This is a genomic window from Streptomyces sp. NPDC002537, assembly GCF_053594975.1.
In genome coordinates this window covers 1-47,159 of sequence record NZ_JBSFWT010000058.1, presented here as the reverse complement: position 1 = coordinate 47,159, position 47,159 = coordinate 1, and the positions used below count along the sequence as shown (strand labels likewise).

40 protein-coding genes are annotated in these 47,159 nt (G+C 71.7%); 26 read left to right on the top strand and 14 right to left on the bottom strand.

All coding sequences use genetic code 11. From position 1 onward, the window contains the following. Positions 1-152 precede the first annotated feature (152 nt). Positions 153-1,493, bottom strand: a complete 1,341-nt coding sequence (locus ACWD4A_RS24145) for a UDP-glucose dehydrogenase family protein (RefSeq protein WP_451197114.1) — start codon at positions 1,491-1,493, stop codon at positions 153-155. A gap of 207 nt (positions 1,494-1,700) precedes the next feature. Between ACWD4A_RS24145 and ACWD4A_RS24140 the strand changes: the two genes are divergently transcribed. Further along, positions 1,701-2,861: an acyl-CoA dehydrogenase family protein gene (locus ACWD4A_RS24140; protein WP_451197113.1), complete on the top strand. Its 1,161-nt coding sequence runs from the start codon at positions 1,701-1,703 to the stop codon at positions 2,859-2,861. Positions 2,862-2,946: 85 nt separating this feature from the next. On the opposite strand, the gene ACWD4A_RS24135 is transcribed toward ACWD4A_RS24140, so the two are convergent. Then, positions 2,947-3,222 (bottom strand): hypothetical protein, encoded by a 276-nt coding sequence (locus ACWD4A_RS24135; RefSeq protein WP_451197112.1) that lies wholly within the window; start codon positions 3,220-3,222, stop codon positions 2,947-2,949. 670 nt (positions 3,223-3,892) lie between these two features. On the opposite strand from ACWD4A_RS24135, the gene ACWD4A_RS24130 reads away from it, so the two are divergent. From ACWD4A_RS24130 to ACWD4A_RS24105, 6 genes are all read left to right on the top strand, one after another. Further along, positions 3,893-4,372: an RICIN domain-containing protein gene (locus ACWD4A_RS24130; RefSeq protein ID WP_451197110.1), complete on the top strand. Its 480-nt coding sequence runs from the start codon at positions 3,893-3,895 to the stop codon at positions 4,370-4,372. Between the two features lie 64 nt (positions 4,373-4,436). Continuing rightward, positions 4,437-4,919, top strand: coding sequence for an RICIN domain-containing protein (locus tag ACWD4A_RS24125; protein ID WP_451197109.1), 483 nt, complete (start codon positions 4,437-4,439; stop codon positions 4,917-4,919). 194 nt (positions 4,920-5,113) lie between these two features. Then, complete coding sequence (locus ACWD4A_RS24120; RefSeq protein ID WP_451197108.1) at positions 5,114-5,347, top strand: recombinase family protein; 234 nt, start codon at positions 5,114-5,116, stop codon at positions 5,345-5,347. Between the two features lie 278 nt (positions 5,348-5,625). Further along, complete coding sequence (locus ACWD4A_RS24115) at positions 5,626-6,849, top strand: helix-turn-helix domain-containing protein (protein ID WP_451197107.1); 1,224 nt, start codon at positions 5,626-5,628, stop codon at positions 6,847-6,849. Positions 6,850-7,119: 270 nt separating this feature from the next. Then, positions 7,120-7,431: a DUF7848 domain-containing protein gene (locus ACWD4A_RS24110; protein WP_451197106.1), complete on the top strand. Its 312-nt coding sequence runs from the start codon at positions 7,120-7,122 to the stop codon at positions 7,429-7,431. 786 nt (positions 7,432-8,217) lie between these two features. After that, positions 8,218-8,742, top strand: a complete 525-nt coding sequence (locus tag ACWD4A_RS24105; protein WP_451197105.1) for a hypothetical protein — start codon at positions 8,218-8,220, stop codon at positions 8,740-8,742. Positions 8,743-8,769: 27 nt separating this feature from the next. Here the strand turns inward: ACWD4A_RS24105 and ACWD4A_RS24100 are convergent, their stop codons facing one another. After that, the gene (locus ACWD4A_RS24100) at positions 8,770-9,276 is read right to left on the bottom strand and encodes a DUF6624 domain-containing protein (protein ID WP_451197117.1); all 507 of its coding nucleotides are present in this window, start codon (positions 9,274-9,276) and stop codon (positions 8,770-8,772) included. 160 nt (positions 9,277-9,436) lie between these two features. On the opposite strand from ACWD4A_RS24100, the gene ACWD4A_RS24095 reads away from it, so the two are divergent. From ACWD4A_RS24095 to ACWD4A_RS24085, 3 genes are all read left to right on the top strand, one after another. Beyond that, positions 9,437-9,844 carry a helix-turn-helix domain-containing protein gene (locus tag ACWD4A_RS24095; protein ID WP_451197104.1) on the top strand — a complete coding sequence of 136 codons (408 nt, stop codon included), beginning with the start codon at positions 9,437-9,439 and terminating at the stop codon, positions 9,842-9,844. Positions 9,845-9,878: 34 nt separating this feature from the next. Continuing rightward, complete coding sequence (locus ACWD4A_RS24090; RefSeq protein ID WP_451197103.1) at positions 9,879-10,289, top strand: VOC family protein; 411 nt, start codon at positions 9,879-9,881, stop codon at positions 10,287-10,289. 111 nt (positions 10,290-10,400) lie between these two features. Beyond that, positions 10,401-11,204, top strand: coding sequence for a VOC family protein (locus ACWD4A_RS24085; protein WP_451197102.1), 804 nt, complete (start codon positions 10,401-10,403; stop codon positions 11,202-11,204). Positions 11,205-11,228: 24 nt separating this feature from the next. Here ACWD4A_RS24085 and ACWD4A_RS24080 read toward each other — a convergent pair whose 3' ends face one another. After that, positions 11,229-12,533 (bottom strand): LCP family protein, encoded by a 1,305-nt coding sequence (locus tag ACWD4A_RS24080; RefSeq protein ID WP_451197100.1) that lies wholly within the window; start codon positions 12,531-12,533, stop codon positions 11,229-11,231. Positions 12,534-12,652: 119 nt separating this feature from the next. Between ACWD4A_RS24080 and ACWD4A_RS24075 the strand changes: the two genes are divergently transcribed. Continuing rightward, positions 12,653-13,201 carry an acyl-CoA thioesterase gene (locus ACWD4A_RS24075; protein ID WP_451197099.1) on the top strand — a complete coding sequence of 183 codons (549 nt, stop codon included), beginning with the start codon at positions 12,653-12,655 and terminating at the stop codon, positions 13,199-13,201. Positions 13,202-13,315: 114 nt separating this feature from the next. On the opposite strand, the gene ACWD4A_RS24070 is transcribed toward ACWD4A_RS24075, so the two are convergent. Continuing rightward, positions 13,316-14,773, bottom strand: a complete 1,458-nt coding sequence (locus tag ACWD4A_RS24070; RefSeq protein WP_451197098.1) for an LCP family protein — start codon at positions 14,771-14,773, stop codon at positions 13,316-13,318. Positions 14,774-14,995: 222 nt separating this feature from the next. Here ACWD4A_RS24070 and ACWD4A_RS24065 point away from each other — a divergent pair, with 222 nt between their 5' ends. Then, positions 14,996-16,012 carry a glycosyltransferase family 2 protein gene (locus tag ACWD4A_RS24065; protein ID WP_451197097.1) on the top strand — a complete coding sequence of 339 codons (1,017 nt, stop codon included), beginning with the start codon at positions 14,996-14,998 and terminating at the stop codon, positions 16,010-16,012. Positions 16,013-16,114: 102 nt separating this feature from the next. Here the strand turns inward: ACWD4A_RS24065 and ACWD4A_RS24060 are convergent, their stop codons facing one another. The 4 genes from ACWD4A_RS24060 to ACWD4A_RS24045 all read right to left on the bottom strand — a co-directional run bounded on the left by ACWD4A_RS24060 (position 16,115) and on the right by ACWD4A_RS24045 (position 22,198). Beyond that, positions 16,115-17,854: an LCP family protein gene (locus tag ACWD4A_RS24060; protein ID WP_451197095.1), complete on the bottom strand. Its 1,740-nt coding sequence runs from the start codon at positions 17,852-17,854 to the stop codon at positions 16,115-16,117. Between the two features lie 121 nt (positions 17,855-17,975). Further along, the gene (locus ACWD4A_RS24055) at positions 17,976-19,805 is read right to left on the bottom strand and encodes an LCP family protein (RefSeq protein ID WP_451197094.1); all 1,830 of its coding nucleotides are present in this window, start codon (positions 19,803-19,805) and stop codon (positions 17,976-17,978) included. Between the two features lie 231 nt (positions 19,806-20,036). Continuing rightward, positions 20,037-21,362 (bottom strand): LCP family protein, encoded by a 1,326-nt coding sequence (locus tag ACWD4A_RS24050; protein ID WP_451197093.1) that lies wholly within the window; start codon positions 21,360-21,362, stop codon positions 20,037-20,039. A gap of 83 nt (positions 21,363-21,445) precedes the next feature. Then, positions 21,446-22,198, bottom strand: a complete 753-nt coding sequence (locus tag ACWD4A_RS24045) for a TIGR03089 family protein (RefSeq protein ID WP_451197092.1) — start codon at positions 22,196-22,198, stop codon at positions 21,446-21,448. 127 nt (positions 22,199-22,325) lie between these two features. Here ACWD4A_RS24045 and ACWD4A_RS24040 point away from each other — a divergent pair, with 127 nt between their 5' ends. The 3 genes from ACWD4A_RS24040 to ACWD4A_RS24030 all read left to right on the top strand — a co-directional run bounded on the left by ACWD4A_RS24040 (position 22,326) and on the right by ACWD4A_RS24030 (position 26,007). Further along, positions 22,326-23,816, top strand: a complete 1,491-nt coding sequence (locus ACWD4A_RS24040; RefSeq protein WP_451197091.1) for a peptidoglycan recognition protein family protein — start codon at positions 22,326-22,328, stop codon at positions 23,814-23,816. Positions 23,817-23,898: 82 nt separating this feature from the next. Further along, positions 23,899-24,981, top strand: coding sequence for a sugar phosphate nucleotidyltransferase (locus ACWD4A_RS24035; RefSeq protein WP_451197090.1), 1,083 nt, complete (start codon positions 23,899-23,901; stop codon positions 24,979-24,981). Positions 24,982-25,104: 123 nt separating this feature from the next. After that, positions 25,105-26,007 (top strand): DNA-3-methyladenine glycosylase family protein, encoded by a 903-nt coding sequence (locus ACWD4A_RS24030; RefSeq protein ID WP_451197088.1) that lies wholly within the window; start codon positions 25,105-25,107, stop codon positions 26,005-26,007. 117 nt (positions 26,008-26,124) lie between these two features. Here the strand turns inward: ACWD4A_RS24030 and ACWD4A_RS24025 are convergent, their stop codons facing one another. From ACWD4A_RS24025 to ACWD4A_RS24015, 3 genes are read right to left on the bottom strand one after another with little or no spacing between them, the layout of a single operon-like run. Then, a complete protein-coding gene (locus ACWD4A_RS24025; RefSeq protein WP_451197086.1) occupies positions 26,125-27,459 on the bottom strand; it encodes a coenzyme F420-0:L-glutamate ligase in 1,335 nt (444 codons plus the stop codon). Beyond that, positions 27,456-28,421 carry a 2-phospho-L-lactate transferase gene (gene cofD, locus ACWD4A_RS24020; RefSeq protein WP_451197085.1) on the bottom strand — a complete coding sequence of 322 codons (966 nt, stop codon included), beginning with the start codon at positions 28,419-28,421 and terminating at the stop codon, positions 27,456-27,458. Before cofD ends, ACWD4A_RS24025 begins: the two co-directional genes overlap by 4 nt. A 54-nt stretch (positions 28,422-28,475) precedes the next feature. Then, positions 28,476-29,003: a cysteine dioxygenase gene (locus ACWD4A_RS24015; protein WP_451197084.1), complete on the bottom strand. Its 528-nt coding sequence runs from the start codon at positions 29,001-29,003 to the stop codon at positions 28,476-28,478. Between the two features lie 681 nt (positions 29,004-29,684). Here ACWD4A_RS24015 and ACWD4A_RS24010 point away from each other — a divergent pair. The 3 genes from ACWD4A_RS24010 to ACWD4A_RS24000 all read left to right on the top strand — a co-directional run bounded on the left by ACWD4A_RS24010 (position 29,685) and on the right by ACWD4A_RS24000 (position 35,498). Then, on the top strand, positions 29,685-29,948 hold the full coding sequence (locus ACWD4A_RS24010) for a WhiB family transcriptional regulator (protein ID WP_004952403.1): 264 nt from the start codon (positions 29,685-29,687) through the stop codon (positions 29,946-29,948). 238 nt (positions 29,949-30,186) lie between these two features. After that, the gene (locus tag ACWD4A_RS24005) at positions 30,187-33,915 is read left to right on the top strand and encodes a glycosyltransferase family 2 protein (RefSeq protein ID WP_451197083.1); all 3,729 of its coding nucleotides are present in this window, start codon (positions 30,187-30,189) and stop codon (positions 33,913-33,915) included. Further along, a complete protein-coding gene (locus ACWD4A_RS24000; RefSeq protein ID WP_451197081.1) occupies positions 33,912-35,498 on the top strand; it encodes a DUF5719 family protein in 1,587 nt (528 codons plus the stop codon). Before ACWD4A_RS24005 ends, ACWD4A_RS24000 begins: the two co-directional genes overlap by 4 nt. Before the next feature lie 61 nt (positions 35,499-35,559). Here ACWD4A_RS24000 and ACWD4A_RS23995 read toward each other — a convergent pair whose 3' ends face one another. Further along, positions 35,560-36,069 carry a metallopeptidase family protein gene (locus ACWD4A_RS23995; protein WP_451197080.1) on the bottom strand — a complete coding sequence of 170 codons (510 nt, stop codon included), beginning with the start codon at positions 36,067-36,069 and terminating at the stop codon, positions 35,560-35,562. Positions 36,070-36,326: 257 nt separating this feature from the next. On the opposite strand from ACWD4A_RS23995, the gene ACWD4A_RS23990 reads away from it, so the two are divergent. From ACWD4A_RS23990 to ACWD4A_RS23965, 6 genes are all read left to right on the top strand, one after another. Beyond that, positions 36,327-36,782: a DUF3499 domain-containing protein gene (locus tag ACWD4A_RS23990; RefSeq protein WP_451197078.1), complete on the top strand. Its 456-nt coding sequence runs from the start codon at positions 36,327-36,329 to the stop codon at positions 36,780-36,782. Between the two features lie 118 nt (positions 36,783-36,900). Continuing rightward, on the top strand, positions 36,901-38,262 hold the full coding sequence (locus ACWD4A_RS23985) for a phosphomannomutase/phosphoglucomutase (protein ID WP_451197076.1): 1,362 nt from the start codon (positions 36,901-36,903) through the stop codon (positions 38,260-38,262). Positions 38,263-38,401: 139 nt separating this feature from the next. Beyond that, complete coding sequence (locus ACWD4A_RS23980; RefSeq protein WP_451197075.1) at positions 38,402-38,581, top strand: Trm112 family protein; 180 nt, start codon at positions 38,402-38,404, stop codon at positions 38,579-38,581. Between the two features lie 68 nt (positions 38,582-38,649). Then, positions 38,650-39,804 (top strand): SIS domain-containing protein, encoded by a 1,155-nt coding sequence (locus tag ACWD4A_RS23975; protein WP_451197115.1) that lies wholly within the window; start codon positions 38,650-38,652, stop codon positions 39,802-39,804. A gap of 125 nt (positions 39,805-39,929) precedes the next feature. After that, complete coding sequence (gene manA / locus ACWD4A_RS23970) at positions 39,930-41,138, top strand: mannose-6-phosphate isomerase, class I (protein WP_451197074.1); 1,209 nt, start codon at positions 39,930-39,932, stop codon at positions 41,136-41,138. Continuing rightward, a complete protein-coding gene (locus tag ACWD4A_RS23965) occupies positions 41,135-42,103 on the top strand; it encodes a cation diffusion facilitator family transporter (protein WP_451197073.1) in 969 nt (322 codons plus the stop codon). Before manA ends, ACWD4A_RS23965 begins: the two co-directional genes overlap by 4 nt. A gap of 111 nt (positions 42,104-42,214) precedes the next feature. On the opposite strand, the gene ACWD4A_RS23960 is transcribed toward ACWD4A_RS23965, so the two are convergent. Beyond that, positions 42,215-44,200 carry a fructose-specific PTS transporter subunit EIIC gene (locus ACWD4A_RS23960; RefSeq protein WP_451197072.1) on the bottom strand — a complete coding sequence of 662 codons (1,986 nt, stop codon included), beginning with the start codon at positions 44,198-44,200 and terminating at the stop codon, positions 42,215-42,217. A gap of 383 nt (positions 44,201-44,583) precedes the next feature. Here ACWD4A_RS23960 and ahcY point away from each other — a divergent pair, with 383 nt between their 5' ends. Both ahcY and ACWD4A_RS23950 read left to right on the top strand, forming a co-directional pair. Next, entirely contained in the window at positions 44,584-46,041 is a 1,458-nt protein-coding gene (gene ahcY, locus ACWD4A_RS23955; protein WP_451197071.1) for an adenosylhomocysteinase, read from the top strand. A gap of 99 nt (positions 46,042-46,140) precedes the next feature. Next, positions 46,141-46,755, top strand: coding sequence for a hypothetical protein (locus ACWD4A_RS23950; RefSeq protein ID WP_451197070.1), 615 nt, complete (start codon positions 46,141-46,143; stop codon positions 46,753-46,755). Positions 46,756-47,159: the final 404 nt, after the last annotated feature.

Here is a 47,159-nt window from a genome sequence, read left to right as displayed (position 1 = left end):
GCGCCCCTGCACACCCCGATGGTGTCCACCGTCCACGCCGCCGCCCTGTCGGGACCCGAACTGGGCCCCGACCGGCGTTTGAGGACGCGGCCGCAGGCCGCCCCCGCCACAGGCAGTAACGGCGGGACAGCCGGAAAGGTCCGGGGAGGGGGCTACGCCCGGGGCCGCCCCATGGCGCGATACGTCCACCCAGCCGCACGCCAAGCGCCAGCGTCCAGCGCATTGCGCCCGTCCAGAATGTGCCGCTCCGCCACCACCTCGCCCAGCGCCGCGGGCGACAGCTCGCGGAACTCCGCCCACTCGGTCAGGTGGAGGACGGCATGCGCCCCCCGGCACGCCTCCAGCGCGCTCGGCGCGTAGGCGAGCGTCGGGAAGAGCCGCCGCGCGTTCTCCGTCCCCTTGGGGTCGTAGACCGTGACCTGTCCGCCCTGGAGGTGGATCTGCCCGGCGACGTTGAGCGCCGGGGAGTCCCGTACGTCGTCCGAGTCCGGCTTGAAGGTGGCGCCGAGGACGGCCACCCGCTGTCCGAGGAAGCTGCCGCCCACCGTCTCCCGGGCGAGCTCGACCATGTGGCCGCGGCGGCGCATGTTGATGGAGTCGACCTCGCGGAGGAAGGTCAGCGCCTGGTCCACGCCCAGCTCGCCCGCGCGGGCCATGAAGGCGCGGATGTCCTTGGGGAGGCAGCCGCCGCCGAAGCCGATGCCCGCCCGCAGGAACTTCTTGCCGATCCGCTCGTCGTGGCCGATGGCCTCCGCCAGCTTCACCACGTCGCCGTCGGCGGCCTCGCAGACCTCCGCCATGGCGTTGATGAAGGAGATCTTGGTGGCGAGGAAGGAGTTCGCGGCGGTCTTCACCAGCTCGGCGGTGGGGTAGTCCGCGACGACGAACGGCGTGCCCTCGCCGACGGGGGTCGCGTACACCTCGCGCAGCAGCTTCTCACCGCGCTCACCGGCGACGCCGACGACGATCCGGTCGGGGTGCAGGGTGTCCTGGACGGCGAAGCCCTCGCGCAGGAACTCCGGGTTCCAGGCCAGCTCCACGTCCGAGCCCGCCGGGGCCAGCTCGGTGAGCAGCCGGGCGAGCCGGGCCGCGCTGCCGACGGGGACGGTGGACTTGCCGACGACCAGCGCGGGCCGGTGCAGCACGGGCGCGAGGGAGGAGACGGCGGCCTCGACGTAGGACATGTCGCAGGCGTACTCGCCGTGCTTCTGCGGGGTGTTCACGCAGACGAAGTGGACGTCGCCGAACTCGCCGACCTCCTCCCAGGAGGTGGTGAAGCGCAGCCGGCCGGTCGACCCCTCGATCCCGGCGACGTGCTTGCGGAGCAGTTCCTCCAGGCCCGGCTCGTACATCGGGACCCGGCCCTGCGACAGCATCGCGACCTTCTCGGGCACCACGTCCAGGCCCAGCACCTCGAAACCGAGCTCCGCCATGGCCGCGGCGTGGGTGGCGCCGAGGTAGCCGGTGCCGATCACGGTGATCTTGAGGGCCATATGGTGCTCCAGTTACGGATGGGGCGGCCGTGGGGGGCCGGATTGCGTGGCCCGAGCATAGTCGGGGCCCGGCCGGGAAGGATGATCGGTGGATCTTCCGTCGCCCCCGTCGCCCTCCGCTGTCGGCAAGCTCACGTAGTCCCCGCCGCGGGGGCGCCCCTAGACTTGGTGTTACTAAACGGTAGTTAACTCTCAGGGGAGTACGCCTTGGCGGGATCAAAGGACTTCGACCTGTACCGGCCGGCCGAGGAGCACGACGAGCTCCGCAAGGTCGTGCGCCAGCTCGCCGAGGCGAAGATCGCGCCGTTCGCCGCCGAGGTGGACGAGGAGGGGCGCTTCCCCCAGGAGGCGCTCGACGCCCTGGCGGCCGCCGATCTGCACGCCGTGCACGTCCCCGAGGAATTCGGCGGCGCCGGTGCGGACGCCCTGGCCACGGTGATCGTCATCGAGGAGGTCGCGCGCGTCTGTGCCTCGTCCTCCCTGATCCCGGCGGTCAACAAGCTGGGCTCCCTGCCGGTCATCCTGTCCGGCTCGGACGACCTGAAGAAGCGCTACCTGAGCCCGCTCGCCAAGGGCGACGCGATGTTCTCGTACTGCCTCTCCGAGCCCGACGCGGGCTCCGACGCCGCCGGCATGAAGACCAGGGCCGTCCGCGACGGCGACCACTACGTCCTCAACGGCGTGAAGCGCTGGATCACCAACGCGGGCGTCTCCGAGTACTACACGGTGATGGCCGTCACCGACCCCGAGAAGCGCTCCAAGGGCATCTCCGCCTTCGTGGTGGAGAAGTCCGACGAGGGCGTCTCCTTCGGCGCGCCGGAGAAGAAGCTCGGCATCAAGGGGTCCCCGACCCGCGAGGTCTACCTCGACAACGTCCGCATCCCCGCCGACCGCATGATCGGCGAGGAGGGCACCGGCTTCGCCACCGCGATGAAGACCCTCGACCACACCCGCATCACCATCGCGGCGCAGGCGCTGGGCATCGCGCAGGGCGCGCTGGACTACGCCAAGGGCTACGTCCAGGAGCGCAAGCAGTTCGGCAAGCCGATCGCCGACTTCCAGGGCATCCAGTTCATGCTCGCCGACATGGCGATGAAGCTGGAGGCCGCCCGCCAGCTGACGTACGCGGCCGCCGCGAAGTCCGAGCGCCTCGACTCCGACCTGACCTTCTACGGCGCCGCCGCCAAGTGCTACGCCTCCGACGCGGCCATGGAGATCACCACGGACGCCGTCCAGCTCCTCGGCGGCTACGGCTACACCCGCGACTACCCGGTCGAGCGCATGATGCGCGACGCCAAGATCACGCAGATTTATGAAGGCACGAACCAGGTTCAGCGCATCGTGATGGCCAGGAACCTGCCGAAGTAGCTGACGCTGGGCCAAAACTATTTGCTGACCTGCACAAACGACACAGCCCCCGGCTTGATGCCGGGGGCTGTTCGTCTGGGTGGTGTCAGGCCACCGCGGACCGTTCGGTGGGATCGTCCGCGCCGGGCGTGAGCATCGTTGCGATGGCCGCCCTGCCGCGCTGCCCGGCGCCCTCGAAGATGTAGTGGTAGTGCTGCCGGAGTACGTCCGGGCCCCACGTCCCGTGGTTCTTGATGTGCCGCCGCAGCTCGAACGCGACGTTCGGCGGAAGGGGCGCGATCCTCCCGGGCTCCTCTTCGTCGCGGGCCACGGCCACGGCCACGGCCATGGCCTCGCCGAGCCGCGGGCCGCAGCCGGCCATCAGCCAAACCATCGCGCGGTATCGAGCAGGGCACCCGTCCAGGATGGCCAGGACCTCTCGCGTCGTCAGCCGCTGGGCCTTGGATTGCCCGGACCCCGACAACCCGGTCGCCAGCGGCGCCTTTCCGGCAACATCCCCCTGGGACCTGCCCCACTGCCGCCGGTACCAACTTGCGCATGGAGCCTGGGCATTCCATTCCCCCGCTCCAACGGGGACTAAGTTATGAGTTCTGAGCTCTAAGAGCGGAGTAAGGAGCTCTTAGAGGTGAGCTATAAGAGCTAAGCGTGAAGCTGCGAGAAGCCCCTGAGCCAGAAGCCCAGGGGCTTCCTCATGCTCTCTGGCAAGCTGGCCCGTCTTGACTCTTCGGGAGTCAACCGGTCCAGGCCAATAGAAGTTGGAGCCCCGACGAGCGGGAGCGACGGAGAGGTCACGGAGCTACGGGAGGGGAGTTCCCTCCCGTAGCCGGCCCGAAAGCTGCATACCCGCACAGGGTCCGGAGAAGGCGCCCCCGGTGGGTCCTGGCGACGCCGGCGCGAGCATTACTCCCGGGGCGGGAGCGGACATAGACCCGATATCTCAAGCTGCCTCCCCCCGTGAAGGTCGTGCTATAAATGATCTTCGAGTTGGCGGCCGACCGCGCCCAACTCGCTATCCACAGAGGGGGAACAGCGTGAAGAAGAGAGCATTGGCGCATCTGGCGACAGCCGCAGCCATAGCCCCGCTGGCTGTGGTTGGGGTTTCGGGGGAGGCTTCTGCCCGTGATGGCGAGAAGGTCACGTGGAGAAACGTGGCCACCAACAGGTGCCTGACTCATGACGGGGAGCATGATGTTTCCACTATGCGTCAGAGCGATTGTTCCGCCGGCTTCCAATGGACCGATCATGCCATCCGTGAAGACTCTTCCGGGCAAGGGATCTACCGGATTTCGGCGAACGGTTTCAAGGGGGAACTCTGCCTCGACAGCAGCGACGCGGGCAGGGTCTACCTGAACCCGTGCAACTCTGGTAACTACCAGAAGTGGAAGCAAGTCAAGACCTCCACTGGATGGAAGCTCACCAACGTTGCGACAGGCCGCGTTCTCGACAGCAGCGACGGCGGCAAGGTGTACACAAAGCCCGACAACGGCGGTAAGTACCAGCGTTGGAGCTAGCAGCCATATCTTCGAGTTGGCGACTGACCACGTCCAACTTGGTATTCACATGAGGGGAAACAGCGTGAAGAAGAAGGCCCTTGCTCATCTGGCGGCAGCGGCAGTAATAGCGCCGCTGGCAGTAGTTGTGACTTCAGGCGAGGCCTCCGCCCGTGATGGCGAAAGGGTGACGTGGAGAAACGTAGCCACCAAGAGGTGTCTGAACACTGACGGGCACTCTGAGGTTCGCACACTGCCTTCGACCGATTGCAAGTCTGGTTTCGAATGGATCGAACATGCCATCAAGGAAACGTCTGATGGTCAAGGGATCTATCGGATTTCGGTGAAACCCTCATTCCCCGACAACCTCTGCCTCGACAGCAGCGACGCGGGCAGGGTCTACTTGAACAAGTGCAACGAGGGCAAGTACCAGATGTGGTGGCAGCAGAAGACGCCAAAGGGTTGGCGCATCGTCAACTACCAGACGGGCCTGAGTCTCGACAGCAGCGACGCGGGCAGGGTCTACACGAATAAGCCCAACTCCAGCGATTACCAGCTTTGGAAGTAGCCGGCCTTCCCGACGCCCCCGGTCCCCGGGGGCGTCTTGCTTCTAGTACGTTTCGTGGCGCGGCTGGAACGTCAGCCGAAGCGAAGCGTCCCCGCCGCCGGGTGTCATCTGGACAGAGACCTGTGACCGGCCCGCAGGGATCGGCCAGAGCGCCGGAGAAGGCGCCGGCAACGGAGTGTTCACGCCCTTTCGCCGTGCTCGCTGTCAGCGCTGAGGTGGAGCGGGAAGGCATACGGGAGAAGACGCTGGAGGGACTGGAGACTGCGGCCCGCAACGGCAACCACGGCGGACGACCGACCGTGATGGACGCCGACAAGCTTGCCGTGGCCCGTGCCCGGCACGCGAAGGGAGAGAGCGTCACGGTCATCGCCAAGGCCCTCGGAGTGTCCAGGGCGACTCTGTACCGGGCCTTGGGCGAAGCGTCGTAACCTGCTGCGCCCTGAGACCTGAGAGACCGTTTGTCCGCCCGGCAGGCGGTCTTTTGCCGTGTCGGCACAGGGGGGGCAGGGTGCTGCCAAAGTTCAGCCCTGAGCCCGTCTGGCGATCCCAGCTCAAGCGCGACGTACGCGCCCTGAGTGCAGGCTCCCCGGGCCAGGTTTCGATCACCTCGCGGGTGGGCGTCAACTGACCTCCGAACAAGACTCGTTCGCGCTGGCCACACGGCGTACGCTGGCCGGAAGGGCTTGACTTCGTAATAGGAGCGGCTATGACAGACCTGGCCGGGATGACGACTGGGGAGCGTGTCCGGTTCTACCGAGAACGGCGCGGGATGACGCGGCCTGTGCTTGCTGGACTAGTTGGCCGTGGCCCCGACTGGTTGAAGAAGGTCGAGTCTGGCGAGCGGCAGCTACGTGACCACACCCTCCTTGTCAGGCTCGCAACCGCGCTGAAGATCAGCGACCTGACCACCTTGACGGGTGATCCCGTGCCCTCCCCGGTAAGCCCGTCCGCGCGGCTCGTACTGCCCGGTATCGCTGACCTTCGTGACGCCTTGCGGGGCCCGCTGTTCGCCGTCCCGGATGAGCCACCGAGCGTGGACGTGCTCCGGGGGCGTGTGGCTGAGGCATGGCGGTTGTGGCACTCGTCCCGCTTCCAGCGGTCGGAGGTCTCCGGCCTTCTCCCCGGGCTCATCCGGGACGCTTCCGCGCTGCCCCGCCGTCTCGACGGGCCGGAGCGGCGGAAGGCGTACGCCGTCCTTGCCGACGTGTACCACCTCGCACAGCAGGCCGCCGCGTTCGCCGTCGAGCCTGAGCTGTATTGGTTGATTGCCGACCGTGGCAGGAACGCTGCGCAAGAAGCCGACAGTCCGTTGTGCCTCGCTGGGGCGTCCTGGACGTGGGCGAACGGGCTCCGCGAGTCCGGCTATGCCGAAGAGGCGATCCGCGTTGTCACTGAGGCCGCCGAGGCCATCAAGCCGCACCTGGAGACGGGCCCTGACGACCTTCGGGGCGTCTATGGGGCCCTTCACCTCCATGCAGCCATTACGCACGCTCGTGAGGGCGCTGAGGGCAACGCGTGGCGACACTGGGACGAGGCCGACCACACCGCGAACCGGCTGCCCGCTGGCTACGCGCATTCATGGACGGTGTTCGGCAGGGGCAACGCGGACATCCACGCCGTCAGCGTCGCCACCGACCTCCGGACGCCCGGGACAGCGATGAGCCGAGCCGAAACGGTGGACCTGGAAATGGTCCCGAGCGTTGAGCGCCGTTCGCGGGTGCTGATCGAGCTTGGGCGCGCGCAGAAGCAGAGGAAGGACCATGCCGGGGCGCTGCACTGGATGAGTCGCGCTGTGGAGGCGTCGCCGGAGACGGTGCGGTTCACGCCGGTTGCCCGGGGGTTGGTCTATGACCTGGCGAAGGAAGCCCGTGGGCCGCTGAAGTCGGACGCGATGGCACTTGCCGAGGAGGTACAGGTACTAGCGAGCTGAGGGGGACAGTTTGGGTCTCTCACGAGTTCCCGTTCCGCTTACCGTCCTTCGCTACCTACGCGAGGGGACAGCAACGATGGCGAGAACACGCGAGACCGGGCGCCCGTACAAGTATGTGACCTATGCCCCGGCGGGGCACACGTGCGGGAAGTGCCGGAAACCCATCCCCACTGATACCCCCTGCCGACGAGGGGACAACGAACAGGCTTCCCCATCCCCCGTGGCCGTCTACTGGCACCAGGAGTGCGCCACCAAGGCTGGAGGCGCCAAGTGACCCGCCAGTCCTTTAAGTTCGCTGACTGGTCTACCGCGCCGGACCCGGACGCCGCCGCTGAGTACGTGGTCATCTGCCGGGACGTGGTCAAGCACGACGACGACCCCGAGCACGACACCCCGTGCCGCTGGGAATTCCGCGCCCTGGACGACCGGGCGGCAGCCGACAAGCAGCAGAAGGCGCACACCGACAAGGAGGGGCATCGCCTCTTCTTGGAAATCTCGACGTGCCCCACGGTCGTCACGCCTCCGCCGGGATCGGTCCTGGCGGGACGGCTCGCCCGACGAGAACGGGCGGTTGCTCAGTGACCCCCGCGAGCCTTTGCAGGCGCCCCCTGAGCCTGTTACCGGCCCCGGAGCTGGTGAGCCTCATAGACGACCCTGACGGCCCGTACGCGGACTCTCCCGGGGGATGGTGGACCAAGTACGGCGGGGTAGCGGATGCGCATTCCGGGGTGATCTACATCCCCCAAGAGGCCGACCGCCCACCGTGCCGCTTCCCGTGCGACCTCTGCGCAGAGCAGCGGCAGCACTGAGACGAGCGGGGCACCGTACCCCGCTGCAAGATCCCGGACGCAGGGTTGGGCGGAATCCATTCCCGCGCGTCTCGGGTAGGCCGCTCGCAGCGTGAGATGTGGTGATCTCCCGGCGCTGTGAGCGGCAGTCCTCCGACCAGGCAACGGCAGAGAGGCCGCGACGGTGGCCGCCCCTCACGGACGCGTGAGGGCTCACGACCCGGTCCGCCCCTTCGCTGGGGTGCCGCTTCGGCGGTGAGGGAGAAGGGCCCCCGTTCGGGTTGATGCCCGGACGGGGGCTCGCAGCTTCCGGCGCAGAACAGGGGCTGCCGTAGCACTCGGAGCCCCGTGCCCATGCTGGGGAAATGCTGGGGAGGCCCCCTCGGAAGGGGGTGTCTGCACAGGTCAGAGCCATGTTTCCCGTGAAGCACCCAGATCCACGAGGGCACCGACCAGGTCCAGCGCATCGTCATGGCGCGCAACTTGCCGAAGTAGCCTGTGGTGCTGTCGGGGCGGGTGGGTCCGGTGACCCGCCCGCCCCGCGGCATGCCCGTATCACCAGGCGCAAGGAGCCCCGCCCGTGTCCGACCTGGACTTCTACGTCCGTGCCGCCACCCGCTGCGACATCCTCGGGGCGGGCGTCCACGCGGAACCCGGCGCGTGGGAAGCCGTCCTGGGGGAGGGGTTCGTCGACCCCGGCGGCGGAAGCGCGTACCAGGTGCAATACGGGCTGGTGGACGTCTCCTTCGCCCCCGGGGCCGACGGGCCGGACTCCTGTTTCGGGTTCGGGGTCAAGCCGCACCGGCTGATCCACGGCGACGCGGACACCGTGCCGCGGGCGCTCGTGCGGGAGTACGGCGCGTTCGCGCGCCGGGTGCGGTTCGAGGAACTGCGGGCGGGCATCGAGGCACAGGGGATGACGGTCGAGGCCGAGGACGAGCAGCACGACATGTGCCGCTACCGCGTCGTGGAGACCGGCGCCCGGATCCACGCCGTCGTCGACCCCTGCCCGTACGGCCACGGGGACCACGACCCCGACGACCCGGAGGAACAGCAGGCCGGCGACGTCTGGTCGATCGACGTGTTACCCGCCTGGTGGGGCTGACCGGACGTCCAGCCGTCCCCCGGACCGTCAGCTGACCGGGAACCTGGCCACGTACTCGGCGAACGGCTCGATTCCGGCCTCCGCGCGCAGTTCGTCGACGCGCTCCGGTTCCTCGCAGGGCCAGGGGACGGGGGCACCGTCCCGGACCCCGGCGATCTGAGTGCCGCAGATCTGCTTGCGGCCGTCGTTCACCAGCACCCGGTCGCGCAGGAAGGCCAGTTGGCGCGGGTCGGCCGTGCCCCCTGCCACCGCCTGTGCCATCAGGTGGAGCGCGCGGCGCTGGACGTCGAGCTGACGGTCGGCGTGCTGGGCGATCAGCCAGGCGGCCTGTGCCGCGTCCGCACCGACCAGGTCGGCCGTCGGCCAGTCGTGCTCGTCCATGATCTGGGCGAGCCGGTCGCCGTGACGCGCGGTGAGACGCCGCCAGGCCAACTGGTCGGAGGGGTCGTCGCCGTTGGCGCGGTGGGACATCCGGTGGTCGGCCTCGGCCATGCCCGTGAGTTCCGCCGCCAGTGCGGCGATGCCGGGTGGTATCACGTCGTCTCCAAAGGTCCGGGTGGGTGCGGCTGTTCTGGCGTCGACAACGCTAGAGGTGCATATCGGCCCGAAGATCGTTCGGAGGAATGGTGACAGGCATGGTCATGCGCGCAGATAATGGATCCACGGCGACGGTGAGCCGTGATGTGATGGCGTCGTGAGCCGCGCCGCAGAAGACACCAACCGCCGTATGCTCCGGGCGCGGGACGCGATGGACCGCGCGTACGCCCAGCCGCTGGACGTCCCGGCGCTGGCCCGGATCGCCCTGGTGTCGGAGGCGCACTTCGCGCGCACCTTCCGGGCCACGTTCGGTGAGACGCCGCACCGGTATCTGCAACGCCGCCGTGTCGAGCGGGCGATGTTCCTGCTGAGGTCGACCGACCGCAGTGTGACGGACATCTGCTTCGAGGTCGGCTTCGGCAGCCCGGGGACCTTCAGCCGCACGTTCCGCGACATCGTCGGCCGGTCGCCGAGGACGTACCGCAAGGAGGCCGTGCCCACGGGCGTACCGACGTGCTTCACGATGGCGTGGACGCGGCCGGCCACATCGAGCAGTTCCGGATAAGTTTTCGGCCGGGTCGCTCAGTAGCGTGGTCCCCATGTTCAACGCCATCACGCAATCGCAGATATACGTCCTCGACCAGGACGAGGCCCTCGACTTCTACGTCGGCAAGCTCGGCCTGGAGGTCACCGCCGACGTCGACATGGGCTTCATGCGCTGGCTGACCGTCAGCGTCCCCGGCCACCCGGAGCGCCAGATCCTGCTGGAGAAGCCGGGCGCTCCGGCGATGTCCGAGGAGACGGCCCAGCAGGTCCGCGAGCTGGTGACCAAGGGCGCGATGGGCGGCTGGCTCATCTTCACCACGGACGACTGCCGCGGGACCTACGCGACGCTGCTGGCCCGGGGCGTCGAGTTCACCGAGGAGCCCACGGACCGCCCGTACGGCACGGACCGCGGTCTCCGCGACCCCTTCGGCAACCGCATCCGCTTCACCCGGCCGAGGGCCTGAGCCCTCCCGGGCCCCGGACGGGCCAGCGCCGGTGGCGCGGTGCGGTGGTGGCGGAGATCGTGGTGGGCACGGGGGGTCCACCGATCGCGCCGTCCTCTGGAGGCACACGGAATGCCCGACGTCACCGGCCCCTACGCGCCCGGCACCCCCTGCTGGGTCGACCTGATGGTGCCCGACCAGCAAGCCGCCCTCGACTTCTACCGCGACCTCTTCGGCTGGCAGGGCGAGACCGGACCGCCGGAGACCGGCGGTTACGCGGTCTGCTCGCTCAACGGCAAACCGGTGGCCGGGATCATGACCGCGATGAACCCGGACGGCAGCAAGCCCGACCCGACACCGCCGACCGTGTGGACCACCTACATCGCGACGGCCGATGTGGACGCCGCCGAGAAGGCGATCACGGGCAACGGCGGTCAGGTGATGATGCCGGGCATGGACGTCCTCGAACTCGGCCGGATGGCCGTCGCGAGCGACCCCACGGGCGCCGTCTTCGGCCTCTGGCAGGCGAAGGACTTCCCCGGCGCGGGCGTCGTCAACGAGCCCGGCGCGATCATCTGGAACGAGCTCAACACTCGTGACACGGCCGCCGCCTCGGCCTTCTACACCAAGGCGCTGGGCATCACCGCCGCCCCCATGGAGGGCGCGGACGGCTACTTCGCGCTCAATGTGGACGGCCGGACCGTCGGCGGCATGCAGTCCCTCGCGAACATCGACGGCCCGCCGGACGCGCCCTCGCACTGGCTGACGTACTTCTCCGTCGACGACACCGACAGCACGGTCGCCGCGCTGGTCCGCGCGGGCGGCAACGTCCTCAAGCCGGCGTTCGACATGATGGCGGGCCGGATGGCCGTCGTGCAGGACCCGCAGGGCGGCGTCTTCGCCGTCATCGACGCGACCGGCCCCGAGCCCACCTGAGCCCGGAGCCGGCCGCGCCGGGTGTCACGACGCGGGGTCGGTGACCTTCTCGTCGTTCTTGAGCTGGTCGAAGAGCTGCTTGGCCTTCGCCGTGTCCCACTTGACCGCCACGCCGTCGCTCCGCGTCGGCAGGTTCGCGGTGGCGATCGGCACGGTCAGCTGCTTGCCGTCCCCGCCCGTGACGCCCTTCATCGACCAGAACATCGACATCAGGTCCGTCAGCCCCATGTCCTTGTCGACGATGAGCGTGTCCAGGCCGGAGCCGATGACGGGGTAGAGCCGGAACGGGTTGAGCACCGTCGACGGCGAAGCGGCCTGCTTGGCCAGGGTGTTGAGGAACTTCTGCTGGTTGCGCATCCGGCCCAGGTCCTGGTCGGCCTCCTGGTGGCGCTGGCGGACGAAGGCCAGCGACTGCTTGCCGTCGAGCGTCTGGCAGCCCGCCTTGAAGTCGGCGCCCGAGTCCCGGTCCTTGATCGGCTTGTCGATGCACATGTCCACGCCGCCCAGCGAGTCGACCAGATTGCGGAAGCCGCCGAAGCCGATCTCCGCGTAGTGGTCGATGTGCAGCCCGGTGTTGAACTCGACCGCCCGGATGAGCAGTTCGGCGCCGCCGTCCGCGTACGCCTGGTTGAGCTTGTGTGTGGACGCCGGGAACTGCTTGCCGGTCTTCGGCCCGGTGAACGCGGGGATCATCACATACGAGTCGCGGGGCAGGCTCAGCATCGTCGTGCCGTTGTCGCCCGTGTGCAGGATCATCATCGAGTCGGTGCGCTTGCCGTCCGCCGACCCCGTGTGCAGGTCCTTCTTGTCCTGCTCCGACAGGCCCTCCCGGCTGTCGGACCCCACGATCAGGTAGTTCGTGCCCTTGCCGCTCGCGGGCCGGTCCGCCAACTTGCCCAGGTCGACCTCGCGGCGCATCTTCGAGTCCGCCCAGAAGTACGTACCGACGGAGACCGCCAGCAGCAGCACCACGAACGCGACCAGGCCGACGACGATCCTCTTGCGCCAGTTCGGCGGGCTGGTGCGGGCCGCGCGGCGGCCGGGACCCCGGCCGCCACCGCCACCGCCACCGCCACCGGTGCCGCGCCCCGGCCCGGCCGGACCGCCGTGCCCGTACACCTGGCCGGTGCTGTAACCGTCGTCACGCCGGGCGCCGGGAGGGGCCGGGGGAGTCGCCGCCCCGCCGGTGTTCTGGCCGGGCAGCGGCGGGTACGGACGCGGCGGCGCCTCGCGCCTGACGTGCGGCATGGCGCGAGCACCCTCCGGATCGGCGCCGGTGCTGCCGCGCCCATACCGGTGGTTCTGCCGCTCTTCGGGCCAATCGCTCATGCCATCGAGTGTGCCCGCCCGTACGGCCGACAGCCCGCCCGGTGCGTGATCGGGGCGGGGCTGTTGCAGAGCTGATGCACAGCCGGTCCTCCGGCACGGCCCGGCATACAGTGGTGGACATGACCATTCAGGACCCCGGCCAGGAGTCGGACATACCGGAGAAGCCGACGTCCGCCTCGCGCACGACCCTCTCCCACATCATGACCGCGGGCGATACCAATCTGCTCGGCACGGTCCACGGTGGCGTGATCATGAAACTGGTGGACGACGTCGCCGGTGCGGTCGCCGGACGGCACTCCGGCGGTCCCGCGGTCACGGCCTCCATGGACGAGATGGCCTTCCTCGAACCGGTCAAGGTCGGGGACCTCGTCCATGTGCAGGCCCAGGTCAACTGGACGGGCCGCAGCTCGATGGAGGTCGGGGTGCGGGTGATGGCGGAGCGGTGGAACGAGTCCACGCCCGCGGTCCAGGTCGGCAGCGCGTACCTGGTCTTCGCCGCGGTCGACGGGGACGGCAAGCCGCGGCGCGTCCCGCGCGTGGTCCCCGAGACGGAGAAGGACCGGCGGCGCCACCAGGAGGCGCAGATCCGCCGCACGCACCGGTTGGCCCGCCGCCGGGCGATCATGGAGCTGCGGGAGAACCGCGCGGCGGAGGGTCTGTCGGACTGACCACGGGCCCGACGCCAGGGCTTCGCCCCGGACCCCGGACCGCATCGGCGTACGGCGGGCACGCGCCCGGCCCGCAGGTTGTGACGGACCCGGCGGCCGACGTCCGGGAACAGGCTAGGGACACACCACCTGGTCGCCCGTGACCGCCTCCGTCGGGTCCTGGTGCTGGTCCCGCACCCGTACCTGGCGGACGCCCGTGAAGTCCGTGCCCAGGGTGACCCTCATCAGGGGGCCCTGGCCCGGCACCGCGCGGAGCTCCGCGCCCGGGAGGGCCGCGGCCAGGGTGCGTGCCGAGCGGTCCCAGCGCGGGTCGAAGGCGATCACCGTGCGCGGCAGTACGGCCCGCGCGGGAGCGTCGGCGGGCAGGCCGGTCGTGCCGAAGCCCGTGGCGCGCAGCGCCGCGTCCGTGGCGCGGGCGAGACCGACGCGGCCGCTGCCGTTGAAGACCTGCACCCGCACCAGCGCGGGCTCCACCTCGACCGGGACCGCCGCCCTGCCGTCCTGGTCCTTCGCGTCCCGGGTCCGGGGTGTGGTGAGCGGGCGGTCCTCGCGCAGCGCCTCGAAGATCTTCGAGGCGCCCGCCTCGTCCCACTTCACGGTCGAGCCGACGCGCGGCACCGGATAGTCGACGACGGCGACGGGCACCGAGACGAACTCGGTGGCGGCGGGCGTCAGGTTCTTCATGGTCTGCCCGAGGGCGACCAGCTCACCGCTGCCGAAGCCCTTGTCGGCGCGGACCGAGCCCAGCAGGGTGGCGGCGACCCGCTGGAACCGCACCGGGTTCAGCAGCACCCCGTCCTCGCCCGCCCGGTGCAGCAGGGACGCGAGGAAGCGCTGCTGCCGTCGCATCCGTCCGAGGTCGGAGACCCGCTCCAGATGGCGGGAGCGCACGTACTCCAGGGCCTGGCCGCCGTTGAGGGTGCTGGTGCCCACCGGCAGGTCCAGCCCGCTGTAGGAGTCGCGCAGCGGCCGGGCCGTGCAGACCTGTACGCCGCCCAGCGCGTCCACGGTCCGCATGAAGCTGGCGAAGTCGACCTCCAGATAGTGGTCGATGTGGACGCCGGTCAGATGCTCCACGGTCCGGACGGACAGGCTGGGGCCGCCCTCCGCGTAGGCCGCGTTCAGCTTCTGCACGTGCGCGGGGTGCGGCCGCCCGGCGTCGTCCAGCCGGCCGGGGATCTCGGTGTAGGTGTCGCGCGGCAGGCTGACCACACTGGCCCGGTCGCGGTCCGCGGACAGGTGCACCAGCATCACCGTGTCGGTGCAGTGACAGGGCGAGCCGCCCAGGTGGTAGCGCCTGCGCTCGTCCGGCGTGATCGTGTCGCGGTCGTCCGTGCCGACCAGGAGGAGGTTGGTGCCCCGGCTGGTCACCGGCGGCCGGTCCGACAGGCCGCGGAAGGCGTCGACCCGGCCGATGCGGCTGTCGATCCCCTTCATGACCGCGTGCCCGACGCCCGCGGTGCCCAGCACCGCCAGCGCGGCGGCCATCGCGACGCGCCGCCCCCAGTGGGGCGGGCGGGGGGCACCGTGGCGCGGGCCGCGCTGGTGAGGGGGGCGGGCCGGTGCGGTCATGTCCGAGACCTCCGCGATGGACGGGTCCAGGGGCGGTCCTGGGGCGGGCCAGGGATCGGCAACAGTAGGTCAATACGATGAAAGGACCGCATCTCCACGCCGTTCGGGTCACCCGGCCACCCGGCCGGAGAACGCCGGTGTCCGCCATTGGCGGTAACGTGACCGACGATTCCGCCGACCCCGGCCCCGCCGGGTGGGTGACCCCCGTACCCCCGAGGAACCATGCCCGAACAGCAGCCGCCCGCCGTTTCCGTGATCATGCCGGTGCTCAATGAGGAGCGGCACCTGCGCACGTCCGTGCGGCACATCCTGGAGCAGGAGTACGCCGGAGAGCTGGAGGTCGTGATCGCCCTCGGCCCCTCCACGGACCGCACGGACGAGATCGCCGCCGAGCTCGTACGGGAGGACCCCCGGGTCCACACCGTGCCGAACCCCACCGGCCGCACCCCCGCCGCCCTCAACGCCGCGATCAAGGCGTCGCGCCATCCGGTCGTGGTGCGCGTCGACGGGCACGGCATGCTCTCGCCGGACTACATCGCGACGGCCGTGCGTCTGCTGGCGGAGACCGGCGCGCAGAACGTCGGCGGCATCATGCACGCCGAGGGCGAGAACGCCTGGGAGGAGGCCGTCGCCGCCGCCATGACCTCCAGGATCGGCGTGGGCAACGCCGCCTTCCACACCGGCGGCGCGGCCGCGCCCGCCGAAACCGTGTATCTGGGCGTCTTCCGGCGCGAGGCGCTGGAGCGGCAGGGCGGCTACAACGAGGAGTTCATCCGCGCCCAGGACTGGGAGCTGAACTTCCGCATCCGCGAGGCCGGCGGGCTGATCTGGTTCTCGCCCGAGCTCAAGGTCTCCTACCGGCCGCGGCCCTCCGTGAAGGCGCTCGCCAAGCAGTACAAGGACTACGGGCGCTGGCGGCACGTCGTGGCGCGCTACCACCAGGGGTCGATCAACCTCCGCTACCTGGCGGCGCCGACGGCCGTCGTGGCCATCGCGGCGGGCGTCGTCGTGGGGGCGGCGGTCAGCCCGTGGGGCTTCGTGGTGCCGGGCGGGTACCTGGCGGCGATCGTGGCGGGCTCGGTGCCCGCGGGCAAGGGCCTGCCGCTGAAGGCACGGGCGCAGATTCCCGTCGCGCTCGCGACGATGCACATGTCGTGGGGCTACGGCTTCCTGACCAGCCCCCGCTCGCTGGCGAAGCGCGTGATCGCCAGCCGGCGGCCGGCGGTCAGGAACGACTGACCGTCCGTTCCGTCCGTTCCGCCCCTTCCCGCGTGGAGAAGGGGCGGGGAGCCCCCTGGCCCGGCCCCGGTTCGGAAACGATCCGGTCGGAAACGATCCGGCTCAGAAACGATTCAGCGAGTTGACCTTCATGCAGGCCGACGTGTCGTTGCCGTTCAGGGGGTCCGCGCTCTCGGGGGCCTTGTTGTCGGCCTCCTTCGGCTTGGAGTCCTTGGGGTCCTTGGAGTCCTTCTGCTCCTGGCCGCCGCCGTCGTCCGGCTTCCGGTCCTGCTTCTCCTCCTCCTGGGCCTTCGGGTAGGCGGTGCCCGAGCGCCAGTCGCCGCCGATGACCAGCGTCAGCTCCTCCACGGCGGTGGACATCCGTACCGCCGTCTCCGGCAGCCCGAGCGCCTTGGCCAGGGCCTCGGCGCCGGCGCGCTGGGAGGCCTTGGAGTAGCTCAGCGTCGTGTCGAGCTGCGAGCGCGGCGTGGAGTCGGCGGTCGCCTTGGTGTAGCCCTGCTTGACGAGGAACGCGGCGATGTCGCTGCCCCGGCCGGTGGCCACGGGCTGGGTGGCGGTGCCCGTGCCGTTGAACACGGTCACCGGGATGTCGCCCTTGGGCGCGGCCGGCGTCGACGGCGCGTTCCTGGGGTCCTTCTTCTTGTCCTTGCCGTCGAGCGCGATGTCGTTGCGGACGAGCGAGAACAGCTTGTCCGCGTCACCGGGCTTGGGGACGACGTGGGCGTCCGGGTCCTGCGGGTCGGTCGTCCACGGCATGGTGGTCATGGTGATCCGGCCGGACGGCACCTGCTTGAGGTCGTCGGCCAGGTCGTAGAGCTTCTTGACCGAGCCCAGGTCCTTGTCGACGGTGAGCGCCTTGGTGGCGGACTCGGCGAGGCCGGTGAGCTGGCCCGGGTCGGTGAGCTTGGTACCGGACTTCAGCTGACGGACCATCGCGTTCATGTACATGTGCTGGGCGTGGGTCCGGCCGATGTCGCTGCCGTCCTCGAAGCCGTGGCGGGTGCGCAGCCACTGGAGGGCCTGCTCGCCCTTGACCTTGTGCGTGCCCTTCGTCAGCCGCAGCCCGGACTTGTCGTCGTAGACGTTGTTGTCGACGCACACGGGGACGCCGCCGACGGCGTCCGCCATGCTCACCACACCCGAGAAGTCGATCATCATGAAGTGGTCGACGGGGATGCCCGTGAGCTCTTCCCAGGCGGCGACCGTGCAGCCCGGACCGCCGTTCATCAGGCTGGTGTTGATGATCTGGCTGCTGGTCTCGGGGTAGACCTTCCCGTCCTCCGGGTCGGTGCACTTGGGGATCGTCACCCGGGTGTCGCGCGGGACGCTGATGACCGACATGTTCGTGCGGTCCGCGGAGACGTGCACCAGCATCTGGACGTCGGCGAGAGGCTTGCGGCCCGCGTCGTCGCGGGCACCGCCGAGGGCGACGTTCTCCGGGGTGTTCCGGCTGTCCGAGCCCAGGACGAGGATGTTCAGCGGGCGTTGGCCCGCGGCGTTGGCGGCGCTCCGGTCGAGCCGCTTGTCGCCGAGGTTGAGCGCGTCCTTCTTGAGGTTGCCGTTGAGGTGCTCGTAGTAGAAGTAGCCCGCGGTGGCCGTGCCGAGGACCAGGACCGCGACGCAGAGCGCGGTCCAGCGGGCTATTCGGGCGGCGCGGGTACGGCCGCCCGGCTTGGGGGTGCCGTTCTCTCCGGACGGCTTCCCGGACGGCTTTCCGGACGCCCCGCCGGATCCTTTGCCGGATCCCTTGCCGGGCCCGTCCCCTTTCTTCCCCCCGCCGCCGTCACGCGCTCCCGGGACGCGGCCGCGCGAGCGCGGCCCCCGCACACTGCTCTCCCGCATCGGGCCTCCCCTGAATGGTGCTTCCAGCCCGACGGGCAGGCGCGTTGTCTCGTAACGTCTCTCGAGGTGTTTCTCGTGACGTCTCTCGTAACACTGAGATGCGTTTGTACGGCGCCCAGGTTTACTTGGCGCAGATGTTCTTGTCGTCCGCTTCGGCCTTCTGGATGCCGTCCGGCGCCTTCTCCGGTGCGGCGGGTGCCGAGACGGGGGTGCCCGCGGCCTTGAAGTCGGCGCCCAGCGTGAGCGTCATCTCCGCCATCGGCCCCGCCGCGGCCTTGGACTGCTTGAGGGCGTCGGCGGGCAGTCCCATGGCGTCGGCGAGCCTGCGCGCCTGGTCGGCCTGGTCGGGCGCGAACTCCAGCACCGTTCTGTCGACCTTCTTGCCGCCGGGGGCGTTGCCACCGTTGCTGGTGCGCGGCATGCCCTTGGAGTTCTGCAGCCAGGCGACGGCCTCCTGGGCGGCGCCGATCCTGCCGCTGCCGTTGAGGACCTTGGCGCGGACCGCCGCGGGCTCCGCCTTGGGCCCCTTGAGCAGGGCCTCCTGCTGGGCGTCCGCCTGATCCTGCTTCTTCTTCTCCTTCTCCTTGACCTCGGTCAGGGAGACGTCCTGCTTGACCATGGCCAGCAGCGGATCGGCCTTGGGCTTGTCGATGAGGACGGTCTTGCGGACCTTGCCGTCGGCGGGGTTGTCGACGACCGGCAGGGTCGCGAAGGTGATGTTCTTGGTGTTGACCCGGCTGAGGTCCTTCGCCAGCTTCGTCAGATTGCTGACGGAGCCTATGCCGGTGTCGACGGTGAGCGACTTGGTCGCCGCGTCACCCAGGTCGTAGAGCTTCTTGGGGTTGGTGAAGGTGTCCCCGGACTTCATCTTCCGGATCATCGAACTCAGGAACTGCTGCTGGAGCTTGATGCGGTCCAGGTCGCCGCCGAAGCCGACGGTGTGCCGGGTCCGCACGAACGCGAGCGCGTCCTCGCCCTCGATCTCGTGCCGCCCCTTGCCGAGCTTGAGGTGCGACTTGGGGTCGTCGATGTCCTTGGCCAGGCAGACCTCGACGCCGCCGACCGCGGAGGACAGCTGCTTGACGGCGTTGAAGTCGGCCATCATGAAGTGACTGACCTTCAGACCGGTGATCTGCTCGACGGTCCGCCAGGTGCAGCCCGGGTCGCGGTCCTCCTGGCCCAGGCTCTCGTTGAAGCGGACGCCCTTCGAGCCCGGGATGGCCGTCGTCTTCCCGCCCTGCTTGGTCGTGCACTCCGGGATGTCGGTGATCATGTCGCGCGGGATGGAGATCGCCGTCGCGTTCGACCGGTCCTCGGAGATGTGGAACAGCAGCGTGGTGTCGGCGTGCCCGACGCTGCCGTCGTCGCCGTAGCCCTCGTTGCCCTTGCCGGAGCGCTTGTCCGTGCCGATGACGAGGATGTTCACCGGGCCCTTGGTGACGGCGGCGTTGTCCACACCCACGTCGACCTTGTTGATGTTGTTGTTGAAGTGCTCGTAGAGCAGGTACGCGCCCAGGGAGCCGCCGACCAGGACGAAGGCGAGCGTGCCGCCCGTCCAGATCATGACCTTCTTCTTGACGGTCTTCCTGGGCTTGGGCCTGCGCCGGTCCGTGGCGGTCCGGTCCCCGCCGCCCCCGCCCCTACGGCCACCGCCGCCGCGCTGTCCGGGCACCGGGCGGCGGCCGGAACCGGCCTTGGGCGCCTTGGGTCCGGTGGGCTTCGGGGACGGGGAGACGGACGGCGCCGGGGCGGCGGCGCCCGACGGGACGAAGGAACTCGCGGCGGAGGAAGGGGTGGTGAGGGCCGCGGGCGGTGCGGCACCTTGTCCCGGCCCCGGGCCCGCCCCCTCGGCCTGGTCGAGACGCAGCTCGTAGCTGCCGGTCTTGGGGTCGAAGACCCACTGGTCGGCGGGGTCGGTGCCGCCCGCCCGCCCACGGCCTTGCGCGTCCACGGTCGCTCGAATCCTCCGTCGGTGCCACGCGGCGCCTGCCCCCCTCAGCGGCGCTTCGTCACATTCGGTCTGCAGTGCGCGATCAGCCCGGCCGTGCGCACCGGATCGCTCACACTATCCGTCCAGTTCAGCGTCGAGCGACGCCGGTGACACACTCCACTCCCCCGCAACTGGGCAATCTGCCCAATCCCTTCGCCGGGCCGGAAAGGCCGATCATACGGTTCGTGGCGATCATCCGCAGATGCCGCGGGCGGCCGTGGTCCCCTCGTACGTGGGCGGTGCGGTGGGGGAGGGCGAGGAAGCGGGGGAAAGGGGGGAAGGGTAGGCGGAAGGGGACAACGCGGGCGGATTCGGGACCTCGGCGGGCGGCGTGGCCGGCGCCGGATTCTCCGTCACGTCCAGCCCCAGCGGGTAGTCCGGCCCCACGGGGTCGTCGGCCTTGCCGTGCCGTACGGGCCGCGGGACGCCGGGCTTGCCGTCCACGGCCCCCAGGCCCTTGCTGTCGGCGGGCCGTACGTTGTTGCCGACCGACACCGGCCGGTCCGCCCGCAGTTGCCGGAAGAGCTGGTCCGCGTCCGGCTGCACGAGCTCGTCGCGGTCCGTGTTGTACGGGTACGGGCGGCGGGGCACCGTCAGGAACTGGACCTTGTCGCTGGGGATGTTCCGTACCGTGCGCACCAGGTCGTACAGCTTGCGCAGCGAGCCGAGCCCCGCGTCGGTGGTGAGCGACCGGGTCGCCGCGTCGAGCACCGGGTAGAGCCGTGTCGGGTTGAGCAGCACGCCGTTGCTCTGCATCTCGTTGAACAGCGCGCCCAGGAAGGCCTGCTGTCGGCCCATCCGCTCGGTGTCGCTGCCGTCGCCGAGGCTGTAGCGGGCGCGGACGAACCCCAGCGCCTGTTCCCCGTGCAGGACCTGACGGCCCGCCGGGAGCCGCAGGTGCGCCTCGTGGTCGTCCATGGGCTGCTTGAGGCACAGTTCGACGCCGTCGACCGCGTCGACCAGCTGCTTGAATCCGGTGAAGTCCACCACCACGTGGTGCGTGATCCGGATATGGCTGATGTTCTCGATGGTCCGGATGGTGCACGCCGGGCCCGCGAGCTCGAAGGCCCAGTTGAACTGGGCGAACCGCTCGCTCGTCTGGGTGCCGTCCGGCCGCCGGCAGCTCGGGATGGTCGCCATCAGGTCGCGCGGCAGGCTCACGGCCGTCGCGCTGCGCCGGTCGGCGGCCACGTGCAGCAGGATCGTGGTGTCCGAGCGCTGGGTGCCGCTGTCCTCGCCGTACTTCCCGTTGCCGGGGCCGCCCCGGCTGTCGGAGCCGATGATCAGGATGTTCTGCGCCCCGGCCACCAGGGCCGTCGGGCGCTCCTTCTCGTAGCGCCGCAGCTCGTCCGCCGTGTCGGTGTCGGTGGTGATGTTGCTGTTGAGCCGCTCGTACAGCACCCAGCCCACCGCGACCGCGGCGAGCGTCAGCACGGCCAGCCCCAGCGCCAGCCAGCGCAGCCAGCGGCGTCTGCGCCGGGGCGCGGGGGAGGGCGCGGCGGTGCTGTGCTCGTCCACGGCGGCGGCCCTCCCTCACGGGTGGTGCGCGCCGTCGCGGCGCGCACCCCCGATCATCGCGCGGCCGCGGCGATGCGGCAGCGTCAGAGGGCCGTCACGGTGACGCGCTCGCTCTCCCGGCGCTTCTCCAGGCCGCCGCCCGACAGCCGGTCGAGGTTCCGGCACAGCACCACGGACCCGCCGGCCGCGAGCGGGGCGAACAGCCCGGCGGACAGCCCGTCCCAGGTGTCGTACGGCAGGCCGGACAGCATCCGCGAACCCGCGTCCAGCCCGTGCTGGAACGCGTCCGTGCGCGCCCGCTCCACCAGCTGGGCCCCCGTCAGCTCCAGGCCGCCCACGGCGAGCGCGGGCGCGTCCGGGTCCACCGGGGCGTACGGGGCGAAGCGGTCGCCCTGGCTCGGCACCTCGACCGCGTAGTCGGCGAAGCCCGCCGGCGGCTGCGGGAAGCGGCCGCCCAGCGGGCGCAGGGCCAGTGCCACGCGCTCCCCGGAACAGGCGCGCGCCTCCTGAAGGGTGTCCGGGCCGCTCACGACCAGGTCCGCGGTGGCCGGGTCGCCGCCGACCTCGGCCAGTACCCCGGCCGAGGAACAGGCGAGCAGCCAGACGGCCGTCTGCCAGTGCGCGGGCAGCAGCAGCGCGAGCCGGTCGCCCGGCTCCGCGGCGAGCTCGCCCTGCAGCAGATTGGCGGTCTTCGCCACCCAATTGGCGAAGGTGGCCACGGACAGTTCCACGCGCTCGCCGGTGGCGTCGTCGTAGAAGGTCACGAGCGGGCGGGCCGGGTCCGCGGCGAGCGCGGAACGCAGCAGGTCGGCGGGGGTGCGATCGGTGGCGTTCATCCGCGTCAGGGTACGCCGCGGGGACGTTGACGGGCAGTCGGGACAGCGCCCCGGGAGCCGACTCACCGTCACTTCCCATGGATTTCTGAATGGACAGATTTATCGCCTTATGTCCAGGATTTCTGTCATGCATGGAATCTTGGTCTCCTCGACGGTCACCTGCGCCGCCGCCCTCACCCTGCCCCTGCTCGCGACCCCGCCGGGGGTTGCCCATTCCGGCACGATCTCCTCACCGGGCCCGTGGACCTCCGTCCCGGGCTCGACGCAGTCCCTGCCACTGGTCCGGCTCGGCGGCGCCACGGGGGCGCGCGCCGGGTCGCCCGGCCCCGAACAGGGGGTACCCCAGCGGGAGGTCAAGCCCTTCTCCCTCGTCGGCATCGTGTGGGACGACGCCGCCGCCGAACTCCGCGGCCGGGCCCAGGTGCGCACCCGCGCGGTGGGCAGCCACGACTGGTCCGCCTGGCAGGACGTGCAGACCCACGACGACGACCGCCCCGACCTCGACTCGCACGAGGCCCGCCGCGGCCGGCTGCGCGGCTCCACCGCGCCCCTGTGGGTCGGCCGCTCCGACGCCATCCAGCTCCGGGTGCACCCCGACGTCGTGACCGAACGCACCCCCGAGGGCCGCGGCCTGCCCTCGGGCATGCGCCTCGAACTCGTCGACCCCGGCGGTCCGGCGGCCCGGCCCGCCCGCAGGGCGCCCGGCGCGCCGCCGGACCCCAGCGACCCCGCCGACGAGGAACGCGCCAGCTCGGCCGCCAACGCGCCGCTCGCCCCGCTCGGCGCCACCGAGATCCCGGCCGCCTCCAAGGCCGCCGCGCGGGCCGACCTCTCCGCCACGGCCGTCCGCCGCGACCGGCGGCCCGGGGACGAACCCGAGGACACCCCTGAGATCGACGACTACGACTACGGTGACGACGACGGCGACCCCCGGGGCGGCTGGGACCGCAGTGACGACGACGGGCCCGGCGACTCCGCCGACTCCGGCGAGAACGCCGTCCCCGACGGCCGCTACACCGCCTCCCGCCCCCGCATCGTCACCCGGGCGGGCTGGGGCGCCGACGAATCGCTCCGCGAGCGGGGCTTCGCGTACACCAAGACCGTGAAGGCCGCCTTCGTCCACCACACGGCCTCGGGCAACAACTACAGCTGCTCCGACTCAGCATCCGTCATTCGCGGTATCTACCGCTACCACGTTGTGAGCAGCGGCTGGCGGGACATCGGCTACAACTTCCTGGTGGACCGGTGCGGCACGATCTACGAAGGCCGCGCGGGCGGGGTGGCGAAACCGGTGATGGGCGCCCACACCCTCGGTTTCAACACCAACAGCATGGGCATCGCCGTTCTCGGAACCTTCGGCAGCTCCAGCCCGCCCAACGCGGCGGTGAACGCCCTGTCCTCCCTCACCGCATGGAAGCTCGGTCTGTTCGGCGCCAACCCGCGCGGCACGACACACCTGGTGTCGGGCGGCGGCAATCTGTTCAAGAAGGGGAGCTCCGTCAAGCTCAAGGTCATCTCCGGACACCGCGACGGCTACGCCACGGAGTGCCCCGGTGACCGCCTCTACAGCCGGCTGGGATCGACCCGTACGGCAGCCGCCCGCCTGCAGGGCCGCTGACCGGGGGCGGGAGTCGCCCGCCGGTCTGCATACACTGGCCGCCGATCACGGCCCGGCCCCAGCAGGAAGCAGAGACGACAAGGTGACAGAAGCGATCCTCCTGGTCGGGGGCAAGGGAACCCGGCTGCGGCCGCTCACGATGCATACGCCGAAGCCCATGGTTCCGGCGGCGGGCGTCCCGTTCCTCACCCATCAGCTGGCGCGCGCCCGCGCGGCCGGGGTCGACCACATCGTGCTCGCGACCTCCTATCTCGCGGAGGTCTTCGAGCCGTACTTCGGCGACGGGTCGGCCCTCGGGCTGCACCTGGAGTACGTCACCGAGGTGGAGCCGCTCGGCACCGGCGGCGCCATCCGCAACGTCGCCTCCCGGCTGCGCTCGGCGCCCGACGAGCCCGTACTGATCTTCAACGGCGACATCCTCACCGGCCTCGACATCGAGGCGCTGGTCTGCACCCACCGCACGACCGGCGCGGACGTCTCCCTGCACCTGACCCGGGTCGAGGACCCCCGGGCGTTCGGCCTGGTGCCCACCGACGCCACCGGGCGGGTGACGGCCTTCCTGGAGAAGCCGCAGACGCCCGAGGAGATCGTCACCGACCAGATCAACGCGGGCGCGTACGTCTTCAACCGCTCGGTGATCGACACCATCCCGGCGGACCGGCCCGTCTCGGTCGAGCGCGAGACCTTCCCCGGGCTGCTCGCCGAGGGCGCGCACCTCCAGGGCATGGTCGACTCCACGTACTGGCTGGACCTGGGCACGCCGCAGGCGTTCGTCCGGGGCTCGGCCGACCTGGTGCTCGGCCGGGCGCCGTCCCCGGCCGTGCCGGGCCGCTGCGGCGACCGGCTGGTCCTGGACACCGCCGAGGTCGCCCCGGACGCCAAGCTCACGGGCGGCACGGTGATCGGCGCGGGCGCCCGCGTGGAGCCGGGCGCGCGGATCGACGGCAGCACGGTCCTGGACGGCGCGGTCATCGAGGCGGGCGCGGACGTGCGCGACTCCCTGGTGGGCGCGGGGGCGCGGATCGGGGCGCGCACGATCCTGGACGGCGCGGTCATCGGCGACCGGGCCCACGTCGGCGCCGACAACGAGCTGCGGGCCGGGGCGCGGATCTGGTGCGACGCGGAGATCCCGCCGTCGGCGATCAGGTTCTCCTCGGACCAGTAACCACCGGCGTCCCGGGGGCCGGGCCGAGCGACACGTTCCGGTGAATTCCGGTTGTGGGGATCTCCTGCCCAACAACCGGAATTAGGCCATCCGGCTGTCGGTGGGCCGACGTAGGCTGGCGGGATGGCGACGCGCACATGGGCCCCGCCCGGCCCGTACGACCTCGGGCGCACCCTGGGCGTCCTGGCGCGCGGCCCCGGCGACCCGGCCTTCCAGGTCGCGCCGGACGGCTCCGTATGGCGCGCGAGCCGCACCCCGGCCGGCCCCGGCACGCTGCACATGACGGCGCGCGACGGGCAGGTGCGCGCGGAGGCGTGGGGCCCCGGAGCGGACTGGCTGCTGGACCGCCTCCCGGCCCTCCTCGGCGGTACGGACGACCCCGGCGCCTTCACGCCCCGCCACCGCCTGCTGCACGAGACCCACCGCCGTCACCCCGGCCTCCGGCTGGCCCGCACCGGGCTGGTCCTGGAGTCCCTGATCCCCTCGGTCCTGGAACAGAAGGTCACCAGCGACGAGGCGTACCGCGCGTGGCGCCTGCTCCTCCAGCGGCACGGCGAACCGGCCCCCGGGCCCGGCCCGCGCATGCGGGTGATGCCGGACGCGCGCGGCTGGGCGCTGATCCCGTCCTGGGAGTGGCACCGGGCGGGCGTGGACGGGAAGCGGTCGGCGACGATCGTGCGGGCCGCACGGGTGGCCGCCCGCCTGGAGGAAGCGGCGGCCATGGACGAATCCGCCGCCGCGGCACGCCTCCGGGCGGTCCCCGGCATCGGCCCCTGGACGGCCGCGGAGACGCTCCAGCGGAGCAACGGCGCGACCGACGCGGTGACGGTGGGCGACCTGCACCTGCCGTCGATCGTCGGCTACGCCCTCACGGGCGCGCGCGGAGCGGACGACGCGGCGATGCTCGACCTCCTGGCGCCGTACGCGGGGCAACGGCACCGCGCGTGCCGCCTCGTCCTCCTGGCATCCGTCACCCCACCACGCCGCGGACCCCGCTTCGCGGTGGGGGACATCAGGGGGTGGTGAGGCGGGCCGCAGGTTGTGGGCTGCGGCCGACAAATCCAGCCCGTCCGGCGTTTGAGGACGCGGCCGCAGGCCGCTCCCGCCGCAGGCGGCAACGGTGCCGCACCCGCCCCAAAAACCTCAGCGCACCTCGACGAACGACGCCGCATCCCGCCCCGCGCGAGCGCTGGGCGGAGCCGCAGGGCGGCCCACCGCCACCGCCCCCATCGGGTCCCAGCCCGGCGGCAGCCCCAGCACCGAGCGGACGACGTCACGGCAGAACATCGTCGAGGAGACCCAGGCCGACCCCAACTGCTCCCCGGCCAGCGCGACGAGGAAGTTCTGCACGGCGGCACCGGCCGCCACCACGAACATCTCCCGCTCCGCCGTGCCCCGCCGCTCGTCGGGGTAGGCGTGCGAGCCGTCCATGACGAGGCACGGCACCACCAGATACGGCGCCTTGCGCAGCACGTCGCCCCGGCGCACCCGCTTGGCGATGCGGGCCTCGTCGAAGCCGTCCGCCCGCAGGTCGGCGATCCAGGCGTCCCGCATGGCGTCGAGCAGCCGCGTGCGCGACTCCTCGGACTCCAGCAGCACGAAGCGCCAGGGGGTGGTGTGGTGCGGCGCGGGCGCCGTGATCGCGGCGGCGACGGCCCGCCGCACCGCACCCGGGTCCACGGGCTCGTCCGTGAACTCGCGGACCGTGCGCCGCAGCGTCACCGCTTCCCGTACGGCCTCGGAGGTGCCCAGCCGGAACATGTCGCGGGAGGCGTCCCGCACCAGCGGCCGCGCCCCGTGGTCGTCCTCGGCGGCGTCCGTCACCGCGTGCGCCAGCCCCCGCACGACGGCCACCGGCAGGGAACCGGTCTTGCCCTTGACGAGGTCGCCCGCGGCGGCCAGTTCGTCCGCGGTGGCCACGACCGTCACGTTCAGGGGGTTGCCGCTGGCGTCGACGCCGCCGCGCAGGTCGTCGAGGACCCGTACCCCGGCCGCACCGATCGCGATGTCCGTCAGCCCGGCGCGCCAGGGCCGCCCCGAGGTGTCGGTGACGACGACGCCGACGTCCACGCCCAGCGTCTCCCGCAGCCCGGCCCGCAGCGCGCGGGCGGAGGCGTCGGGGTCCTCGGGCAGCAGCAGTACCGTCCCGGCCTCGGTGTTCGACGCGTCGACGCCCGCGGCGGCCATGACCAGCCCGAGCCGGTTCTCGACGATGCGCAGGGTGCCGCGCCGGGCCACGACCCGTACGGCCTCGGCGTCTATGGCGGCCTCGCGGTCGGCGGCCCGTAGGAGCCGCCCCTCCGCCTTGCTGACGATCTTCGAGGTGACGAGCAGGACGTCGCCGTCGGCGAGCCCGGGGAGGCCGTCCGCGCCGGCCGCGGTCGCGATCAGCTTGGTCAGGTCGTCCCCGGCCCGCACCTCGGGGATGCCGGGCAGCGCCCAGACCCGGAACTCCGGGACATCGTCCGGGGCACTCATGCGCGCACCTCCTCGGCGAGCGCCAGGGCCTCCTCGGCCATCCGGGCGGTGGCGGCGACGTCGGTCATCATCAGCGGCACGGCCCGGCAGCGGATGCCCGCGGCCGTCACCTCCTCGACCCGGCCCTCGTCCACCGTGTCGACCAGCCAGCCGTCGATGAGCCCGGAGCCGTAGTGCAGGGCGACGGCGGAGGCCGTGGACTCCACGCCGACGGCCTCCAGGACCTTGTCGGCCATGCCGCGCACAGGTGCGTCCCCGACGATGGGGGAGAGGCCCACGACGGGCGCCGCGGCGGCCGCGACGGCCTCGCGCACCCCCGGCACGGCGAGGATCGTGCCCACGCTCACGACGGGGTTGGACGGCGGGAAAAGGATGACGTCGGCCGCGGCGACGGCCTCCAGCACGCCGGGCGCGGGCTTGGCCTGCTCCGCGCCGACCGGGACGATCGCGTGCGCGGACACGGCGGCCCGCAGCCGCACCCAGTACTCCTGGAAGTGCACGGCCTTGCGGCCCTCGCCGTCCGGATCGTCGATCATGACGTGGGTCTCGACCCGGTCGTCGCTCATCGGCAGCAGCCGGACGCCCGGCTCCCAGCGGCGGCACAGCGCCTCGGTGACCGAGCTCAGCGGATAGCCCGCGCCCAGCATCTGGGTGCGGACGATGTGCGTCGCGAAGTCGCGGTCGCCGAGCCCGAACCACTCGGGGCCCACGCCGTACGCCGCCAACTCCTCCTTCACCGCGAAGGATTCACCGGACCGGCCCCACCCCTGCTCCTCGTGGATGCCCCCGCCGAGGGTGTACATCACGGTGTCGAGGTCGGGACAGACCTTGAGCCCGTAGAGGTGGATGTCGTCTCCGGTGTTCCCGATGACGGTGATCTCCGCGTCGGGGACTGCTGACTTGAGGCCACGGAGGAAGCGGGCGCCCCCGATCCCGCCGGCCAGAACCACAATGCGCTGCATGGCCAACAGTGTGTCAGTGGGGTACGACAGCGCGTGTGGCGGGCGGGGCCGTCGTCAGCGGCGCGCGGCGTCCAGGGCGGTGGGCGGCAACGCGGCGGCCGCGGGCCGGTGGTGGCGCATCGGCATCTCGGTGAGACCCGGCGAGTAGACGTGCAGGCTGACGGCCGGACCGAGGGAGTCGTTGACGACCTCGTGGGCATAGCCGGGTGCGAAGACCCGCTGAGCTCCGGCGCGCAGCCGACGCCGTGCGCCGCTCTGCGGGCCGGTGCCTCCGGTGACCTCGGTCAGCTCCCCCTGGAGGACGGTCAGCACGCCGGAGGAGGGCCCGTGGTCGTGCTCCCCGCTGCCCTGGCCGGGTACCCAGCTGAGCAGCCACACCTCGTAGCCGGGGCCGGTGCGCAGCCGGTGGTACCAGCGGCTGGTGGCGTCGTACTGCACGAGGCGCGCCCAGGAGGCGGTGTCGGCGGCGATGTCGCGGGCCAGCCCCGCGAACTCGGCGATGGTGCTGGGGTGCGCGGGCACGGGCGGCATCAGGTGGGGGATGGCGAGCGGGTCGCCGGCGATCTGGACGTCGCTGTTCATGTGCGGGGTTCCTCGGCGGGGTGTGCGGGGGCGGCGCGGTGACCGGGCGGAGCGGGGACACGCGGGGCGTGTACGCGCGGAGGAGCGCTGCCCCGCGGGCGGTCGGATGAGGACGTGCGGGGCGGAGCGGAGAGCAGAAGCGAGAAGAAGCTCAGCCGGAGCTCTGGGGCATCAACAGCTGGAACAGCGACAGCGAGCCTGCACAGCGCAGCGGGACCCGTAAGCACGGGTCAGGCTGAGGGCGGCGATAGCTGGCATGCCACCAAAGGTGACGGGCGCGACCGCGCTCTGTCAACCGGGTGTCCGGTTTGGGGGATATCTTTCACCTCATCCGGTAACTGTGGGTGGCGAAAGGTTTGTGGCCCCGGGGGTGCGGACAGGTGGCGCACCAGCCGGTGCCGTAAACATGATTCGGCCGGACGGTGCAACGGGATTGCCGTGCGTGACGTCCTCTCCTTGTAGGAGGGGGTGGGGCTGTCGAGACAGGCAGATAGTTCTGTCCGGACTTGTAATCTTTCGGGCACTTTCTGCTTGGCTTTGGTTCCGCAGAGTGAATAAGGAGCCCAATAGCAGATCTCGGCTTGACTGGCCCGGATCGGCACACTTGTAATTTCACCCGTGTTGTTCTGCCGCACTTGATGAAGGCAGCACGGGGACGCAAATGACAGACGAGGGGCGCACATGACCGAGCTGTTTCAGCAACTGCTGGTCGAGGAGGCGGACGAGGAGCTCGGCTGGCAGGAGCGCGCACTCTGCGCCCAGACCGATCCCGAGTCCTTCTTCCCCGAGAAGGGTGGTTCCACGCGCGAGGCCAAGAAGGTCTGCCTCGCCTGCGAGGTCCGCTCGGAGTGCCTTGAATATGCCCTTGCCAATGACGAACGCTTCGGCATCTGGGGAGGTTTGTCCGAGCGCGAGCGCCGCCGCCTCAAGAAAGCAGCGGTCTGATAGATCGGACAAACAGTTCTATGGACGGTCCTATTGAAGGCCGCCGAACGGAAATAGCAACGCACCTTCCCGATCCCTCCTGAAGCGGAGGCCCGGGGCCCGGGGCACGGCCCCGGCGGCGGGAAGGAACCGGCAGGGGAAAAACCCACCCCCGGACAGGCCCTAGTGTGGTCGCACAGCGAACCGCAGTCCTCCGGGGGGCGACCCCCGGATCCCCGGCCGGAGGGCCCGAACCTCGATGTCCGTGCACAGCAATTCGGCGGCCCACAACCCGGCCACCTCTGCCACCTTCGACCCCGCCGTACCCCCGGCATTCCCCCGCCACGTCGTCACCGCCGTCATCGTCGCCCACGACGGCGCGCGCTGGCTGCCCGACGCGCTCGCCGGGCTCCTCGGGCAGGAACGGCCCGTCCAGAGCGCCGTCGGCGCCGACACCAGCAGTACCGACGACTCCGCGCGGCTGCTCACCGAGGCCCTCGGCGCCGACCGCGTCCTGCACCTCGCCCGCCGCGCCGGATTCGGCGCCGCCGTCGACGAGGCCGTCCGCTCGGTCCCCGCACCGGACCCCGAGGAGCTCCCGTACCTGCGCCGCTCCAGCGGCTGGGACCCCGTCAGCCGCAGCTGGCGCGAGGACGGCTACGACCAGACCGGCCGTGCCGACCACCGCCACGACGACCTCGACCCCGTCCAGTGGCTGTGGCTCCTCCACGACGACTGCGCCCCCGACCCCGGCGCCCTGCACGAGCTCCTGCGCGTCGCCGACGCCGAACCGGACGCCGCCGTCATCGGACCCAAGCTGCGCAGCTGGTACGACCGCAGGCAGCTGCTGGAGGTCGGCGTCTCCATCGCCCGCAGCGGCCGCCGCTGGACCGGGCTGGAGCGCCGCGAGCAGGACCAGGGCCAGCACGACCAGATCCGGCCCGTGCTGTCCGTGTCCACCGCGGGCATGCTCATCCGCCGCGACGTCTACGAACAGCTCGGCGGCTTCGACCCCCGGCTGCCGCTCATGCGTGACGACGTCGACCTCTGCTGGCGCGCCCACGCCGCCGGACACCGCGTCCTCGTCGCCCCCGACGCCGTCCTGCGGCACGCCGAGGCCGCCGCCCGCGAACGCCGCCCCGTCGACTGCGCGGGCCGCTCCGCCGTGAACCCGCACCGCGTCGACAAGGCCGGAGCGGTCTACACCCTCCTCGCCAACACCCGCGGCCCCCTCCTGCCCTACGTCATGTTCCGGCTGGTCCTCGGCACCCTGCTGCGGACCCTCGGCTACCTCCTCGGCAAGGCCCCCGGACAGGCACTCGACGAACTCACCGGCCTCTTCGGCACCCTGCTGCGCCCCGGCAGGCTCGGCGCCGCCCGCAAACGGCGCGGCACGCCCGCCGTCGCCGCGAGCGAGCTGAGACCCCTCTTCCCGCCACCCGGCGCCACCGTCCGGGCCACCGTCGAGCAGCTCGCGAGCAACCTCGGCGGCCGCTCGGAGGCCGACCTCTCCTCCGCCGGACGCCACGGCGCCGTCGAATCCGGACCCGGCGGCGACGACGCGGACTTCCTGGAGGTCGAGCAGTTCACCCGGCTGAAGCGCGTCGCCCGGAAACCGGCCCCCGTCCTCTTCGCCCTCCTGCTGCTCGTCTCGCTGATCGCCTGCCGCGGCCTGTTCGGCGGCGGATCGCTGTCCGGCGGCGCTCTGCTGCCCGCCCCCGACGGCGTCTCCGACCTCTGGGCGCGCTACACCGACGGCTGGCACCCGGTCGGTATCGGCGACACCGGCGGCGCACCGCCCTACCTGGCGGTCCTCGCCGCACTGGGCACGCTCTTCCTCGGCTCCACCGGCTTCACCCTCACCCTGCTGCTGGTCTGCTCGGTGCCGCTGGCCGGACTCACCGCCTACTTCGCCTCCCGCCCGCTGGTCTCCTCGCGCCTCCTGCGGGCCTGGGCGAGCATCGCCTACGCCTTCCTGCCCGCGGCCACCGGCGCCCTCGCCACCGGCAGGCTCGGCACCGCCGTCCTCGCGATCCTGCTGCCGCTCATGGCCCGCGCCGCCGTGGCCGCCACCGGGCTCCGGGTCCCCGGCGCACGCCCCACCTGGCGCGCCTCCTGGACGTACGCGCTCCTACTCACGGTCACCACCGCCTTCACCCCGGTCGTCTGGCCGCTCGCCGTCGTCCTCGGACTCGGCGCGCTCGCCCAGCACGCCGTCCGCGGCGGCGGCGCCCGGCTGGCCGTCCACGGGCCGCGCTTCCTCGCCGTCGTCCTCACCCCGCTCGTCGCCCTCGCACCTTGGTCGCCGGGGCTGCTCACCCACCCCGGCCGCTTCCTCGACGAGGCGGGCATCGACTACGGCCACGGCACCACCGCGCCGTGGCAGCTGCTCGCGGGCGACCCCGGCGGCCCCAAGACCTTCGGCGGGCTGCTGTTCATCGGCGTCGTCCTGGCCGCGCTCGCCGCCCTGCTGCGCGCCGACCGGGCGCGCGCGGTCCGCACCGCGTGGACGGCCGCGCTCGCCGCCCTCCTCTGCGCCGTGCTCGCCAACCACTCGGGCTGGGCCGGTCCGGCCACCCTCGTCTACTGCCTGGCGCTCGTCGCCGCGGCCGTCGTGGGCGCCGAGGGCGCGCGCGGCCGGGTCGCCGCGAGCAGCTTCGGCTGGCGGCAGCCGGCCGCCGTCCTCGTCGCCCTCGCCGCGGCCCTGGGCCCGGTGACCGCCGCCGTCGTGTGGATGGCGGGCGGCGCCGACGGACCCCTGCAGCGGCGCTCCCCGGAGCAGGTGCCGGCCTTCGTCGCCGAGGAGGCGGGCACCCGCGACCAGGCCCGCACCCTGGTGCTCGGCGGCACCGCCGGCCACGTCAGTTACAGCCTCGTCCGGGGCTCCGGCGCCCGCATGGGCGACGCCGAGACCGCCGCGGCCGCGGGTGGCGACAAGAAGCTCGACTCCGTGGTCGCAGGGCTCGTCGCGGGCTCCGGCGCCGACCAGGCGGGCCTCCTCGCCGACTACGCCGTCGGCTACGTGCTCGTGCGCGACAGCGCCCCCGGTTCCATGAGCCGGGTCCTGGACACCACCCCCGGCCTCACCCGGCTCAGTCAGCAGGACAACAGCTCGCTGTGGCGGGTCGACCGCCAGGCCGCCCGCGTCACCATCACCGCGGGCACCCAGAAGGACGCCGTGCAGCAGTCCGCCCCGGTGGCGGTCGCGGCCGGACCCGTCGAGGCGCACACGACCATCCCGGACGGCCCCCAGGGCCGCGTGCTGCGGATCGCCGACAAGGCCGCACCCGGCTGGCAGGCCACCCTCAACGGCCACGCCCTCAAGGGCACCACGGTCGACGGCTGGGCCCAGGGCTTCCAACTGCCCGCCGACGGCGGAAAGCTGTCCCTCACCTACCAGGCGCCCCTGACGCACACCGTGTGGACGTGGACCCAGGGACTGCTCGCAGCCGTCCTCGTGGTGCTCGCCCTCCCCGGCCGCCGCCGCGAGATCGACGACGACCTGCCGGAGGGCGCCGCGGCGGCCGCTGTGGCCGAGCCCGCGGCGCCGTCCGTACCCGCGCAGCCCCAGGCGGGCGAGGGACGCCGTGCCCGCCGCCTGCGCGCCGCGGCGGAGGCCGAGAAGCCGACCGCTCCCGCGGCACCCGAACCGCCCGCCGCCGCGCAACCGGCCGACCCGTACGCGCAGCAGACGGCCGACCCCTACGCGGCCGTCCCGCAACAGCAGCAGTACGAGCAGTGGACCGACGCCCAGACGTACCAGGCGTACGGCCAGCAGCCGTACCAACAGGGCGCCTACGACGGCACCTACGACGGCGCGTACCAGCAGCAGGACGGCGTGTACGGCCAGCAGGGGCACTACCCGGCGGACCCGTACGCGGCGGGCCCGTACGACCCGTACGGCTACGGCCAGCAGCAGCCCTACGACACCACGTACGGCAACGGCGACGGTCACCACCAGCACCGCGACGGGAGCGAACAGCAGTGAAGCGCACGACCCTGTCCCTGTTCGGCGCCGTGGCGGCGCTCGCGGCCGTCACGGGTGTCGCCGTGCTCGAGGCTCCGGCGGGCACCGCCGGTCCGTCCGGCGGTGCCGCCGCCAAGGCACCGGTCAGGCTGCCCGTCGAGCGCTCCATGCGGCTCTGCCCGGCGCCGACGTCGTCGGACGTGGGGGAGACCACGTACACGGCGTTCACCCCGGCGGGCGGGACCGGCCGCGCGGGGACGCGCAAGGCGACGGCCGACCTGCTGGCGGCCTCCGGGCCCGCGGCGCCCCCCGCCAAGAGCGACGCCAAGGACGGCAAGAGCGACGGCAAGAACGACAGCAAGGGCGACGGCAAGAAGAAGGACGACAAGAGCGGCGTGGTCGCGGCCGGCGCGAACGTGCTGTCCCTGAAGGAGCCCGGGAAGCCCGTCACCGCCACCACGGACCGCTCGGACGCCCCCGCCCTCATCGGCACGGCCGACAGCGCTCTCGCCCCCGGCTGGACCGTGCAGCAGAGCACCGTGGTCAGCGCGGGCAGCGGACGCGGACTGCACGGGCTGACGTGCACGGCGCCGGACACGTCCTTCTGGTTCCCCGGCGCGAGCACCGCCAAGAGCCGCCAGGACTACGTCCACCTGACCAACCCGGACAGCACCCCGGCCGTCGTCGACCTGGAGATGTACGGCAAGGACGGCCGGATCAAGGCGGCCGCCGGCGAGGGCATCAACATCCCGCCGCGCTCCACCGTCCCGGTGCTCCTGTCGACCCTCACGGACGCGCCCGAGGAGAACGCGACGCTCCATGTGGCCGCCCGTTCCGGCCGGGTGGGGGCCGGGCTCCAGGCGTCCGACGAGAAGCTGGGCGGCGACTGGCTGCCGCCGTCCGCCGACGCGTCCCCGGACGCCGTGCTCCCGGGCATCCCGGCCGACGCCACGTCCGTCCGGCTCGTCGTCTTCGCCCCCGGAACGGACGACGCCGACCTGAAACTGCGCTTCGCCGGGGCCAACAGCGCGATCACTCCCGCAGGGCACGAGACCCTGCACGTCAAGAGCGGCATGACGGCGGCCGTCGACCTCGGGGACGTCACCAAGGGGGAGGCGGGTTCGCTGCTGCTGACCGCCGACGGCAGCAGGACGCCGGTCGTGGCCGCCCTGCGGGTCACCCGCGGCAAGGACGACAAGCAGGAGACGGCGTTCGTCCCCGCCACCGCGCCGGTCGACCGGCGCGGCACCGTCGCCGACAACCGCGCCAAGAGCAGCACCCTGGCCCTGGTCGCGCCCGGCAAGGAGGCGGCACAGGTGAAGGTGACCTCCTCGGCGGGCAGCGAGGGCGGCACGGCCGTCAGCAAGACGTACACCGTCAAGCCCGGTACGACACTGACGGTGGAACCTCCGGAGCCGTCCGGGGCGAAGGGCGCCTACGCGGTGACCGTGGAGAAGGTCTCCGGCGGCCCGGTGCACGCCTCCCGCATGCTCGCCCTCCCGAAGGACGGCGTCCCCATGTTCACGATCCAGCCCGTCCCGGACGACCGCTCGACGGTGGCGGTCCCCGAGGCGGGACAGGACCTGTCGATGCTGAACCGCTGAACCGCTGAACCGCTGAACCGCTGAAGTCCGGCCGGCCGGCCGGACCGGTGGAGGAGGCCGGTCAGTCCTCGCCGTACCGCGGGTCGACCGACTCCGGTGCCAGCCCGAGGAGTTCGGCCACCTGCTCCACCACGACCTCGTGCACCAGCATCGCCCGCTCGTCCCGCGTCTTCGTGCGGATCTCCACCGGCCGCCGGTAGACCACGATCCGGTCCGGGGCGTCGCCGTGCGCGGCGACGTACCGTCCGAGCGGCACGGACTCGCCGTCGAACGGGAAGACGTCCAGACCGTCGGGGTCGCTCACGGTGGCACCCTCCTCGCCGAGGGTGACCGGCACCTCCCGCACGACGAAGTCGACCGCCGACAACTGCGGCCAGAGCCGCTCCAGCCGCTCCGCCGAGTCGTGCACCAGGTCGACGAACGCCTCACCGCGGCTGACCGACAGCGGCACTTGGGGCGGTGCGATCGGTCCGCGCATGCCGCGTCCGTGGCGGTCGCGGTGGCGCGGCCGCGGGCTGCCGGGGCTGGGGGAGCCCCCGGTGGTGGCCGGAGGAGGTACGGGGCTGTCCATCACTCCCGAGGGTATCCGCCGGCCGGCCCCGCGCACGTAGTGGTCGCATATCCGCCGAATGTCGCCCGATGCACATTTCGGTCACCTCTGCGATCATTTACGGCCACCTGGCGGACCGGGGCCTGTCCGTTGAAGCACTCTGTGAAGACAGCTTGCTGACAGATTTCCTTGTCCGGAAAGTCCGTCACCGCGGCCTCCGTGCAGGTCAACAGGGCGGTGCGGAAGCGGCGTCCACAGGGCGAACCAGGACGACACGGATGAGTGAGCGGGGGGTGAGTCGTCGCGGACCGCTCAAGAGTGCGGTACCGTCCAACCTCGTGAGCCCTGTACGTCGCTGTTCGCGCACTGCGTGCGGCCGCCCGGCCGTCGCGACGCTGACGTACGTCTACGCCGATTCGACCGCCGTTCTCGGACCGCTCGCCACCTACGCCGAGCCCCACTGCTACGACCTGTGCGCCGAGCACTCCGAGCGGCTGACCGCGCCCCGCGGCTGGGACGTGGTCCGGCTCGCCCTCGACAGCGGCCCCGCCCGCCCCAGCGGCGACGACCTCGAAGCGCTGGCCAACGCCGTGCGTGAAGCGGCCCGCCCGCAGGAGCGGGTCGCCGGACAGGGCGGCGCCCCCGGGGCCGTGGGCCCCAACGGCCGTGAGGCCGACCCGATGGAGGTCGCCCGCCGAGGCCACCTCAGGGTGCTGCGCTCACCCGACTCCTGACGCCCCGGCGGCTCCGGCCCCGCGTCAACGCCCGTCCACCCGCTCGTCCGATACCCGGATTGTCAGTGCCTCCGGGTAGCTTTGTGTCGACCGTTCAGGATTCCAGGAGGGGTTGGCCGTGGCTGATCTGTCGCAGCTCGTGAAGGCGTACGACGTCCGCGGGGTCGTGCCCGACCAGTGGGACGAGCCGCTGGCCGAACTGTTCGGCGCCGCCTTCGCCCAGGTCACCGGTGCGGATGCGATCGTGACCGGGCACGACATGCGCCCCTCCTCGCCCGGTTTGTCCCGGGCCTTCGCACGGGGCGCCGCGGCCCTCGGCGTCGACGTCACCGAGATCGGGCTCTGCTCGACCGACGAACTGTATTTCGCCAGCGGCGCGCTCGGCCTGCCCGGCGCGATGTTCACCGCCTCGCACAACCCCGCGCAGTACAACGGCATCAAGATGTGCCGCGCCAACGCGGCGCCCATCGGCCAGGACACCGGCCTCGCCGACATCCGCGCCCTCGTCGAGGCGTGGGCGGAGACCGGCACGGCGCCCGCACCGGCCGCCGCCCCCGGCACGATCACCGAGCGGGACGTGCTCGGTGACTACGCGGCACACCTGCGCGGCCTCGTCGACCTGTCCGGCATCCGCCCGTTGAAGGTCGTGGTGGACGCGGGCAACGGCATGGGCGGGCACACCGTCCCCACCGTCCTCGCCGGCCTCCCCGTCGAACTCGACGCCCTGTACTTCGAGTTGGACGGCACCTTCCCCAACCACGAGGCGAACCCCCTCGACCCGAAGAACCTCGTCGACCTCCAGGCGCGCGTGCGCGAAGTCGGCGCCGACCTCGGCCTCGCCTTCGACGGCGACGCCGACCGCTGCTTCGTCGTCGACGAGAAGGGCGACCCGGTCTCCCCGTCCGCGATCACCGCCCTGGTCGCCGCCCGCGAGCTCGCCAAGCACCCCGGCGGCACGGTCATCCACAACCTGATCACCTCCTGGTCCGTCCCGGAGGTCGTCGAGGAGAACGGCGGCAAGGCCGTCCGCACCCGCGTGGGCCACTCCTTCATCAAGCAGGAGATGGCCCGCACCGGCGCGATCTTCGGCGGCGAGCACTCCGCGCACTACTACTTCCGCGACTTCTGGAACGCCGACACCGGCATGCTCGCCGCCATGCACGTCCTCGCCGCGCTCGGCGGCCAGGACGGCTCCCTGTCGCAGTTGGTCGCCCAGTACGACCGCTACGCCGCCTCCGGCGAGATCAACAGCACCGTCGCCGACCAGGCGGGCCGCGCCGCCGCGGTCAAGGCCGCGTACGCGGACCTGGAGGGCGCCGAGCTCGACGAGCTCGACGGCCTCACCGTCACCACCCGCGACTGGTGGTTCAACCTCCGGGCGTCCAACACGGAGCCGCTCCTCCGCCTGAACGTGGAGGCCCGCGACGCCGCCACGGTCGCCCGGGTGCGGGACGAGGTCCTCGCCGTCGTCCGCGCGTAGGCCGCGGGCCCGGACCGTCCGCGCCGCCCGCGCGCGGGAGTCCACCGCGGGCGGCCACGGCCCGTACCGACCTGCGGCAGCGGGACGTGGCGAGCGACTACCCTGGCCGCACAAGGACGTACACCGAAAGGGAACCCCCATGCCGCTCGAAGCCGGTCTCCTGGAGATCCTCGCCTGCCCGGAGTGCCACGCACCCCTCCACGAGGAGACCGAGCCCGCCCACGAGCTGGTGTGCGAGAGCAAGAGCTGCGGCCTGGCCTACCCCGTGCGCGACGGCATCCCCGTCCTGCTCGTGGACGAGGCCCGGCGCCCCTCCTGACCCGTCCGCCCGGCCAGGCCCACACCCGTACGGCGTACGCCACGGCAATCGGAGGCTGATCAACGGTGTTGTTCGACGAGTCGCTCCTCGATGACCCCGAAGCCCTCTCCCGCGCCGATCTGTACGGCCTCCTGCGCGGCGCCGCCGAATCCGGCGCCCGGGTCCGCACGGCCGCCCGCAACGCGGCCGAAGCGGGCGTCGCCGCGCTCAGGCCGGACGGCCGCCCGCGCGCCGTCCTCGTCGCCGGGCCCGCGCCCGCCGCGGGCTGCACCGCCGACCTGCTCACCGCCCTCGCCGGCGGCAGCGCCCCGGTCACCCTGATCCGGCCCACCGGCGTCGCGCCCGCGCCCGGCGCCCTGCGCTGGACGCTCCCCGGCTGGACGGGCCCGCTGGACCTGCTGCTCGTCGCCAGCCCGGACGGCACCGAACCGGGCCTCGCGATCCTGCTGGAGCAGGCGTACCGCCGCGGCTGCTCCGTCGTCTGCGTCACCCCGGAGGGCACCCCCCTCGCCGACGCCACCGAGCAGGCCCGCGGCCTGACGATCCCCCTGACCACCGCCCCGGGCGAGAACCGCTCCGGGCCCGCCGAGCCGACGGCCGACAAGGCGCTGCCCATCGGCCCCGGTCTCCTCTGGTCCCTGGTCACCCCCCTGCTCGCGCTCACCGACCGCATCGGCCTGCTCGCCGCCGACCCGGCCGGGGTCGAGTCCCTCGCCGACCGGCTCGACCAGGTCGCCGAGCGCTGCGGCCCCGCCATCGCCACCTACAGCAACCCCGCCAAGACCCTGGCCGCCGAGCTCGCGGGCACCCTCCCGCTGATCTGGGCGGAGGGCGACCTCGCGGGCGCGGTCGGCAGGCACTTCGCGATGGTCCTCGCCGCACTCGCGGGCCGCCCGGCGCTCGCCGCCGAGCTCCCCGAGGCACTCACCGCGCACGGCACCCTGCTCGCCGGGGACTTCGCGGCGGGCGCCGACCCGGAGGACTTCTTCCGCGACCGCGTCGAGGACCCCGAGGCCCTGCACGCGCGCGTGGTGCTGCTCCGCGAACGCGAGCCGGACGTCGCCTCACCGGCCTCCGCCGCCCGCGAACTCGCGCTCTCCCGCGACACCCCCATCAGCGAGCTGGAGGCCACCGCGGGCGGCACGCCCCTGGAGACCGCCGCGGAGCTGCTCGCCATCACCGATTTCGCCGCCGTCTACCTGGCGCTCGCCTCCACCCCGTAGAGCCTGTAAAACCCATAAAACCCGTAGAACTCGCAGAAACGACTTCATCCCCAGCAACGACGTGGGCCGCGACAGCGCCGCGGCAGGCCGGACACCAGCCGTACGACCCAGTCAGGAACCGCCTCATGGACCGCCTCGCCAATACCGTGCGCCCCTACGCCTGGGGCTCCACCACCGCGATCCCCGAGCTGCTCGGCACCACCCCCACCGGCGCGCCGCAGGCGGAGCTGTGGCTGGGCGCCCACCCCGCCGCCCCCTCCCGCGTCGACCGAGGGGACGGCCCCCGCCCCCTCTGCGACACCATCGCCGCCGACCCCGAGGGCGAGCTCGGCGCCGAGGCCGTACGCCGCTTCGGGCCCCGGCTGCCGTTCCTCCTCAAACTCCTCGCCGCCGCCTCCCCGCTCTCCCTCCAGGTCCACCCCGACCTCGACCGGGCCAGGGCCGGATTCGCCGAGGAAGAGGCCCGTGGCATCCCCGCCGACGCCCCGCACCGCACCTACCGGGACGCCAACCACAAACCCGAACTGCTCTGCGCGCTCACCCCCTTCGAGGGGCTCTGCGGCTTCCGCGCGCCCGCCGGTACGGCCGGTCTGCTCGCCGCCCTGGAGGTCGACTCCCTCAAGCCGTACGTCGACCTCCTGCACGCCCAGCCCGAAGCGGACGCCCTGCGCGAGGTCCTCACCGCCGTCCTGACCGCCGAGCACTCCGCCCTCGCCGAGACCGTCCACGAGGCCGCCGTCGCGGCCGCACGGCTCGCCGCCGAGGACGGCCCGCACCGCGCCGCGTACGCCGCCTACGCCTCGATCGCCCACCACTACCCCGGCGACCCCGGCGTCATCGCCGCCATGCTCCTCAACCACGTACGCCTCAACCCCGGCGAGGCCCTCTACCTCGGCGCGGGCGTCCCCCACGCCTACCTCGACGGCCTCGGCGTCGAAATCATGGCCAACTCGGACAACGTGCTGCGCTGCGGCCTCACCCCGAAGCACATCGACGTGCCCGAACTGCTCCGCGTCGTCCGCTTCGAGGCCACCGACGCCGCCGTCCTCCGCCCCGAGGCCGACGCGGGCGGCGAGGAGGTCTACGCGACGCCCGTCGACGAATTCCGCCTCTCCCGCCACGTCTTCGCCCCCGCGTCCGAGACCCCCGCCACCCTTGTCCCCGGCAGCCCCCAGATCCTCCTGTGCACCTCCGGCACCGCCGTCCTGCGCGCCGCCGACGGCACCGAGCTGGCGCTCCGCCGAGGCGATTCGGCGTACCTACGGGCCGACGAGCGCGCCGAACTCACCGGCGACGACGCCACCGTCTTCCGCGCCACGGTCGCCGTCCGATGAGCGCGTCGGGCGGGACCAGGGCCATCGTCGCCGCGCTGGGCGCCAACCTGGCCATCGCCGTGGCCAAGTTCGTGGCCTTCGCGTTCAGCGGCTCGTCGTCGATGCTCGCCGAAGGAGTGCACTCGGTCGCCGACTCCGGCAATCAGGCGCTGCTCCTGCTCGGCGGCAGGAAGGCGGAGAGGAAGGCGAGCGAGGAGCACCCCTTCGGCTACGGCCGGGAGCGCTACGTCTACGGATTCCTCGTCTCCATCGTGCTGTTCACCATCGGCGGCGTCTTCGCGCTGTACGAGGGCTACGAGAAGATCAGGGCGCCGCACGAGCTGGAGAACTGGTACTGGCCGGTCGGCGTGCTCGTCTTCGCCGTCGTCGCGGAGGGCTTCTCCTTCCGTACGGCCATCAAGGAGTCCAACGCGCTGCGCGGCAAGCAGTCCTGGGGCGCCTTCGTGCGCACCGCCAAGGCACCCGAGCTGCCCGTCGTCCTCCTGGAGGACTTCGGCGCGCTCGTCGGCCTCGTCCTCGCCCTGTGCGGCGTCGGCCTGACCCTCGCCACCGGCGACGGCGTGTGGGACGGCGTCGGCACCCTCTGCATCGGCGTCCTGCTCGTCCTCATCGCACTGGTCCTGGCCGCCGAGACCAAGTCCCTCCTGCTCGGCGAGGCCGCCGGACCGGAACAGATCGCCCGGATCCGCGCCGCCGCCGTCGACGGCGGGACGGTGACCGACGTCATCCACATGCGGACCCTCCACCTCGGCCCCGAGGAACTCCTCGTCGCCGCCAAGATCGCCGTGCGGCACGACGACACCGCCGCGGAGGTCGCCCGCGCGATCGACGCGGCGGAGTCGCGTATCCGTGCCGCGGTCCCGATCGCGCGCGTCATCTACCTCGAACCGGACATCTACTCGGAGGAAGCGGCAGCCGCGGGCGAGGACCCGGCGGCAACGCCGGGGGGTCCGGCCCGCCACTGAGCGATTGCCGCCGGGTCGCCGCCGGGTCGGTGCCGGGGCCCGGCCGAAGGCCGGGGGAGGCGACGGCGGGCCGGACGGGAATCACTCCCTGCCCAGCGGCGAGCGCACCCCTTACGAGATCTCCCCGAGCACCCCCATGATCGCCCCACGGTCCTCCGGCACGGCCAGCAACCGATCCCGGAACCCCGAATCCATCAACTTCCGCGACAACGTCGCGAGAATCCGCAGGTGTTCATCCCCGGCCGCGGCCGACGGCACGGCGATCATGAAGATCAGCCGGGCCGACGTACCGTCCAGCGCCCCCCACTCGATCCCCTCCGCGGACCGGGCGAACCCCACCACCGGCCCCGACACCGCGTCCGTCTTCGCATGGGGAATGGCGATCGACTCCCCGAGCCCGGTCGTGCCCAGTTCCTCCCGCGCGAGCGCGGCGGCGACCAGCCCATCGACGTCCGTCACCTTCCCGGAGGCGGTCAGCAGCTCCGCCATCTCGCGGATCGCCGCCTCCTTGGAGGTCGCGGCGAGCTCCGGCCGTACGGTCCGCTCGGTGAGACAACCGGAGAGTGCGGAAGGGGCGCCCGCCGGGGGAGAAGCCTCTCCCGCAGGTGCGGGTGGCGTGGGAGGGGCGGTCGTCGTCCCTGAGGCGCCTCCCAGGGACATCAGGGTCACGGTGGCCAGCGCCGTCACCGCCATGCCGACGGCGATGGCGACGAAGAACATCGGCACCCCGCCGACCGCGCCCAGCACGGCCACGATCGGCCCGCCGTGCGGCACGTTGTCCTTCACCGCGGCGAGCCCCGCCACGGCACCCGCCACCGCGCCGCCGAGCATATTGGCCGGGATCACCCGGGCCGGGCGGGCGGCGGCGAACGGGATGGCGCCTTCCGTGATCCCGAAGAAGCCCATGAACAGCGCCGCCAGGCCCGTCTCCCGCTCCTGGTCGGTGAACATCCGGCGCCGCAGCAGCGTCGCCAGCCCCTGCCCGAGCGGCGGCACCGGAATGGCCGCGGCGCACATCCCCATGATCTCGGGGTTCTTGGAGACCAGGCCCGCGCCGAAGAGGAAGGCCGTCTTGTTGACCGGCCCGCCCATGTCGAAAGCGATCATGAGGCCCAGCAGTACGCCGAGCAGCGCCGCGCTCGCCCCCGTCAGCCCGCCCAGCCAACTCGTCAGATGCGCGAAGACCCAGGAGATCGGCCGGCCGATGACATAGATGAAGAACAGCCCCAGCACCGTCGTCGAGACGATCGGGATCACGATGACCGGCATGATCGGCCGGACGAACCTGGGGACCTCGATCTTCTTGAGCCAGCGGACCAGATATCCGGCCAGGAACCCGGTGGCGATCGCCCCGATGAAGCCCGCGCCCGCCTTGCTGTCGTACAGCTCGCCGTGGCTCGCGATCCAGCCGCCCACCATGCCGGGCACCAGCGCGGGCCGGTCCCCGATCGCATAGGCGATATAGCCCGAGAGGATCGGGATCATCAGGGTGAAGCCGATGGTCCCGATGTCGTTGACGTGCCGCCAGAAAGGGTTGTCGAAGACGATCCCCTGCGGGGTGGTGTGCCCGCCCAGTGCCAGTGACACCGCGATCAGCAGCCCGCCGACGACCACGAACGGAATCATGTAGGAGACACCGTTCATCAGGGCCTTGTAGACGGCGCTGCGCTCCTTGCCACCGCCACCGCCCCCTACGGCCGTCGACGGCATCCCGCCCGCGCCCGCGCCTCCGGCACCCGCGTACACCGGCGCGCTCCGCACCCGCTCGATCAGCCGTTCCGGGTGGTGAATGCCCTCCGCCACCCCGACGGACAGCACCCTCTTGCCGGCGAAACGGCTCAGGTCGACGTCCTTGTCGGCGGCGACGATGATGCCGTCCGCCTCCCTGACATCGTTGTCAGTCAGCACGTTCTCCGCACCGATCGACCCCTGTGTCTCCACCTTCATCCGATGACCGAGCGCCTGGGCGGCCTGCGCCAGTTTCTCCGCCGCCATATAGGTGTGGGCGATACCGGTCGGGCATGCGGTCACCGCCAGCAGCCTGAGCCCCGGCCCCCTGACCCCCGCGCCCTCGGAAGGGTCGGCTGGACTGGTCACTTGGATCTCCTCACAGCTCGTCGTGCGCGGCAGCGCGCAGATCACTCGTGCCCCGCGCTGATCGCATCCTGCAACACCGGGCCCGCACAGGAAAAGGATCACAAGGCCCGGAGCCGGAACAGGGCCGGACGGGGCTGGGGTTCACCGGCACGATCGGTGTAGATTCGTGACCGAAGCCAGACGTCGCTGCTGATGGCGGTCGGGCGGCCCGCACGACGGACCGGCCGAGGGAGAGAGGGCCTCCGACGGACTGCGCTGCGGCCAGGGGACGGGTGTCTTCGGACGGGTGCGGACGCGCCTGCCGGTGCCGGTCGTCCCGGCAGTCCGGCCGCGTGCACAGCCGTACCCAATCCTCGCTCGCCCCTTCAGGAGGAGCAGCCCGTATGACCACCACCTCCACCGGTCAGGACTTCAAGGTCGCGGACCTGTCGCTGGCCGCTTTCGGTCGTAAGGAGATCACCCTCGCCGAGCACGAGATGCCCGGCCTGATGGCGATCCGCAAGGAGTACGCGGAGGCGCAGCCGCTGGCGGGCGCCCGGATCACCGGCTCGCTGCACATGACGGTGCAGACGGCCGTCCTCATCGAGACGCTGGTCGCGCTGGGTGCCCAGGTGCGCTGGGCGTCCTGCAACATCTTCTCCACCCAGGACCACGCGGCCGCGGCCATCGCCGTCGGCCCCGAGGGCACCCCGGAGAACCCGCAGGGCGTGCCCGTCTTCGCCTGGAAGGGCGAGACGCTGGAGGAGTACTGGTGGTGCACGGAGCAGGCGCTGACCTGGCCCGGCACCGCCACCGGCGGCCCGAACATGATCCTGGACGACGGCGGTGACGCCACCCTCCTGGTGCACAAGGGCGTCGAGTTCGAGAAGGCCGGCGCGGCCCCGGACCCGTCGACGGCGGACAGCGAGGAGTACGCCCAGATCCTCACGCTCCTCAACCGCACGCTGGGTGAGAGCCCGCAGAAGTGGACCCAGCTGGCGTCCGAGATCCGCGGCGTCACCGAGGAGACCACCACCGGCGTCCACCGCCTCTACGAGATGCAGCAGGCGGGCACGCTGCTCTTCCCGGCGATCAACGTGAACGACGCCGTCACCAAGTCGAAGTTCGACAACAAGTACGGCTGCCGCCACTCGCTGATCGACGGCATCAACCGCGCCACCGACGTCCTCATCGGCGGCAAGGTCGCGGTCGTCTGCGGCTACGGCGACGTGGGCAAGGGCTGCGCCGAGTCGCTGCGCGGCCAGGGCGCCCGCGTCATCGTCACCGAGATCGACCCGATCAACGCCCTCCAGGCGGCGATGGACGGCTTCCAGGTCACCACCCTGGACGAGGTCGTCGAGATCGCCGACATCTTCGTCACCACCACCGGCAACAAGGACATCATCATGGCCGCCGACATGGCCAAGATGAAGCACCAGGCCATCGTGGGCAACATCGGCCACTTCGACAACGAGATCGACATGGCGGGCCTGGCCAAGATCCCCGGCGTCGTCAAGGACGAGGTCAAGCCGCAGGTCCACACCTGGACCTTCCCGGACGGCAAGGTTCTGATCGTCCTCTCCGAGGGCCGTCTGCTGAACCTGGGCAACGCGACGGGCCACCCGTCCTTCGTGATGTCGAACTCCTTCGCGGACCAGACGCTGGCCCAGATCGAGCTCTTCACCAAGCCGGAGGCGTACCCCACCGACGTCTATGTGCTGCCGAAGCACCTGGACGAGAAGGTGGCCCGCCTCCACCTCGACGCGCTCGGCGTCAAGCTGACCACGCTCCGCCCGGAGCAGGCCGCCTACATCGGCGTCCCGGTCGAGGGCCCGTACAAGCCGGACCACTACCGCTACTGACAGCACTGCCGCGGCCGCTGACCGCGGCCACCGCAGAAGTCGGACAGGCCCCCGCCCTCCCCGGTGGGGGCCTGTCCCGTTCGCGCCAAGGACCCCACCATGCCTCGCGGCCGCTACTCCCTCCACGACCCGCACGACCACACCCCCCTAGGTGCGGAGCACTTCCACTGCGCCACCGGCCCCTCCGGCTGGCGCTACGTCTCCCAGCTCACCACCCCCTCCGGCGAGCACGCGGGCTCCGTCGACCTCACGCTCGACGACCTCGGCCGCCCGATCCGCGTCCAGCTCCACGCGGCGAGCTGGCAGGTGCGGGGCGCGGCGCTCGACGGCGTCACCTGGGTGCGTACCGACCCCACCGGCGAACACGCGCAGGAGGGCAACGTGGCCGCCCATGCCTTCAGCGGCGCCTCCCCGGCCTTCTACGTGGCCCTGTCCCGGCTGCTGCGACTGACACCCGGCGAGGGCGCGAAACGCGTCCGGCTCGTCGGCTTCACCGCCCCCGTGCTGGCTCCCCGCACCTTCGACCAGGCGTGGGCCCTGCTCGACAGGACAGCACACCCCACCGACAACGGTGTGCTGACCGTGGACGAGTACCAGGTCAGCGACCTGGAGACAGGGGAGCAGCACTCGGTCCACCTGGCCGGGGACGTGGTCCTCGCGGCACCGGGCGTGGAGCTGGAGGAGCTCGAAAGCCCGCCGTCGTCGTTCACCTGACCGAGGGAGGGGCACAAGGCGGGCACCGACCGCCCCCGACGGCCCCAGGCCGATGTGCGCGAGGGCGCGCTGGCCTGGTACTGTCCTCTTCGCCTCACAAAACCTGTTGACACGGGTCGCGTGAGGAGGTAGATTCGAACGGTTGCCGGGGAGCTGGACAGCTCACCCCGTGACAGTTAGAATCTAAATCGCTTCGGCGGCGGATTGAATTCGCCCGGAGCAATCCCGACCCTTTATGGGAAGCGAAAAGGCCGATTAGCTCGGCCGAAGCACTTCTGATAAAGTCGGTCAAGCCGGAAAGCGAAAGCAAGAAGGCAAACCCCGCTCCAACAGGGGGCCGGAAACGGAATTCGGGCCGGAAACGGGCCGGGAAACGGATCTGGTAAGGTTGGAAACAACGAAGG

Coding starts and splice junctions, on each gene's coding strand:
- ACWD4A_RS24145 (WP_451197114.1), bottom strand. CDS start 1,493: ATGGCCCTCAAGATCACCGTGATCGGCACCGGCTACCTCGGCGCCACC.
- ACWD4A_RS24135 (WP_451197112.1), bottom strand. CDS start 3,222: ATGGCCGGCTGCGGCCCGCGGCTCGGCGAGGCCATGGCCGTGGCCGTG.
- ACWD4A_RS24115 (WP_451197107.1), top strand. CDS start 5,626: ATGACAGACCTGGCCGGGATGACGACTGGGGAGCGTGTCCGGTTCTAC.
- ACWD4A_RS24090 (WP_451197103.1), top strand. CDS start 9,879: ATGTTCAACGCCATCACGCAATCGCAGATATACGTCCTCGACCAGGAC.
- ACWD4A_RS24085 (WP_451197102.1), top strand. CDS start 10,401: ATGCCCGACGTCACCGGCCCCTACGCGCCCGGCACCCCCTGCTGGGTC.
- ACWD4A_RS24080 (WP_451197100.1), bottom strand. CDS start 12,533: ATGAGCGATTGGCCCGAAGAGCGGCAGAACCACCGGTATGGGCGCGGC.
- ACWD4A_RS24075 (WP_451197099.1), top strand. CDS start 12,653: ATGACCATTCAGGACCCCGGCCAGGAGTCGGACATACCGGAGAAGCCG.
- ACWD4A_RS24070 (WP_451197098.1), bottom strand. CDS start 14,773: ATGACCGCACCGGCCCGCCCCCCTCACCAGCGCGGCCCGCGCCACGGT.
- ACWD4A_RS24065 (WP_451197097.1), top strand. CDS start 14,996: ATGCCCGAACAGCAGCCGCCCGCCGTTTCCGTGATCATGCCGGTGCTC.
- ACWD4A_RS24060 (WP_451197095.1), bottom strand. CDS start 17,854: ATGCGGGAGAGCAGTGTGCGGGGGCCGCGCTCGCGCGGCCGCGTCCCG.
- ACWD4A_RS24045 (WP_451197092.1), bottom strand. CDS start 22,198: ATGAACGCCACCGATCGCACCCCCGCCGACCTGCTGCGTTCCGCGCTC.
- ACWD4A_RS24040 (WP_451197091.1), top strand. CDS start 22,326: ATGCATGGAATCTTGGTCTCCTCGACGGTCACCTGCGCCGCCGCCCTC.
- ACWD4A_RS24030 (WP_451197088.1), top strand. CDS start 25,105: ATGGCGACGCGCACATGGGCCCCGCCCGGCCCGTACGACCTCGGGCGC.
- ACWD4A_RS24025 (WP_451197086.1), bottom strand. CDS start 27,459: ATGAGTGCCCCGGACGATGTCCCGGAGTTCCGGGTCTGGGCGCTGCCC.
- cofD (WP_451197085.1), bottom strand. CDS start 28,421: ATGCAGCGCATTGTGGTTCTGGCCGGCGGGATCGGGGGCGCCCGCTTC.
- ACWD4A_RS24015 (WP_451197084.1), bottom strand. CDS start 29,003: ATGAACAGCGACGTCCAGATCGCCGGCGACCCGCTCGCCATCCCCCAC.
- ACWD4A_RS24010 (WP_004952403.1), top strand. CDS start 29,685: ATGACCGAGCTGTTTCAGCAACTGCTGGTCGAGGAGGCGGACGAGGAG.
- ACWD4A_RS24005 (WP_451197083.1), top strand. CDS start 30,187: ATGTCCGTGCACAGCAATTCGGCGGCCCACAACCCGGCCACCTCTGCC.
- ACWD4A_RS23995 (WP_451197080.1), bottom strand. CDS start 36,069: ATGGACAGCCCCGTACCTCCTCCGGCCACCACCGGGGGCTCCCCCAGC.
- ACWD4A_RS23990 (WP_451197078.1), top strand. CDS start 36,327: ATGAGTGAGCGGGGGGTGAGTCGTCGCGGACCGCTCAAGAGTGCGGTA.
- ACWD4A_RS23980 (WP_451197075.1), top strand. CDS start 38,402: ATGCCGCTCGAAGCCGGTCTCCTGGAGATCCTCGCCTGCCCGGAGTGC.
- manA (WP_451197074.1), top strand. CDS start 39,930: ATGGACCGCCTCGCCAATACCGTGCGCCCCTACGCCTGGGGCTCCACC.
- ACWD4A_RS23965 (WP_451197073.1), top strand. CDS start 41,135: ATGAGCGCGTCGGGCGGGACCAGGGCCATCGTCGCCGCGCTGGGCGCC.
- ahcY (WP_451197071.1), top strand. CDS start 44,584: ATGACCACCACCTCCACCGGTCAGGACTTCAAGGTCGCGGACCTGTCG.
- ACWD4A_RS23950 (WP_451197070.1), top strand. CDS start 46,141: ATGCCTCGCGGCCGCTACTCCCTCCACGACCCGCACGACCACACCCCC.